Raw genomic sequence first — 56007 nt, 5'->3', positions numbered from 1 at the left:
CTCGAAGGGTACTCTCAAAGTAAAACCGTTCATGTCATCAAAAACGTCACAGAACTGAACAATTTTGTTTTAGAGCGGGTAAAGTAAACTTCATATCAGAACACTAGAGCATGTGAGATGGGACATCTAAAGCTCTAACAATGAAAAAGAACATAACAAGGATTGTTTATGCTTTTAGAACTAGCGCTTTTATTCGTTGCCGGCGTAGTTGGTGGGATCATTAACTCCATTGCGGGAGGCGGAAGCTTTATTACTTTTCCGGCCCTATTGGCGGTTGGTGTGCCTCCAATTATGGCCAATGCAACAAATACTTATGCTTCATGTGCGGGGTACATTAGCGGAGCCGTTGGCTTCAGAGAAGAGATCATGAAGAACAAACAAGAACTGTTGTTCACCGTCTCATTCAGTTTAGTAGGTGGCGCTGTCGGAGCATATCTGCTGCTCAACACACCAGAATCGCTATTTTTGGAAGCCATTCCTTGGCTGCTCTTGTTTGCCACCGTGCTTTTCCTGACTGGTTCTCGTTTAACAATGCTTATCAAAACTGTCGCGAAAGAGCACAAACACGCAGGAATACTCGGAGCAATCGCTTTGGGTCTATTACTTGTTGGTGTCTCTGCTTACGGTGGTTTTTTCAACGCAGGTTTAGGGGTTATTGTTCTGAGTTATCTGGTAGTAGCGGGTCACCAAGACATTAATTTAATGAACGGTTTGAAATTGCTGGTATCTACGTGTGTTTCACTCATTGCTATCGTGATATTTGTTGCGAATGGTTCCATTGACTGGCGCACAGGTAGCGTTGTTTTGGTCGGTACGTTGGTGGGTGGTTATCTTGCCGCTCGTGTATCTCGTCAACTTAATCCCAATCATGTTAAAGGGTTTGTTGCTCTTTCTTCTATTCTGATCACTATCTACTTTTTCATTGATGTTTATGCTTAAGTAAAGCTTGCACAAGTAGATAACACCCCAACAAAAAACGCCATCGCGAAAGATTAATGCTGATCGCTTAACGATGTTTTTGTGTCATTCCAGCGAGCCTTGGCGTGACTAGGTATCTAATAGCAGTACGCTGAGCGGCTAATGAAACAATTTTGACCATAAAGGGCTCGGATAGAAGATCCTGTATCACGCTCCTCCGTCGCTGTACAGGATGACGAGAGATAGAAATATGCCACTCGCTGTTAAACGAGTGGCATTAATCGAGAAAGATGGCGTTTTACATCAATAAGAAGAGAAAGTAACGGTTACTTAATCAGCCCTACTTCTTTGTAGTATTTGAGCGCACCTGGGTGAAGAGGCGCAGATAAACCGTCTTTTACCATTTCCTCTTTCTTCAAGTTCGCAAACGCTGGGTGGAGACGGCGGAAATCATCGAAGTTTTCAAATACCGCTTTAACCACGTTATAAACCACATCTTCTGGTACAGCAGTAGAGGAAACAAACGTCGCGCCCACACCAAAGGTTTGAACATCACTATCTGTGCCACGATACATACCACCCGGTACATTTGCGACACGATAGAAGCTATTGTCTGCAACCAATTTTTCTACATTAGGTCCAGCTACCGTTACGATATTACTATCACACGACGTAGTGGCTTCTTTAATCGCTCCACTTGGGTGACCAACGGTATAAATCATCGCATCAATTTTGTTATCACAAAGTGCTTTTGATTGCTCTGCTGCTTTTAACTCAGACACAAGCTTAAAGTCATCGTTACTCCAGCCATACTGGCTCATTAACACTTCCATGGTGCCTCGTTGACCTGAGCCAGGGTTACCAATGTTGACGCGCTTACCTTTCAAATCATCAAAAGTTTTGATGTTCGCGTCTTTACGTGCAACGACAGTGAACGGTTCTGGATGAACGGAGAATACGGCGCGTAGTTCTTTAAAAGGCCCGCTTTCCTTAAACTTACTGGTTCCTTTGTAAGCATGATACTGCCAGTCTGATTGAGCGATACCGAGATCCAATTCACCAGCACGAATAGTGTTGATGTTATAAATCGATCCCCCAGTACTTTCTACCGAACAACGGATACCGTGATCTTCTCGCGATTTGTTAACCAAGCGACAAATAGCGCCACCAGTCGGATAATAAACCCCTGTTACGCCACCAGTACCAATCGTGACAAACGTTTCTTCCGCAGACGCAGAAAAGCCTGTTGTGAGTGCCGCTAAAGAAGCAGCAAGTGCGATTTGCTTAAACTTAAACATTGAACATCCTTTTTACCTGTGTTGATGACCGTTTAAGTATAGCAATCGTTAACAATTTGATAACGTTTGAGTTCTCATCTTTGAAGGTTGAATTATAGATATGTACTTTTTTATCAACGTAACCTACTGATAAATAATATCTATACTTGAATCACACAAAAAAAGCGTTGTATAAACAACGCTTTGTAGTTAGTGAGATGGACGGTTACACCGTTGGGACTGACGCTCGCCACGCTTGGTTCTGACTATCTGAGATAGAACGGAACAAGTCACGTAGCTCTTTCAATAAGCCTTCTTGGAAACCAATGTTTTCATCAGCTTTCTGTTTGGCTGCTTGTGCGCGAGTCGCTTGTACTTCATCATCCTTGCTGCGCGCTTGCGCTTTGGTTTGCTCTACATTCGATGCTGAGTTTGCCATCTGGCCCAAAGCTTGAAGAATGGCGTTCTTCGCTTGGTTTGAACTCATCAGCTTATCGAACTTACGACCACCACTTGTCAGTTGTGCTGTCGTGTCCGCGATATTGTCTTTTGCAAGTGAGTGCGCACGCTTAACCTGATCTTGCTGCGTTTTAGACAAGCTATTGTTATTTAATAACTCTTCTGCTTGATCGAAGCCAGCTTTTTGCGTTTTCAGTACATTATTGCTCGCCATTTCATTCTTGATTTCTTTCCCTGCTTTGAAAGAACCAAGGGCACCAATAATTGCGGTAGCACCCGCTAATACACCCGAAACGACTGCCATCGCGATCATTGCGCTTGCCGAGTTGTTTAGCTCTGCCGCTTGGCTTTCTAAACTCGCGACGTTTGCTTCAACAGCAATTTCACGTTGTAGCACTTGCTGCTCACGGCTCAGCTTTGATACTTGATACAACAATGTTAATAGCGTCAACGATTGTGATACCGCATCTGATGGTGACTTGATCACCTCCTCACCGTTAAGTGCTTTCATCGTTGTGCTCACTAATGAGCTCACCGTCGGCGCAAGAGCGCTCATTAGGTTTGCAACAACTTGAGCTTGGTTACTCACTGTAGGAGCTTTAGGCGCCTCTAACTGGTAGCGTGCTGCACCAGAAACACCTGACTCACTTTGGCTTTTAACGGCGCCCGCTTCAAGCTTTGTTTCCGGCGCTTTTTCTGCTTTGTTGGTTTTAATGGTATCGCCTAAACCGTATAGTTCACCACGACCAGTTCCGCCTACTTTATCTAGCATAATAAACTCCTTATACCGTTGCAGGACGGCTTAACACCGTTTGCATAGTTTCACTTTTCGCTTGAATCATTTGCATGATGAGGCTCATCAGCTCTTGGAAGTCTTCCATCAACTTACCAATCTCTTCTTTGAGCTTATCAATGACAGCCTGGCTTAACGTCATTTTGGCTCGAAGGTCTGTGATATCAGCCTGAATCTCTGTCACGTGAGCATTGTTAGCAGCGTGGACACTGTCCGTTGCGCCTTTACCCACATTGACGGCGAGATCAACGGTTTCTGCGCCATAACGAATCGCTTTCGCTGTTGTTGTCGCAGCTTTTGTGCCCATATCCGCCACTTTCGCCATGTTTGCAGCGGCTTTCGTAGCGATTTCTGTGACCTTTTGAGCTACCTTACCAGCACCTTTCGCTGCAAGTTTCGCGATACCGCCAGCTGCTGCACCACCAAACGTCACAACAGCTCCGATAACCGCGACGGCGATTTCTAATGCCATTACGACTTTGTTTAACACATCGACATTTACGCCCGCTTCTTTTAGCGCATCTTGAACGGCTGGCTCTTGCAACGCCATGCTCACTGCTCCCATGACGCCACCAGCGATCATAAGTGCACCGGCTGCTGCACCAACACCCGTTGCCACCATTACGGCACCAACAACAATAGAAACCACCGCACTGATCCAACCAAAGATCTTCGCTGCTAAGCCTGATTTTTGGGCTTCTTTTGCAGCGGCTTCCGATTCTTTGATTTTGTCTTGGTTTTCAACCATCTCTTTTTCGTGCTTAGCTTTTGCGACCTTCACTTCCTGAATTTTCAGCTCGTTTTGAGCACTTTTCAGTTTATCCGTGATAGCAGCAAGCTCTACTTCAAAATCATCAGCAGAACCTGCGATGATTTTGACTGCAATCGAACCTGTTTGATCTGCAACTGCATGGAGAGATTTTGCAATGGTATCGACGATCTTTTGCAGCTGTGCCATGGCTTTTAGCGTCAAATCATTCACTTTGTCGCTAACAGCTGCGTTAGGTGCATCTAACTGAACTTTTACTTTTCCGGTGTTCAGTACATCTGCATCTTTACTCTTCACGTTTTCTACCGTCACAGACGGCGTCGCTGTAGACGCCGTTTTCTGCACGTTATCTAACGTGGCTTGGCCAGATTCAGGGCTATAAACCTGTGTCTGGATGCGGTCAAGTGCAATAGAACTCATAGTCTAATTACTCCTTTTTATTTCTCACCGCTTCTAACATGATGCCTGCACGCTCATGCAAATCTGCATATTGTGATTTTCCGGCAGACATCTCCTTCGCGCTGTAAAACCCACTCTCTGCTTCTGTCAGTTGTTCCAGTTTCAGGTGACATTCAGCAGAGTGAAAAGGTGGACGTGGATCATTTACGTCCACTAGCGCTGCGTAGCTGTAGGCATCTATTGCCTGCAGATACTCACCCAACTCCTGACGAGCCGCGCCAAGGCCAATGAAAAATCGCGCCTGATAATGATCAAGCATGCTGAGTAATTGAAATACTTTCGCTGCTTGCTCAATCTTTCCCGATTGGAAAAAGTTGTAACCTACGGCATAAATATGTTCGATGGTGTCCTGAGACACATCGTGCAACATTTTTAGCGTGCCTCCCTCTTCCAGAAAAGACAGCAGCTCTTCTGCTTGCATTTGGGATGGATCGGTCGCGTTTTGTTTAGTCATGGTTGTTATCCTTAAATGGCTCGTAGGATTTCTTGTAAAATACTGTGGTACTTCTGAACAAATTTGTTCATTGCTTCAACGGTCGAGTTGTATTGGGAACTGGTGTCGTTCAGCTCAGTGGTTTTGATTTGCACTTCATCGTTAAGCAACTTGGATTTAGCACTGACAGAACTAGAAAAATTAGACAGTTTTTTCGACTTCTCTTCGTCTTGGTACGACGCACCATCACCGATAGTAATACCTTGTTTTTGAAGAAAGTCTCGATGGTTTGTTATCTTATTATCCGTCAAATACTTGTACTCAGGTGAAGCTTCAAAATCCGTTTGATTACTGTAGTTAAAGTCACTCGCTTTGAAGTTACTTTCTGGATATCCCGGTTTATAAACCCCATCAACACTTTGCGTAGAGTGAATTTTTGATTGCACAACACCAAAAACTTTAAGCTGTATTGTGAGATCCTCTAATGCCTCTTTCTGGTCATTACGTTTCTCTAAACGGTTAACACGACGCTCATTTAGTGCAAGCAGCACGCGCTCATCAAAGCGATCACCAATACTAGATTCAACGACAGCCAACAAATCACGAGCCGTTAGAGAGTGCTCTGCTCTCACCTCGCGATCCGCTTTCTCTTTGTCGGTGATATTGAGTAGACGCTCTTTCAATGCCCCTAAGTTCTTGCGCAATGCCTCGTATCGCTCAGTAAATGAAGCCCCGGTAGATTCATCTTTTACTATTTTTTCAAACTGTAATCGGATGTCTCGTTCGGTGTTTTCTTTGATCAAAGTAACTTGAGCTGACGTTATTTGTGTCTTTTGGACATCGGCTATCGCGCTGTCCTGGTAAAAGTCGTCGATTTCTATATTTGTTAAACTCACCGCGAAGTTGGCGAACAGACTAGAAAGGGTCAAAGGCTCGGTTCCACCAATGACGGTGTTAAGTGCTGCTTTTAGGTTGTTTGTTCCAGCCGCCTCCCCATAAGCTGCGCTATATTGGCCTTTCACTTGAGCGGCCATTTCATCTAACGCTTCTTTAAGCTGCTGTTTAGAAATACCAGGAGTCCATGTAATTCTGTTAGCTAGCGCACTTGCGTCATCGGTGCTTAAAGTAATACCGATACCTTGAAAACTACTTTTTAATTGAGTTGAGACTTGAAGAGCGAAACTCTCTTTAGTCAACAGAAAGTCCGAGCTCTTCAGTTGCGCGAGATTAACGGAACCTAAGCTACTAAAGGCATTGCGAAGAAAAGAAGTAGAGGCATCTCTTACTTCACGGGAGCTCATTTGATTAGCAAGCTCTGCAACAAAGCGAGAAATTTCTTTGGTGGCATTAGCCAGTTCTGTCTCGGAGAGGTTAGCGATCTGCTCCGCTTGGTTACTCTGAGTCCCCAAATTAAATTGACTAACAAACTCCGTAGATAACGAGCTATCTACGCTTTCCGTCAGTAACTTACTAAACCAAGCTTGAAACTGATTTGATAGTGTTTGGTTTGTTTGAGCATTGAATTCGGCTGCGGTTAATTCGCCATCTGAGTTAGCACTTTGTAGCGACTTTATCCAAACAAATGCGGTGTCGGTCAATGATATATCAGCAAATGCGTTATTTTTCGCTTTTAGGTTTTCAAGTGTATCAACATAAAGCGCGATGCTTTGTGATTCCGTTTGTCCCGAGATAGTTGGCAATGAAGAAATTAGAGAAGCAAGTTGCTGAGTCTCTGCTTCACCCAGTACAGGTGTAAATGCCTCTATCAAGTTTTGTTGGAAAGTGGGTAATGGTGCACTACTCGCAGCTGTGTCTGTTGCTCCTGTCGCAGAGCCAGTCGTTTTCATATTCGTCATTTCCAAACCTCTAAATCATCATGCCGCGCATCACTGTAGGACGCTTTCTGCGTTTACCTGACGTACCTTGTAGCTGATTTTGTTGTTGCCGGCGGCGCTGGACTTCGTCTATTAGCTCTTGCTCTGCACGTTTCATGGTATCTACTGGCGCTTTTATGCCGCCAAGTAAAACATCACCCGCAACAGGACCAACACCTAGGCCTTCCAATAGCTCGTTAAAAATATCGGTTCTGTCTTCAGCTTTTCTAATGGCGAGCTCAGCGTTCTCAATCGCATCGGTAAACGGTTGCTTCATCTTGATTCCTATCTTAAAGCGGGTCATCTCATCGGTGCTGTCAGTAACAGTCGTGAGTTTTTACTTTTTCAACTTTTTCAAAGGTCTATAATCTGCCAGGCGTAAACAGTACCAGTCGTCTAGCTCATCATGGCTAGCACCGCATGCTCTTAAATAAAACTGGGCTAATCGCTGGCTGCTCATGTTGCTACCACGTAACACATCGACGTTTCCGCGAATGACCCAATCGGAGGGATAAAGTTGAATGGCATGTTCAGCCAAGAGAAATAAGCCGGCAAAGGGGTTACTCAACCCCAATTTTGGACGAACGCGTTTCAGAAGAACGATGATGATTTCTCCGTCCTCGACACGAAAAACGAGCTCTAAACCCTCAACTTCAATTCGATAACCAAGTTGAATTTCACTTTGTTGCCAAAAGTATGGCGTCACTTCGATCCCCGCTTGCGCCAGCGAGAGTATTAGTTTTGTTTTCATTACATCCCCACCCTTCCAAGTGGCTGAATATTGATTTGCTGGGTTAGTTCTTGAAATGACAAAACAGGCAGATCGTAGTATTCCGATTCAATAAGCTTTCGCACATATCGGCGTACATCCATAGACACAACTAGCACAGGTTTATTCGGCATGCGGCTTAAGTCACCAATGGTCTGTTTCACATCACTGACAAATTGTTGCGTTACTGACGGGTCTAACGCCAAGTAACTCCCTGCAGAGGTTTGACGAATACCGCTGCGTATTGTGTCTTCGAGACTTTGATCCAATAAGTAAGCGGGCAACATGTTTTGTCCACTCGCGTATTTGTAGCAAATGTAACGTTTTAAGCTGGAACGAATGTACTCCGTCAGCTGTACAACATCTTTCTCTTTTTGGCCCCACTCAACCATGGCTTCCAAGATCACGCGAAGGTTTCGGATGGAAATGTCTTCAGAAACCAAGCGTTGCAAGATTTCCGTCATTTTTTGTAACGGGACAATGCGCTGGGCCTCTTTAACAAGCTCCGAATAACTGCCTTCCATCTGCTCCAACAGATAACGCGTCTCCTGAATACCAATAAAGTCTTGTGCGTATTCCTTGAGAACATGAGACAAGTGGTACGTTAAAATTCTGTCGGGTGTGAGAAAGCCGACATGGCTAGTCGTGAGTTTTTGCTCGTAACTTTGTGCCACCCAAATGCTAGAAATACCGGGTAGAAAATCTTCATCTTGCTCATAAGGCACGCCTAATAAATCGATCTGTTCATTCCCTTCTGTCACCAAGAGTTGATCTTTTACAATTCGTCCTCGTGCAACCGGAACTTCTTGTAACTGAATTAAATATTCGCCATTTTGCATCCCCTCGTTAAAACGCAGGTGGATACCCGGGAAAGGCACGCCGAGGTCGAGATATAGTGCGCGCCTAACCCTTGCTAGCTCTTCATTCAATGCGACCGCTTCCAAGCTTTCCTGAAGGCTCGCGTCAAGATCGATCAAGAGTGGGACCGTCATGGCAAACTCTTCTTGCTCACCTAACTTGCCTTTACTGTTTCTAGATGGGGTTGGTTTGCTTGGCTTCGCTGCTGGTGAACCCGCCCCTTGCGAAACAAAGCTTGATAAGTCGGTACTATCTGATTCCGCCTGTTTTTTCTGTTGATAGAAAAGGAAGAAACCACCACCACCAACCACTGTGGCCAAAACCAGAAAAGTAATTTTTGGAAAACCAGGAATCAGTGCGAACAGCACCAAAAGCACACCGCCAATAAGGAGTGCACGCGGCTGAGCAATGACCTGACCGCCAATGTCCGAGCCGAGATCAGAAGAATCTTCATGAGATACACGCGTCACGATAATACCGGCCGTAATCGCGATAAACAGCGCCGGAATTTGCGATACCAAACCATCACCAACGGTCAAAATCGCAAACAACTCAAGTGCTTCAGAAGCACTCATGCCTTTTTGCGTTACCCCGATCGTGACGCCACCTAAGATGTTGACCACAATGATGACCAAACCAGCAATGGAGTCGCCTTTAACGAACTTCATCGCGCCATCCATCGAGCCATACATTTGGCTTTCTTTTTCAATCAGTGATCGTCGGTGCCGTGCTTCGTGTACGTCAATCACCCCAGCGCGCATGTCACCGTCAATACTCATCTGCTTACCAGGCATCGCATCAAGTGAGAATCGCGCACTAACTTCTGCAACCCTCTCAGAGCCTTTGGTGATCACCATAAACTGAACAATGGTAATGATCAGGAACACAACGATACCGACCACTAAGTTACCGCCCACAACGAAGTTACCGAATGTATAAACGATTTGACCAGCATCGCCTTGCAGCAAGATCAACCGGGTTGTCGTAATGGATAAAGACAAACGAAACAATGTCGTGATCAGTAGCACCGCGGGAAACGCAGAGAACTCAAGCGGCGTGGTGATGTAAATCGCTAACATAAGCAGCACCACCGCAATGCTCATGTTGGTGCCAATCAGCACATCCACCAGCGCGGTAGGCAGTGGCAATATCATCATAAAGACGATCGCGAGCAACATCACGGCAAGCATAATGTCTTTACGTTGCCCTACCTTGTTTAAAATATCGATCAACTTATTCATGTGATTCACTATTTAAAGATTGCAGATAGCGTCGGTGCGCTTGGCGTGCCCCATCGACGTCATTTTGTTTCCAACGAGCTTGGCTTAAGCAAAACCAGAGTCCTGCCGAATCAGGTTTAAGGTCGGATTTTAATAAGTGCTCACATACCTCAACAGCACGGGCATATCGATCACTTTGTAAACACGCCACTGCGAGCGTTTGCATCGCCTCTTTGTGTTGCGGGTCTATCTCTAAAACCGCATCGAGAATAGAGATAGCATGCTCTGGCTTTTGGTATTGAACTTGTAGTGCAGCGTGAACAAGCAACAGTTCAATGTCTTTGGATCTCAACATGTTGGTTAGACCTGGATAAGGAGATTGAGCGCCATAGTGAGGTAACGCTGATCAAGTTGCGTACTTTGTAACGTTTCGGATGCTTTGATAAAAGAAGCGGAGCCTGAATCCTGTGCAAGAACTTGCAACTGAGCCAACGTTTCATCGAACTGTTGGCGGTACTTTTCTGGACGCAACAATTCTGAGTGCAACAATTTTGGCTTGGTTAACGCGATTAGGTATTGGTCTGAAGGCCTGAGGTCATAGAGCTTCTCTAAATGCGTAGCGACCGCCTGTCCATCAGGAAGTAATTGAAACCGTTCAGGGAAATCGGCCTTAACCTCACTATGAGTAACATGCGTGAAGGCTTCTATTCCTACGTTTAAAGTGCTTACTCGAGTCATGAGGTTGCCACATCGTTATGTAGACGAACCAAAAGCGTAAACGCTTGTTCTAAAGTCGGAAGCGTGACCTCTTCTCCGTTTAACCGCGCGGAAAAAACCAAAGTTTGCTCATCTAACAAACCAGTTTTAATTTCGAAAGGCCAGCCTTGATCGGCATGACACAAACTGAGTGCGCTTTGAATGATGTCACTGGTTTGATGCCAAGATAACGCTTGAGACAACATCAAGAATAGCTGCTCCCCGTGTCGCTCAATATGTAGTGTACCGCTTTGCTCAAAATCCAGCTGCACCCGTCCAGCTGATGAGAAATCGACGGCATCGAGCCCCATTCCTCGGCAAAATTCATTGACGGATGCATCAATCCAACTCATATTCCCACGCTTCCTCTTCTTCTATATCAATGGCTTCGTCTAGCGCCTTTTGTACCGCTTGTATTAAATTCTGTCGTTGTTCTTCATCGGCGAATACGTCAATTGGGATTGCGCGGACTAACTTGTGGAACTCTCGAAAAAAATCGATTTTTTGTTGTACCGCCGTCAATTCCATTGCGTTGGCGACTTTCCATATCTCATCACTGCTTACCCATCGCTGCTCTACCAACGCAATCACATCAGCCATCAAATTAGAAACTTGATAAGCCATAACTCGTCCTTTCCGGTTTAAACATTTGGAACAACTGACTAACGCGATCTTGCAACGTATTCAGAGTTTTGAGTTTTTGCATATCGGACATCAACCACTGCAACTTAACCGAGTCGATACTGCTGCCTTGAACACTAAGATCTGCACTCATGCCTTGCAGCATAAAGTCAACAGCGGTCGATACCTCCTGCTCACCAAAGCGCGCCACTACGTCTTGATAAGCGGCGCCGAGCCCTTGATAACTATGAACGGTATCGCGATAGAAACCGCGCAGCTGATGTAATGAGCTAAACTCTTGCTCTTGGCTGTACTCATCAGCAAAGTTTGAGACGCGAATTTCCGTATCAATTTGAGCCCAAGAATCTGGGTTTTGCTCGATTCTCAGAATCGCTTGGTCAATCAGCGCTAGTAGATGTTTACTTTCTGGGCTCGAACTCAAAAACTTTTTAACGGCTTTTAACGCAAGGTATTGATGGCTTTTCTCCTCTGAAAATCCATTCAAATAAGCTTGCAATTGAGCGATGGTCGAGATATTTCCTCCCGCCATTTTTGCAGCCAGATCTTTGATCTTTTGGTTCTTTTCAAGATCAGGGACTTTTCGCAGATAGTCAGAAACGAGTTCGTGCGCTTCATTAACTCGAACGCCACTATCTTTCACTTTACGCTTGGTCAAATCTTTTTCTGCTTTTTCGGAACCGAGTGAAGTGAGCTCTTCCATCGCATCAAAAAGTGATTGTGTGGCATTGTGAACACGGACCGTTTCACCGCGGTAATTGCCTTTTCGTGAAGCGTCGGTACGAGACGATTCCAACCCGTTTTGGATAGACGCATCAAACTTTGGGTTTGTTGCGATATGATTGTTGATAATACTCATTCACTTGCACTCCTTCCGTACAATACAGGCGAATTATAGGAAGTGCGCTTTCTCGAAGCTGTCAAAATCAGACGTGTTTTTTTAGTGCGTTTTCAGTTTTCTAAAAACTCCCGACTGATATTCACTATAAATACCCCCTCATCCTTTCTATCCTCCCAACATCAATCATTGCGCATATTTTTACCTTGAACGATTTCTCATACATCACTGATATCCAACAATCTGCGATCAGGCAAACTCGTCTGATCCAAATTCGCGGGCGCGTTACGCAAGTAACCGGCACCATCATCAAGGCCGTTGTCCCCGGCGTTCGTGTTGGTGAGCTGTGTGAGTTGCGTAATCCTGATCAAACTCTGTCTTTATTAGCGGAAGTCGTTGGCTTTCAACAGCATCACGCTCTGCTCACACCGTTAGGAAACATGTTTGGGATTTCCTCAAATACAGAAGTTAGCCCAATGGGAAAAATGCATGAAGTCGGTGTTGGCGATCACCTGTTAGGTACAACGCTTGATGGGCTTGGGCGTCCTTTCGATGGTACGCAAAGCCAGGAACCAAGTGCTTGGTATCCGGTTTATCGCGATGCGCCACCACCAATGCAACGTAAACTGATTGAAAAGCCAATCTCTCTTGGGGTTCGATCCATTGATGGACTACTGACCTGTGGTGAAGGTCAGCGCATGGGCATTTTTGCAGCGGCGGGCGGTGGTAAAAGTACCCTACTGGCAAAACTGATTCGATCCGCAGACGTCGACGTGACCGTTCTCGCCTTGATTGGTGAACGCGGACGCGAAGTACGAGAGTTTATTGAGCATGACTTGGGCGAAGAAGGAATGGCCAAATCGGTTTTAGTGGTCGCGACATCCGATCGCCCGGCCATGGAACGTGCCAAAGCCGCTTTTGTTGCCACTTCTATTGCTGAATATTTTCGTGACCAAGGTAAACGCGTGTTACTGCTGATGGATTCTGTAACGCGTTTCGCCCGCGCACAGAGAGAAATTGGACTAGCCGCAGGCGAGCCACCAACACGACGTGGCTATCCGCCTTCCGTTTTTGCCGCTTTGCCAAAGCTGATGGAACGAGCCGGCCAATCTGACAAAGGGTCAATTACAGCGCTGTACACCGTGTTGGTTGAAGGCGACGACATGACAGAACCTGTCGCCGATGAAACTCGCTCCATTTTAGATGGGCACATCATTCTCTCGCGCAAACTTGCGGCAATGAACCATTATCCCGCCATTGATGTACTCCGATCAGCAAGCCGCGTGATGAATCAAATCGTTGAACCTGATCATCAGGCGTCTGCTGCTCACCTTCGCGAAATGTTAGCCAAGTACGAAGAAGTTGAGCTACTGATAAAAATTGGCGAGTACCAGCATGGGGCAGATAGCCGAGCAGATATGGCGATTGCACAAAGTGATGATATACGCGCCTTTTTACGTCAAGGAACGCATGAGCCAAGTGATCTTGATGGTGCTATCGCTCAACTAAAAGGGATGGCGAACCAATGATCGAACGGTTATTAGAAATCAAACAAATTCGAGCTGAACGTGCGGATAAAGCCGTTAAGCGCCAAGAATACCGAGTATCAAATTCAGCAGCACAGGTTCAAAAGGCCGAACGTTCCGTAGCGGACTATCACGTTTGGCGTCAGGAAGAAGAAGAACGACGTTTTGCCAAAGCAAAGCAACACACACTCGTTCTCAAAGAGTTGGAAACATTGAGACAAGAAATCGCGTTGTTGAGAGAGCGAGAAGCCGAGCTTAAACAGCGCGTTGCCGAAGCAAAAAAAGCGCTTGAGTACGAACGCTCGGTACTTAAAGAAAAACAAAAAGAGGCACGGCAAGCCCATAAAACCAAAGAAAAATTCGTTCAGTTGCAACAACAAGAACTCGCGGAACAGTCGCGAGAAAGACAATACCAAGAAGAACTCGAACAAGAAGAGTTTCGCACTGTCGATATTATTTAAAGGTTCATTATGCGCATTACTCCAACAGAAGAAACACCGAATACGCTGTACAAATCAACGCCAGAAAAAAAGCCCTTGGAGCGAGAAGCTGAGCTTCAATCACAGTTCGAGCGTGCAATGACGGAGAAACCTAGCAAGGAAGAAGAATCTACCGTTGCGAGCAAAAAAGACACTCAGAGCAGAGACGAGAGCCTTCCGTTAAGACATGAAGCATCTCAAACCCTAGACAAACAATCGAAACTTTCTAACCAAGAAGCCAGCACTTATAGAAATACCGCTACATTAAAAGGCAAAAGTGACGTCGTCACAAAGAAAGGTGTAGAGAAACCACAAGACGACGCAACAAATAGCGAAGAACGCCTGATTGAAAACAGTAAATTGCATGAGAAAGATAAAAAACTTGAGAGCGCTCAGCCTCCAAGCTCATCCTCGCTTGAGCGCGTTGGCCCCCATTCTCAAGCACAACCTGATCTTGACGGCTCTCTCCCGAAAAAGGCTGTAGGGAAAGCGCTCACTCAAGATGCAATTAACAATGCCAACTTCACGACGAAACAAACCGAAACAACACACAATAAGCGTGCAACGCAGCGGCTACAAGACACTGGCAAGCTGTCAGACAAAACCGATGGTCGTTCTGAAACTAAATCGCTTGAGAAAATCGAGACGAAAATCGCACTAGTGGCCGTTAAAGCGGATGACGAAAAAGCAGATCCTCAACACCTTGCGAGCGCGGCAACACAAGGCGATGTCATTTTAAAGAGTGTCGCTTCACAGGCTCAGCCGGCCCCTGCTCGAGAAGTAAACACGTTACTCCAACAATTGGTGGACAAAATCTATGTTTCGCTGCCAACCGCATCGGACAACAAAGAGGTTCGGCTGTTTCTGAGTGAAGGACAATTAAAAGGTGGCGAAATCCACATCAAGTTGGACGCACAAGGTTATAGCGTGACGATTCGACAAGAGCATGCCCTTTCCATTATTAGCCAGCAAGCTAGACAAGATCTTGCCGAACGCCTAAACCGATTTGGCGGTGAGCAGCCACTTCGTCTAGCGATCAGCGAACAGACTCAGCAGTTCGATCAACAACAGAATGAACAACAACACTCACGCCAGAAACGTAGCGTGTATGAAGAATGGCAAGCGGAGAATGACCTATGACGCCGTTAACGATACCCAAAGTCGATTCAGACAGTATTGCGCTCAGTAATCAACTTTGTGCAAAGCAATGCCATTTCCAAGGGGCTGATGGCCAGAGCGTATCGATTACTGTTTCTCAAATCCCTTCATTTGAAGGATTCCGTTTAACCACGTTGATTGGAGGGCAAACGATCCAAGTGGATTTTTGTCGTGCGCAACTCCAGAAATGGCTTGAGTCTACTCTGAATGCCACTGCATTCGAGTCACTGCCCAACTCGCTCCAGTTAGCACTTTTGAGTTCTCAGATTGAACCGCATAGTGAGGCATTCAAAGCACTATTTGGTCAGTTGCCCATTCTTAGACAGTTACAACCGTTAGAGTCGAGCCAAGTTCAAGAGCATAGCTTGATGTTAACCCTCAATAAACCTAACGGCTCTCTTTGTTTGTGGGTTAGCGAAGGAGCAAACGTGCTGTTGGATGCACTACCAAACAGCGCTTCTCTTCAGGCACGACATCTCGCTTTACCTGTGTGGTTAAGCCTTGGAAAGACCCATTTAATGTTAAGCGAATTTAATTCGCTCGAACTGGGAGATGTGATCTTTTTTGACGATTGTTATATCGCCCAACAACAAGCCATTTTTCAAGTATCTAACCAGAATCTCTGGCGCTGCCAACTGGATGACCAAATTCTTCACATTATTGAAAAAGAAACCAATATGAATGACGTAAACACTTCAGAAATGTTAACCGACCACCAGCAACTGCCCGTGGAACTCACGTTTGATATCGGCCATCAAACCATCACTCTAGAACAGCTTAACCAGCTTCAGCCTGGGTACGTATTCGAGCTAAACCAACCTGTATCTAAGCCGGTAACATTGCGTGCCAACGGCAAAATCGTCGGTGAGTGTGAACTGGTTAATGTTAATGAGCATTTAGGTGTGCGCGTACTGGAACTGTTTGGTGGCACGCAGGAGCCAGCATGATCCAGTTACCTGACGAGCTCAATCTCATTGTCAGCTTAGCACTGCTGGCACTGATCCCATTTATCGCGATGATGGCGACGTCGTTTGTCAAACTCGCCGTTGTATTCTCACTGCTGCGTAACGCTCTCGGTGTACAGCAAATTCCACCGAACATGGCGCTGTACGGATTGGCGATCATTTTGTCTATTTTCATCATGGCTCCCGTCGGGTTTGAAACCTATGACTACGTGAAGCAGCATGATATTTCTCTTGAAGACTCTGCAAGTGTGGAAGGCCTCATTGAAAGCGGTTTACAGCCTTATCGAGAGTTTTTGAAAAAACATATTCGGGAAACCGAAGCCATATTCTTTACCGATGCTGCGCGCACATTATGGCCTCAAAAGTACGTGGACCGTTTAGAGTCAGATAGCTTGTTGCTGTTGCTGCCAGCGTTTACGGTCAGTGAGCTTACCCGTGCTTTTGAGATTGGCTTTCTATTGTACTTGCCGTTCATCGCTATTGACCTAATTGTGTCGAATATCTTGCTCGCGATGGGGATGATGATGGTATCGCCAATGACGATTTCCCTCCCCTTCAAATTGTTACTCTTTGTCTTGCTTGACGGCTGGACGAAACTCACTCACGGCTTAGTACTGAGTTACGGTTAATCACGGAGAAAGTATGCATTCTGCTGAAATCATTCATTTCACGACTCAAGCATTAACCCTAGTTTTGTACTTGTCGTTACCGCCGATTTTAGTCGCAGCGTTGGTTGGTACATTGGTGTCGCTTATTCAGGCGTTAACTCAGGTCCAAGAACAAACGTTAGGCTTTGTGGTCAAGCTTATCGCGGTCATTATTACGCTGTTCGTCACAACGCAGTGGCTAGGGGCAGAGCTCCACGCCTTCGCCTCGCTTGCCATGGATAAAATTCCTCAAATACGATGAGTTATCACGACTTACACCAGGCTTTATTTTTGTATAGCCTGACGTTACCTCGGTTAATGGCATGCTTCATCTTTTTGCCTATTTTGAGCAAGCAAATGCTAGGCGGCACCATGGTGAGAAATGGTGTGCTTTGCTCACTCGCACTGTTTATATTTCCGATGATTAATCAGCAAAGCTTGCCCGCAGAAACCGACGGTATTTGGCTGATAGTGATTTTGGGTAAGGAGGTATTAATTGGGCTATTGATCGGGTTTGTTGCTGCTATCCCCTTTTGGGCAATAGAAGCGGCTGGCTTTCTGGTCGACAACCAACGTGGTGCTGCCATGGCAAGTATGTTTAACCCAACGCTAGGCTCGCAATCGACGCCAACCGCAGTGTTGCTGACCCAAACGTTGATTACCCTGTTCTTCTCTGGCGGGGGCTTTGTCACTTTTATCTATGCGTTATTCAAAAGCTACACATCTTGGCCGATCGTGGACTTTTTCCCAACCGTTAGTGATGCATGGGTGAGCTTCTTCTACGCACAATTTGAACAGCTTATGTGGCTTGGTGTGCTGATGTCAGCCCCATTAGTTTTGGCAATGTTTCTTGCTGAGTTTGGTCTGGCTCTTATCAGTCGTTTTGCACCGCAATTGAATGTTTTTTTCCTTGCCATGCCAATAAAAAGTGCCATCGCGAGTGTTTTACTGATCGTGTATCTCGGGTTAATGATGGATCACTTTGAAGTACAGTTTTACGGCATTACCCGATTCGCAGAACAACTCAATACCATTTGGCAATAACGCTTAGGATTCTTTATGAGCGCAGAAAAAACAGAGCAACCCACCGCAAAAAAGTTACGCGATGCCAGGCAGAAAGGTCAGGTAGCCAAAAGCCAAGAAATAGTATCGTCTGCATTAATTTTAGCGCTCATAATTGTACTGTTTGCGTTCGCAGATTATTACATGTCGCACATCTCAGCGCTTATTCTCCTACCAAGTAAGCTTGCTTATCAGGGTTTCCAAGATGCGCTAGTCGATGTCGCTATCGCCATCGCAAAAGAAATTGCCTATCTACTCGCCCCGATTATTCTGGTTGCTGCACTCGTCGCCATCTTTTCCAATATGGGGCAGTTCGGCTTTTTATTTAGTGGTGAATCCGTTAAACCCGACATCAAAAAGATCAATCCCGTCGAAGGTGCCAAACGCATTTTTTCGCTTAAGAGTGTGATTGAGTTTATCAAGTCGATCCTTAAAGTCTCTCTTCTTTCCTGCATTATCTGGGTGACCTTACGCGGTAACATCAACGCTTTGATGCAAATTCCAACTTGCGGGCTAGAATGTGTCCCGACCATTACTGGCGTCATGATTAAACAATTAATGATTATCTCTTCGGTAGGTTTCATCGTCATCGCTGCCGCAGATTTTGCGTACCAAAAATTTGACCACACGAAGAAACTCAAAATGAGCAAGGACGAAGTGAAACGCGAATACAAAGAGATGGAAGGCAGCCCTGAAATCAAAAGTAAACGTCGTCAGTTGCACCAAGAGCTACAGGCCTCCAATCAACGTGAAAACGTTAAACGCTCCAATGTATTAGTTACAAACCCAACGCATATCGCGGTTGGTCTGTACTACAAAAAAGGCGAAACGCCCCTGCCCGTCATTACCTTGATGGAAACCGATGCGGTAGCCAAACGTATGATCGCAATCGCCAAAGAGGAAGGTGTTCCTGTGATGCAAAAAGTCCCTCTTGCTCGCGCACTATACGCGGACGGCAACGTCGACCAGTACATCCCAAGCGATCTTATTGAGGCAACCGCCGAAGTGCTTCGTTGGCTGGCATCATTGGAGTCCGATAAGACGCTGAATTAAAACGATTTAGAGAGTAAAGGCTATCGTACGAAGAACGGTTATCACTTTTCTATACGTAATGATATTTTTAAATATGTCATCCTTCGCTATAGGTTTCAGCATATCGAATTTGCCTACTTTTGCTTGTTTCAATGAAGCACTTGGTTCATGAAAAGTCGTGTTTACTAACGTCAATAGTGGTACTGTACTGGACAGTTTTACTTTCACCTCTAAACCACCTAAAGCTCGGTAATAAACCACGCCAGCCACAACAAAGGTGGATTTTTGCTTGGGTTGATTTATTTATGCGCATATCTACCGAAAAGAAACGAACTCGAATCATCAAAGTTGCCACTGACCTTTTTATAAAACAAGGTTACAAAGACACATCACTCGATCAAATCGTCGCGATTTGTGGAGGCTCAAAGCAGACGTTATATCGCTATTTTTCGAACAAAGAAGGGTTATTTGTTGAAGTTTTAGCATACAATACCAAAACCAGCTTAGAGTCCGTCTTCCAACTTGCCGACAAGCAATCGGAGCCTTTACAAGAAACATTGAATGACTTCGCCAAGAAGTACCTAAAAGGTGTTTGCTCCAATCCTATGCTATCACTTTATCGGATCGTTTCGGCTGACTTCAACAAACATGATTCCGTACCAAATCAATTCTGGCAGACAGGGCCGCATCGCATTCATCAATACCTCATCGACTTTTTAAAGAGTGAAACTGTCAGCTCACAACTCGATGTTGAAAATGCCGACCTCGCTTGTGAGCAACTACTTGCATTAATTAAACTTGATTACCAAAACATGGCACTAATTGGCTTCGATTTTCCGACAGATGAAGAGTTAGATGCACATACGAAAAAAGCGGTCACCGCCTTCCTAAATCTATACCAAAGATAAACTCACTGAATATAAAAGGGAGCATCATCGCTCCCTTCTTGTTTCTATGGCTTAGTGAATCTCTCGCTTCGCCGCCAGTTTTTTACCGATTATTAAGATTGGCGCGAGAGCAAAGACCGAGATAATAAACATCAATAATGAATTACTCAGTGCGAGAGTGGTCGCCTGCTCTTTGACAACAGAACTAATTTGGCTCATTCCTAATGCCGAATTTGGCAAGTGCCCATGAGTCAGAATCGTACTGCTCAACGCATTTTTATAAGCACCAAAAGCATGATTCACATCATCTAGCGTTCGGCCAATCTCTCCAGCGGCTTGTGCACTATGGCTTTGCATTACCCGTGAGAACACGGCACCAGCGATCACACCGCCAATGGTACGAAAGAGGTAGAAATTGGCAATACCTTCTAAGCGCTGCCCGACATTGAAGTACATCAATACTGCAATGGTCACAGACACATTCAATAAGCCGACACCAAACCCACGCAACATCATCGGAACGGACAAAGATTCCGTACCAGCAAAGCTAGGTAACTGACTAAACATATGTACCGAAAGTATAATCATCACCACACCAAACGGGACGACTGCATCCGCTAATGGCCGGCGGAAGTAATACACCAGCACACTGACTAGCATACCACCTAGCATGGAATAAAATGCCGGCAATTGGGCATATCCAGCATTAAGGTTGTTGTACTGCAACGCCATTTTCAAAAAGCTAGTAAACAACACATTGCTCGCCATAACAGCAAAACCTGCCAAAAAAGCGTTGTACATAAAAACATTAGTTTTCAACTTACTATGCAGCTGTATTGATGCTGTATTTAAAGGACTGGTTTTCACAAAGTAATACACCACTAATAAAGTCAGAGCCGCGGCTATCGAAGAGGCTTTAACAAACCATTCCGAGTCAAACCAGTTGTAATAACTGCCTCTCATCAATAGAAATACAACGAGGCTTATTGTCAGGGCAAAAACTAAATAAAGCCAACAGCCAGATTTGGGTTCGGCCTCGATTTGAATCGACTTAGGATTGTAGATGCATGCAATTACCAAGGCAGAGAAGTACAGCCAAGCCGACACAACACACAACAGTGACCAATCAAAGATTTCGACAATATTAGCCACTACCCAAGGGTAAGCGCCGATCGGTAGCAAGGTTGAGAATACTAGCGTTAAAGCAATAATGGCTGGTAGCCAACGCTGTTCAAAGAAGTGGAGCAAGTAAAGGTTTAATACCACCATTAACATGCTCATAAAAAAGCCACTCGAGAGCCAAGTCAGAGTGAACACCAGTTCTTGCTGTCCGCCCCAGTAAAGTACAAGGTTGCTCGCTAGACCTACCAATAAAATGGCATGTAAGAGAATTAACGTACCCAATCTACGCACCAATATTGGTGTGAATATAAAACCTAATACCTGGGTAATCATAAAGCCGACTTTAACCAGAGCAACTTCATCGACAGATAAGCCTGACGTTGCCGCCATCTCATACGATAACTCGGTAAACATCACGGAGTTAATACCAAAAGCAGCAATCGCAAAAAGCGTCAAAATCAGCAGCGGTGAACGTTTTTCCATTGCAGTTAACCTTGTGCCGCAGTCTCGATCGATACTTCTGCAGACAACCCCGGATAGACTCGTTGACTCAATTCTTGAGGGATCTCTAGCTCAATACGTACTGGTACACGTTGTACTACTTTTACGAAATTGCCTGTCGCATTTTGAGGTGGCAATAAACTAAACTGTGCACCAGTCGCCGGAGTGATCGAAGAAACACGGCCATGCAATGGATGGTTTGGAAACATATCCAATACCACTTCAACCTCTTGCCCAGGCACAACGTTCTCAAGTTGTGTTTCTTTAAAGTTTGCCTCTATCCAAACATAATCTGGCACCATCACGATGAGCCCCATTCCTGGTTGTACAAACTTGCCGACTTGCACTTGCCTATCTGCCACATAGCCATCGAATGGCGCACGCACCGTGGTTCTTTCCAGTGAAATATTAGCCAGTTGTAAGTTTGCTTCTGCTTTTTTACGCTGTGCTGTCAGTTTCAACTTCTCGGTCATCAATGTGTCGAGCTGTTTTTGCTCAGCAGCTAAGCCCAATTTAGCGGTTTCAAGATTACTGCTTGCTTCAATAGATCGCGTTTTTTGTGCTTCAAACTGATTTTTGCTCACAGATTGCTTTTGTACCAAACGAGAAAGACGTTGAAACTCCGCCGCTTGGTGTTCGGCATTTGCACTCGCGCGGCGAATACCTTGCTTCGCCTGCTCAATTTTCATTAACTGCATATCCGTTTTGATTTGATTTGCAGTAAGCTCAGATTTCGCAACATCTAGTGCTGCTCGAGCAATTTCTTGGTTGGCAATAAAGTCTTCATCATCAATGACAAACAAAGGAGTTCCTTCTCTTACCCACTGGTTATCTTTGACAAAGATTTCGCTTACTTGCCCCCCAACCTCAGGTGAAATGGCCGTAACGTCTGAATGAACATATGCGTTATCCGTCATTACAGTATTCGGCTGGTATAAGGCACAGCCAGCAGCAAATAACGAACCAACAACAAGCGACAAGGCGATAACTTTCTTCTTCATGTTTGAAACCCATTTTATGATTTTCACAAACTGTACTGTACCGTACAGTTTTAGTAAAGATACATTTGATCATTGCCAATCAAAAAAGATCAATCTCATTGATTTATCATGAACTTCTTGAGAAAAGTGTTTTGAATGAAGAGAATTAAAACCTAACCATCTGTAATGTAAATAAAAAAACACATTTAAACTGAATAAATAAAGAGAGGACTGCAACTCCCCTACCTTTATTGAAGCCTGCTCCCCAACTCGGCGCATCAATCGCAAACAACTTGACTGGCCAAAGTTTTCGAAGCTACCTCACCAATTTTCATTAGCATCTCAATCTGACACATCAACCCAACGATAAGCACAAGCTAGTAGCATTTTCTTCAAACGAATTTGACATCGCTCAATATAGTTGTGTATACAACCATATTGTTCGTTCATGTTATTTGGTGAAATTTTCCATGTCCCAATACAACCATCATCAGTCTCTCGGTCACCTTACGGGGCTTGCTAGTCGCCTGTTTAACCGATTACTCACTACCCGTTTCAAAGATGCTGGTATTGATATGACAGCAGAACAATGGGGTGTCGTGTTGCTGTTGCGAAACAACGGTGCTCTTTCTCAAAGTCAGATTTGTGAACTGTTGTACTTAGAAAAATCGAGCGTCAGTCGCTCAATTGATGGGCTTGAAAAGCGCGGTTGGACAGAGAGGAAACCTTCGCCAACGGATAGTCGAAGTAAGTTAGTCGTGCTAACAGAAAAATCTTTAGACACCGTTGATACATGTGCAAATATCGCTTCGCTAGTACTGCAAGAAGCCCAACAGAACCTTGCTGATGCCGACCTAGACAACAGCAAACAGCAACTTTCTAGCGTGGTAGCGAACTTACGCAAGCTTAACGGACAAATTTAACTTATCAGCGTACGTTGCGACAGAAGCTGGTTTAACAGTCAGGCTCAACCTTGGAGAAATACGATGACAAAACGCAATGCTTTAATTACAGGTGGCGCTCGCGGAATTGGTGCAGCAACAGCAAAAGCACTCGCTGCAGATGGTTACCGAGTTTTTATCAACTACGTAAATAGTGCTGCGGTCGCGGAAGCGTTAGCTCAGGAAATTCAAAACGCCGGTGGTGAGGCGTACACTTTAAAAGCTGACGTTCGTGATGACGCACAAATACAAGGAATGTTCGACAGCATCGCAAATGAACATGGTGGCGTTGATGTTCTTGTCTCAAACGCAAACATGAGCTTTACCGCTAAACCTTTCACTGAGCAGTCGTGGGAAGAGTTTTCACAAAAGCTAAATGACGAAATGCACGCTGCATATCAAACGGCAAAATTGGCGGTAGAAAACATGAAAGCCAGCCAGTTTGGTCGCTTAATTTTTATCTCTAGCACCTTATCAGAAGCTCCTGCACCAAGCTTTATTGCTCATGGTAGTGCAAAAGGTGCACTTGATAGCTTTAGTAAATACCTCGCTCAAGAACTTGGTCCTTTCGGGATTACGTCTAATGTCGTTGCTCCGGGCCTTGTAGAAACAGACGCAACAAAAGGTGCTCCTGAAGAGTTTAAAGAAACCATTCGAATGTTCACACCAACGCAGAAAATTGCCACACCTGAAGACGTAGCAAACACCGTGAGCTACTTGGCAAGTGAAAAAAGCGGACATATCACGGGCACATACAATCCAGTATGTGGAGGCGCCTACCTACCATAGTGCCATTTGTGCCTCGCACACATACAAAGGCATGTACGCATGCCTTTGTATCTTTAGGTATTGCTTTGCAACGCGCAAGCTTCCTTCATGGACGGTTTTGTCTGAAGAAAAATAGAAAGTCCTATCTATTTCTTATAATCGGTGTATAGTGAGCTCAGCTCCTAACCGTGAGCTATTGATGAAATATTTAGTTCGAGTCTCTTCTTAGTTTTCTTTCGAGTCATTTCGTTACTCAACTCCTGTAGCAACTTATTCTTTATCTTCCATTAAATAGCCTCAGTTTTGATTTAAATACGAACGAGAGTTAGCTCTCTTAGCATGGTTATCACAACGCGCTGTCTTTACATCGATAGGTTTATAAGGAATTTAACCTTATAAAAACAATCAGTAAGCGTCAAAATAAGACATAACGCGCATAGCCACTTCGTGTATATATCATCACTATTTAGGAATAGTCATTAGTGGTGAAATATATTAATCAACGCGATGACAATGGAATATTTAGACTTAATTTAAACCATTTTGACTTCGTTATTCCTATAAAAGTAGAGGTTAATTAGATTGACCTTTTATAAACACGCTCTAGAGGAATAAAAATGAGAAAAAAACGAGATAGCTTTCAAAAAAAGAATAAAAAAAGCAATTATGAAGATAAATTTGAGTTGATGGTAAAAGAATACCACAGCGCAAAAGAAGTATTAGACGCAATGCCAGAAGGTTCGGCTGACTACGACAAGCAGAAAAAGCACTGTGAATCTCTATTTGCTAATGCCGAGCGCTTTTTTAAGCGAAATCAGTAGGCCAGTTTAACGCCTAGATAAACATCCGGCAAAACACCATATACGGTAAGGGAGCATCTGCTCCCTTACTTTCAATTAAACCCAACCTTCCGCTAAGTACATCAGTCGCAATTGACTTGGTGAGCCCAGTTTATCTAATGCATCCAACTGAGCGTCACTCAGGTTTGGGCATTTATCAAGGTATACTCGTCCATTTTCGGCATCAAGTGGCAGTTTGTAAGTCAGCTTTTCATTGATTTGACTCGCCTCACCTTTATCGATCGCTCGAACTGCAGGCATGAGCCAATCCCAATCTTCGCCCAACAGCTTTTTAAACGCACTATGAGCAGTTGCCTCAGTTTTACTTGGCGCATCTTCTGGACTTAGCTTCAAGATAGAATCAACGTCAGGGACTAAGTGTTCACCTGGCTCTGAGCCCAACATCTTTTTCAACGTTAAGCGAGCAGCTTCCATCTCTTGTGCTTCTTTAGGCGCTTGAGGTGATGTCATCGCCGTGTTCTCTTTAGGGCCAAGGTACGCCATTAATGCGCGTACAGAAGCTGGATCTTGCATGCTGAAGGTAAAGTCTCCTTTGGCATTAGAAACTTCAAGCCTTGGTAAAACACCAGACATCTCACCTTGCATGAGTTGCTCTTTGACTTCCGTATTTAACCCGTATGCTCCAGCTTGGTTCGCAACAAAGCCACCACCACTGATGATGCCAGTCGTGGCAGCCGAACCAATGGCTTCTTTTGCTATCGGCGTAACACCCGCTGTCGCTACCGAGCTCACACCAAAAGTACCCAAACTACCTGTCGCCATGCCCAATGTCGCCCCAACTGCGCCTTCAGCTGATAACATTGCATGACCTTGGGCTAATGTTTGTTGCATCGGCATAGAGAGACGTTGGTCTCGCCCTGGAAGCTGCGAAATTTGCTCCAGCTGATGGTGGTAAGCTTCAGCATCGCCATTGACTGCCGCTTTGTGCAGCTCGCGTCCTGTTGAAATTAATAGCCCTACTCCAGGCAAGGCTAGGTTGATGACTGCATTAACGCCAGAACCTTTCAATTTTTCTTTGCCAATCTGTAACAGTTCGGCACCAAAACCATCCATTTTCCCCGGGTACTGAGCCTCTAAACTCACCTGCATACGCGGATCTTTGCTGATCGCGTCAAACGTATTTTTAAGCTGCTGGTACGTATCGCTGCTCACCTTGACTTCATCCAACAAGCTGACAACTTCTAAGATTTTGCGCTCAGTAAGCGGCTCACCGCGATAACCAGAAGGGCTAACTAATGAGTAAGCTAGCAAGGCTACCTCAGGCTTTTCTTGTTTAAGTAGCGCCTGTTTCAAATCAAGGTGAGTTTTGATGTTTTCTTGGAAAAACTTAGTGTATTTGCTTCTCAACACGCCTTCGTGGATAGAAGCAAACTTGTGACCTTTGTGGAACGTTGAAGGTTCTTTTACCTCACCTCTTTTACTGATCACTCGGTCATCTTTTTGCGCAGCGACTGCACGAAACTGTTCTAGATCAGGTACTGGGCTTTGGCTGATTTTTTGCGTTGTATTGACCATTTTTCTCTCCTACACACGAAGTGATTGAACATGTGCTTGTTCATGATTAGGGGTGGTTGGAATCGCTTGATCCAACATTGCAAAACGCGCTTGCCACAATTCAGTCTGTTCAATAACCTCATGAAACCAAGCAGTAAGATTCGTCGTGTTTAGGTGCTCAACGGGTTTACGTCCCGCTAAGACAAGCTGTCGACCATTTGGGGCTAAAGCAAGTGCAAGACTGCCACTACCGATGCCCTGATAATTAGCATGAGCAAGCAGCTCTAAACCTTTTAGTCGTTGTTCGCCGGATTTTTCTAATCCTCCGAAAGTCACGGACAACATTAAGTCATCCGTATCTGTCGCGATGAAATACAGCATGTAGCGGTCGTCGACCAGTAGCTGACAGCGTTCATTGTCTTCAAAACTCAGTTCGGGTAACTCATTGAGTTGGCAAAACTCCAAGAGCAGTTGTTGAATCGTGTTCATAACTTTTTCCTTTTGTTTCAATAACTCTATTGAACAACGATTGCAGATTGAACGATGTCGGTAATGGCTTTATTTTTGTCACTTTTTCGCCTTCATTGTGAGGTTTTTCGCAGAAATCTCGCTGTAAAAATGAGTTGCCAGAGTAATAAAAAAGAGCAGCTCACGGCTGCTCTTTCAATAAAGGTTGGATGACTAGCATTATGTGTTTGCTTACTTCTTTTGCAGAGCGACTAACCCAGTTTATGACTATCAAAAATGACTTCTGTTGGCGGGAACATATTCGAAACAGGTGGTCGTTGCGCATCTCCAAACATTGGTGCACCGAATGCGGATGTTGCCCAAGGATCAACAATTTTCACATCCTTACTCCATGTTGATGGATCTTTGATATCACTCCCCTCTTGTCGACCAACCAGTACATAAAGGTGTGTACCTGAATGACCCTTTTTAAACGCAACCACTTCTACTTTAGGCTCACCTTCAGGTGTGCCTGACATGCCTTGAATCATCTCAGCCGCGGCAGCAAAGGCAAATGTAGTACAGCAGCCGGCTTTCGCGTTTTGTACTGCCTTAGCAATGTTCTGTAGGGTGCTTAATTGCGGTGCGGTTCCTCTTTGTGCTGCAGCTTGAACTCCGTTTGCGGACATAGTCGCTCGTTGATCTTGCATGATTCGCGCTTGATTCGCGTGAAGCGCTTCTAGTCTAGGCTTTCCTTTGGTTTCATAAAACTGCGAACCTTTTACACCAAATGTATTTAAGTCTGTACAGGCAAAATCACCAAGCTTTTGAAGGTTAGCTTTATGTTCGTTGATCAGCGCGACACTCGATGAAGCTTTATTGGTTTTGGAAGAAGAGGCCGTTTGCGCGGCTGGCCAATGTGAGCTAGGACCAGACGACAATCTCTCTAGGTTTTTCAGACTACCAAGCGTTAACTTGTTTTCACCGTTCAACACATTTTTCAGCATCAGCTTCGCAACGTCTTTAGGAATGCCCTGCTTCGTGAGCAGATTCACCACAATGTCTTTCGCTTTATTCTGGTGGCTAATACGCGCACTGACGCTTTTATTTTTGGGAGCCCCTTCTTTAACAAAAATATCTTTGCCATTATGCGCTCGAACCTCTTTATCGTCAGATTGATTTTGTGTCGCCAAATGGGATGTTAACTGACTCAACGAGTGCATTTGCGATGTATTAATATTGACCATGTGTAATGCCTTAAACCTGAATAAATGCGTGTACGTCTGTTTGGCTAAAATCTACAACCGTATTGTTCTGAAATAGCTGAGCCCAAGTATCCACTAGCTCATTCAGTTGAATCATCAAGTTAGCAATATTGGTGAGTTCACTCTCGGCCGCGATGGCAACCTGAAGAACCACATCTTTAGTGGTTGGATTAACGCAAAACTGCACACCGCCGGTTTCTCGATATAAGAAGTTGTATTCAAGTAAAACTTGAAGTTTGTCTAACGTAATATCCTCTTGTTCTATGTGCAGGTTTTTAGAAATCAACAACTCGCCTTTTTCCTCCACGAGCAGAACATCGACACTGTTATTTTCAGCAAAATGCAGTGACCACATTTGATCGTCATACGCTGTCACGCGTTCAAGTTTCAGCACTTCTCCTAGTTCAGAGAGAAGCATATTAATCTTTCCTGTATCCATGTTGTGTCCTGTCTAATTTAACATACCTAAGTAGCCTCGAAATATCTGATGCAGCGAGACGACTTGGGTATAACGGCTTATTTAAATAAGCTCATAAGGATAAGAGCGATTTTATGGCGTGATAGACACAAGAGCTTTATTTAAACGTCTCAATTTTATTGCTATTAGCCGTTTTTAGCGAGGTAGAAAAATGAAGAATAAGTTGGATAAAGAAATAAGAAAAGAGCGGCAATCGCCGCTCTAAAATTGGAATAGAAGAGAAAAATTACTTGATGCCGTGAAGGCTGTTCTCTGCGTTCATAGCCAAAGGATTGAATGAGTCGTTACGAAGTTCTGCTATCGCGTATAGCATGCGCCCCATGCGACCATTTCCATCGGTAAAGCCATGGTACCCGATAACTCCGGCGAACAAATGTTTACCTAAGTCTTTATCTTCTACAGGGTTCTCTTTCAAAAAGCCTTCAATGTGCTGCTTTAACATGCCCTCACCGCCAATACTTGAAGGCAAAGTACCACCCGAAATATTTGGCCCTCGGTAGTCACGTTCAACATCAGGTACCAATCGAGCGTGTAGCTCTTTTAAGTTGTCCATATTCAATAAGTCTTTACCATTAGACGCGTACTCTTTAAGTAAAGACGTAATGTTTTCGGCATCGTTTCCTTTAGAGTTAGAAGCATTAATGATCCACGCCGCAGCTCGTTCGACATTATCGGTGACGCCACTTTTGTTAAACGCGTCCTCTGCCAGTCCTTCAGCGTATACACCTTGGCTTAGATCGGTGCTTGCTAGACCTTCGATATGGCGTTGCGCCGATTTAAGATGCATCACCTCCATATCAAACACCGCTTGCATTTGAGTGATGCTACCTGCTGGATTTTTTTGCGCTGCAGACACACCACCGCCATAGTCTTTTACTACACGTCCAGCAAGCGACTTCGCTGCACTTTCGCCAATCAGTGATGTGAGGTTTTTACCAGAATCGGTTTCTAGCATTGATTCTGTCATTGCTCGCTCCGCTAACTGGTTTAGCTCAGCAGAGTGCGATTGGACCGTTTTGCTATCCAATTTCGCGAATGCATTTAATACATCTGATGCGGTTTTTATGCTTCCATCTTTGAAGAACATTTGTCCATGCTCAACAGAAGAAGCAGCTTGTAAACGCTGAGCTTGTCCTTGCTCATTATCAAATACGGCTTTTGTAAGGGCTTTCGCTACCGATTGTGGGCTACCTTCGCGAAACAGTTTTCCTGTCGCTTCAAAAAATCGCGCTACCGCACCATTCGTAGGATTGGCGCGAGTAAATTCTTGGGTCGCTGCATTGATTTGGTATTCTTTGCCACCAATACTCAGCTTGCCTTCGTTAAGTATCTCGTTGCGAGCTTGCGGCATGGCAGCCTGCAATGCGCTAACACTTCCAAAACTGATCATGTTTTAAACCCTTAATGTGGAAAAATGAGTAGTACTCGTTACCGGGACTTCGGTTGTTTTATTGGTTACTTTTTGCGTGTTCGCACTTTTTAGCCATTCGATGAAATTCGCTAATGATTCATCAAGAAAAGAAGCAGTTAACAGATGCTGGTGCAGGTGTATGAAACCGATGTATCCCGTTTCTGCCTCCCAGAATACCGCTGGAGAGCCTTGCGTTAAGGCATCTTTCATATGTTGATGCAAAACATCATCACTCGGCTTATCGCCTGAAATTAGCCCAATAAGTGTCAGGCGATCTTCTTGTGCGCGAATTGTGATTGCTGTATTTTGCTCAATGAGTAGATGACAACAATCATCCTCATCAAAAACCAGCGACTCCAGTTGGCAGCGGCTGGCAAAATCTGTCAGTAAAGAAGTTATAAATCCATTAGCCATTCGACTAAATAATCCTATTTTTGTTGTTTTAGGGGCGCTGCTTGGTTGCAACACTTATCAACTAAGCAGCTTTCTTAGGTGTATTCTTAAGGATTTATGACAGTGAATATTTTAGAAATGGTCGGATTTTTTTTGTTTAAAGGCATTAAAATGAAAAAACTCAGCAAGTGCTGAGTTTTTAAGATTTATTCATGAATCGTAATTTTACGCTCACTGAGCTGCTTCACCATCGCTTGCTTTAATGCATGCAACTGTCCATCAATACTGGCGTCGATGATCCCGACTTCAGTTTCCAAAATGCAGCCTCCATTTTTCAAGCGAGCGTCTGCTACCACGTCAACGTAACCGACTTCAGGGTAATCACTCAGTACACCAGCCACCTTTTCCCTCACATCAACAACCTGCTCTGGATGGACATGTAAAATGACCTGCTTTTGGTTGCTCACCAATTGCAACGCTTCTCGCACGACGCTCACCGTGGTATCGACATCATCAAAGGTATCGATGATCTTACGTACCGCTTCTAACACCACGCCTGTCATTTTTTCTTCGACTTGCTGATAGTAATCATTACAACGCGCTAGGGTTTCAACCATCGTTTGCGCATTTTCAATCTTGGCTTGTGCAAGGCCATCCTGATAACCACGTTGTTTTTCAGTTTCGTAGGCTTGTTGGGCATTAGCAATTATGCTTTCAGCTTTGGAGTTCGCGGCTTCAACTAAGTGTTGCGAATCAAGATAACTGGCATAATCTTTCGCTTTCAGCACCTTTAAGCCAGGTGCCAGCTGCAAGTTGTCTGTTTTTATTTCAACAAATGAAACCATTGGGGAATAACCTGTTTTGCGATTTTTTTTGTGAGTCGATACGCCAGATCTCGCTGATCTTTTGCCAACCAGCTAGCCATTTCCGTACTCTCGCTGAGCTGCTGTTCTAGTTTGAATTGCAAACGCAGGACAATGTCTTCTGGCGAGTTAACTAAAACAAACCTTATCCAGGAGTACCCAAGCGCTTGCATTTTTGCTTCAACAGACCGCTCATCCAATGATTCTGGCAACGGATGTTGCCAACCTTGCGGCCAACTGGATAACAACATCGGCCCGTTTTGAATCAAGAACCGAGCGCCTTCCAATCCAAAGACGTTGTTCAGAACCTGTTTCGGATGTTTTAAAACAACGCCTCGCATTGCCACACAATGTAAAGCTCCGCCCACCATCAATACGAGTTGATTCAACGCATCCGCTGGGAGCAACGCCAAGCTATGGCAAGGTTTGTTAAAAGCCGTCTCTGGAACTGGAGATAACGCCCACTCATTTATGCACCATTGGTTAAACATGGGGTTATCTCTCCAACCTTCAATATTTAATAACCAAGGCTGTTTCTGTTCTATCCAACTTTTATGGATGTATTGGCAAGGCGCGTAGTTAAATTGATGTTGTACCTGCGCGAGTGGTGTTTCTGGTTTAACCACGCTTTGTGTTCCTGCGGCACCAAGTAAAAGTAGCGATATTTGAACCGATAAGCGCAGCTACCAAGAACACCAGGATGGCGACAAAATTATTCGCCGTCTCTTTGGTGACCTGAACCGACAAAATGCTTTTAAATTGATTGTTTTGAGTAGCAACTCGTACCTCTGATGAGGGTACCATCACTACGCTGATTCGATCGTAATTCAACCCCTCAATACTGTTGTTCACCAATAATTTGATCTGCGGAACATACGAATCAAGCGCAATATCCGCCGCGTGTTTAATAAACACAGAGGCAGATGCAGGCGTTGGACGCTCTCCTGGACGTAGATCTTGATCTTCCAAAACAACATGAACACGTGCCACCAGCACGCCATCAATCTGAGATAAGGTTGAAGAAAGTTCTTGAGATTTCGCGTACACCAAACGTGCTCGTTCTGCTAATGGCGACGAGATCAAATCGTCTTTGGGAAACACCTCTTTCAATGTAGAAAACTGCTCTCTTGGATACCCTTTTCGCTTCAGCGCGTCTACAGCGAAGGCGATTTGAGAACTGTCTACCATTAACTTGACGGTGTTGTCTTTGTCAGGTTCTTTTGTTGCAACGACACCTTCGGATAATAAGATCGACAACATCTCATTCCCCTCTTTCTGAGTTACGTTGGTGTACAGCTCGGTCTGACACCCCACCAGAAACAACGTGAGCATGATGAAAACCGCTCTCATTTTATTCATCATCACTATTGTGCCTTCAATAAGGTTTCTACATTTTGTGTGGTTTTACCCACGGTTTTCGCGATCAGCTCTTCTTGAAAAGTAATGCGCGTCAGTGCCCACTGCATTTGCAGTAATTGCGCCGGATCATCACCCACCATCTTCATGTTGTCTTGCAGGTTACTTTTCGCGTTATCGATAGTATTTTTTAACTCGCTGATGTTTTCGAGCAAACCGCCCTCCAAGCCATTATTCGCCTCGGGAACCGACATAGCTTGTTCGAAACGTTCACTTAAACCGTCCTCGACTTGTGCATCCTGCAACTTATCAATGTTGGTTTGCATCACCTCGGTGTACTGCGTGTTTATCATATGTACTCCTAAGACAAATCTAACTTGTGACTATGAGTCACGATGTTTTTCACCATCGCATTTTTTTGAATCATGAAGCTAAGCTCATCACGAACCATGTCCAGTGTTGATGCCATACCAGGTAACGACTTCAACTCAGCCCAGCAGTGCCACAAGGCTTGTTCTTTCTGGGCACCAAGTGGAAAATGCTGCGCCAACATTTCTTTAAGTGCTGCTTTATCGACAGGTGGCTCGGCAATAAGCTGGCCCGAAAAATCCCCTAGCAACTCCTGCTTCAACACCTTTAATAAATCGGCTTGCGGGTGTTCGGTGCCCTTTGCACTCTTCGCCTCATAAAAGGCGTACCACATTGCCTCTCGTTTAACTTGAGGATCGGAGAACGCTTCATTCAACGATGATAAGACGCTTTGTTTACTGACAACATCTGCTTCTTTTAGTGATTCATACCACGCTTTGATGTCCGCCAGTTTCGCTTCTGTTTTCTCTAACGTCTCTTTTGGAGAGGCGTGTGAGGCTTCCGCTTGCTTGGCATTACGCTCCATGAGCACATTCATCTTATCTTCATCGCTCCGCTCATAATGGCGCGACTCCGATTGGCGCAGAGGTTGAGGCTGAAGAGTTAGATTACTTGAATCAACGATCATCCAAGGTTCCTAATGTCCTGAGAAAAGCTTGCAGCAAATGCTTGGCTTTCTTCGCTTCCCTGTGATGCGAGTTCTACCCAACTTTCCGCTTTGCTCAATAAACCAGCTTTGGCGGAAGCAAGGGCCGCTAAACTGATCAGATCTGGATAGGCGTTGCAAAGTGGTTCGAGCAATTGATGAGCCTCTTCGTACAAGCCTTTATTCATAAGGCTCATTGCACGAATCATCACCACGGTCTCTTCAGAACCAGAGCTTGCTTCAAGGCCGTCCGCTATCGTATTAGCTTCTTGATGACGATGCATACCGGTTGCCATCAGCGCAATTTCAGCCAGCAATTGGCGCATTTCTCGTTCCATGCTTTATACCTTCTGGAGAATCGACTGCATCACATCTTTAATCGCACGAGTGGTGGTCGCATTGATGTTGTAAACAACAGACCATTTGTTGATCGCGTGCTGAAGTTCAGCCAGCTTAGATGGATCATCGGCGTTTGTTTCTAGGTTCTTGATGGCAGTCGTCACTTCTGTGTTGGCATCTTTCGCTTGTTTTTCTAACTTAGTTTTAACATCATCAAGGTTTACACTGTTACTAGCATCGTAAAATGACATAAGACTTCCTCGTATTTTTAGTTCGCTTCGTATGATTCAACGACCGCATGTGCGGCGGTGTAAGCTTCATACTGTTTGAGTAGCAATTGGTACTGCTGTGGTGAGCACCCTAAATCCAACTGACGTTTCACCACCGCTTGTGCTTCTAAGAGCTTGCTCTTAATCTTGTGCACTTCCGCACCGTTTGTGTCGTTATTTAAAATTTGTTCAAGATTTGTCATTGTTCGTCTCGCCTTCATATCCAAGTTCTATTGTTATCACCCGCCCGCCTTTAACCAACTCAATACCAGCAGGTGTAACACTGGATATTCGATAGCCCTGAGGCGTTCTTGCACCGACCATATAGCGAACGTTATCGGTCAGAATCACATATGGAACCTGGCCAAAGTTAACGCTACGAAACGGGAAATCGATGTTGGTGCCTTTACTCACCTTAGGTATGGATTTCAAAACTAAGTACGGTTTCTCACCATATTGTTCCCGGAAGTCTCGAGTCACACCGTAAAATCGAGTCGTTTCGATATCATCAAGTTCCCCGCGTACTTCGATGCGATCACCGCTGGTAACCAACTGGACTTTTTTCAGTAGCTCTGCATCCGTCAATAAGGCTTTTAGCGTATCCATGTAGGCACCCGCTCTTTGCAGTTCAACCTTCCACGCTACTAGGCCCGGTACGTCTCGCTCTAAAATTTGCTCAACTTGGTTCCAGCGGCTTGCATCATCGATATAACCCGTCAGTAACAGTGTGCCCGTCTCATCCCCATTTTCGACTTTCACCTGGTGATAGCCGAGGTTTCGCAAAATAAATCGAACCCCGCGACGGATTTCTTCCATCGTTCTTAAGTCACTTTTGTAATTGATACCTAGTACATCAATTCGACCAAGCAGATCGAGTTTCTGAGTTCGATCTTCAACATAACCTTCCAAAACCGCTTGGCGTGCGGCGGCATTCCATTCCACACGAACGTCGCTAAGTTTGATCTCGCCTAAGATGTTGCGCACCAAAACAATGGGTTCTGCTTCTGTGACAGTCTCATTATTGTTTCCGTTAGCTTGGCTGTACCACATACCAGCAAAAATGACACTCGGGACAAAACTACAAAGCAAGGCGATGAGCGTTGTTTTTTTCCAGCTAGAGCGTTGTACAGCAACAACAGGTGCATCCTGTTCGCTAGATTCGTCGCTGACGTTACTCACGATTAACGCATCTTCTGCGTACCCCAGTGCGAACTTCACAACGCCTACAGAGACAACGGCATGGCGTGACAACTCGATCCCATCATCTTCAACAGAGATGTTTTCACCGTTAATATTTGCCTCTTTGCAGCCTCGTAAAATAACCGAGTCTTGCTGGCAAACCAACGTGAAATGGTTAGCTTCGACCCCAGCATCAGACAGCACGAGATCTGCGATAAAGTCGTCACTGCCAAGCACAAGAGCGCCCTCAGGTAAGGTGACTTCAACTCCGGAATGCACGCCTGATAAAATACGAATTTTCCATTGCTGCATCGCGGTTAAGGCTCCTCTGATGGACGCACACACTCACTTTGTGAGTCATCGCATTCCAATACTTTTACACGCCAACCCTTTTGCCCTGTCGGCAATTGGCACTGCGTCAATTGAGACGACTGTTGCTGCGACAATAAGTCTTGCTGATAGCGCTCTGCTTGAGTCTTTGATGTGCAGCTATACACTTCGACGACCGATTTAAATTCAGCACTGTTGTTGGAAATGTTGTTGAGCTTGCCAATGCTTGGTCGCAGATCGTACTCATTACCAATCAACACACTATCGCCAATACCATCCACAACGATTCGCGGTTCTAGAATAAACATGCGCACCGTGCGGCGTTTAGTGTTGGTATTACTTCTAAACAACGCACCTAAATATGGAATGTCTCCCAACAGTGGTACTTTACGTAACTGATGACTCACTTCATCTCGGTACACACCACCGATGAGCAAGCTCTGTCCTTGCTTCACCGTCGCCAAGGTACTGATTTCAGTTTTACGAACGGAAGGAAGGTCGTCGACACCACCATCGGTAATCTTTGCCCCGTCTTCGAGATGAAGGCTCAGATTGATTTCTGGTCGGGCAGCAAACCTGTCACCAACGATACGCGGGACAATTCTCAGTAACGTGCCATACGTGACCTCTTCCAGTGCTGCGGTCTCTTTACCAACCAGCTTGACGTAAAACGTGCTGCTGTTGTTCAGTACCGCTTCGACATTTTCTTGGGTTAACAGTGTTGGTCTTGAAACCACTTGAGCACTGCCTTGAGATTCCAATAATCGGATTTGAGCCAACAGGTAATTCAGATTGGTTGAATCAAGCAAAGACTTAAAATTTTGTCCGCTGCCGAGAGTCACATCACCCGAACTCACATCCCCTGTTGTTTTTATATCAACAATTCGATTATTTCCGACAGACACTCCCGCTCGCCAATCCACGCCTAACTGACTTAAATCGTTGGCACTGATGTCGACAATCGATAACGCAACTTCAATTCTTGATTGCGGTTGGTCCAATTGAGCGACCAGTTTGCGATAGAGCGGTAATCGCGCTTGAGTATCACGAACAATAATCGCATTAAGGCCCGGCTCTGCTTCAACCGTTGCTCCGCCATGAACTGAGGCGGTTTTATTGCTTTTTACAGGCTTATCTGAACTGGTAACTTCTTTGTTCGACGCACTCGTCACTTGAGTTTGAACACCAGACACGACTCGCTTTAAAACCGATGCGATACCAGGAACCGTAATGGTCTGATCTCGATATGCAATTTCTCTATCCGTTGCAGAAGCGTACTTCAAAGGAATTATTTCAACGAATAACTCGTCGGTTGAATTCGACTTCTGCAGCAGGCGCGTTTCTAATGCTTCGGCTGTTTGTACAACTAAGTCGACATAACGTGGAGGACCTGCAAGATAAACCAACCCTTTACTTTCAGCGGCTCTCCACCCATAGCGCGAATCCCACACTCCAGTGGAAATTAACGTGCTTCGTAGCTCTCTGGCGGTCAATAATTCTAATTGGAGTAAACGTGAGCGCGTTTCTGTCGCCTTATAGACATGTAAGACGGCACCATCGAAATACCACATCAAGTTATAGACTTGCGATAAGTAGTCGAGGAACTCAGCCGGATCATCAGGAGTAAAACGTCCACTCACTCGATCATTAACTTTGTCACTCACAGAAACCGAAACGCGATAGTTTGCGCCAAAGTTATTCAACAACTCTTTTAATGAGTCGTTATCTGCATAGTATCGGAATGGTTGTTCGGGCCAGTGTAAGTCTGTTGCTTGTGCGAATCCCAACGGAGCAAAGCTCACAGCACACAACAGTATCTTTGTGGCAGCACGTCTGATGTTCGGAAAGACTTTTCGCATCATGGCAACCACACATTATGATTAATCGTGTGGTTCACGCGCTCGTGCTCCAATAATGCCATATAACGCTCACATAGATTAACGTGCTTGGAAAGCAAAGAAGAGAACAGCTCAATCGAACAGTCCTCGATCCTCACTTTGCTTTGCAAAATCAGCTGCTGATCATCATTCGCTGTTAGTACGCAGCCATCTTCACGGATTGTTTTTAATGAGAGCTGCATGCAACGTTGCAACGCTTGTTCTTGTTGATAATCTAGATGCTCTTTAAACTGGAAAGGTAAAGCCGCTTCCCATAAAAACCATGATGCGTGTTGTTTGATGGTCAGTGACAACTGATCAACCTCGATGTTGTAAGAGCCATTTTCTGAGGCAATAAACCCCCCTACCTTTAGCGTTTCCGCTAAAGATTTCATCATCTTATCTAACATTTAACGCCCTATTTAAATCTGGCTGAGGTGATTGCAAGCCTGGCCGCACTGGCCGCTTTGAGTGTCAAAATAGTAGTGATCGATGTCGCCAACAATTTGCATGCTCTTGAACCACTGCCATACTTTCGCAACCGCATTTTGGTCGTTGTAAACCACATCACATGCATCCCAGACTTCGTTCAGCTCAGGAGCTTCAAGTCGAACTTCCGAACACCACTTTTTCCACTCAGAGATAAACTGAGCAGTCGTAGAAGTGTACTCTGCGAACCCTTTAAGCTCGTCTAAGGACGGTTGCCACTTCTCAATTAACGAACGATGACATTCAATCACTTGCAACTGTTGTTCGCTTAACGTCCCAAGTTGCTTTTTAAGTTGATGCTGCTGGCTCTTAATGAGATCGAGTTGCTGTTGAACAAAGACGGCACTGGTGTCTTCCCCTGATAGCTTCGACCAATATTCCTTCTGAATATCGAGTTGATTGATAAGTTGTTCAACTTTAATCGAAGCATGAAGAGCACTTTGATCGACTTGTCGGTTAATCCACTCGTTGAGTGATAAATGGAAACAAAGCATCAACGTTTTTGGGACAGCCAAATTAAAGCGAAAGCCCAGACGAGAGTTGATGTAGTCCAGCCTTTGTTCGAACGTTGTGATTGTGCTGCTATCACTGAGCTGCGATCCAATTTCCAAAAATAAACGCATGGCAAACCGGTCTATCGAAGCACCAAGTTTTTGATACGTTTTTACTAACTGGCTAGCGCACAGGCTATCGACGACATTTCTATCCAACAAGCGTTGAAGTAAAGATAACTGCTCATAATTTATGACGCCTTCACTCAACAATTGTCGGTGATTGACGTGCACAACATTGAGATCCTGCGTAGGTTTCGAGGCGCTTTCATAACGAGCTCCTCTTTGTAAAACAGTCACTTTCCGCTGTGTCACTATGCTGTCTGGAAAAAGCGAACGGCGTCGCCAATGCTGCTTTTTCATTTATGTTCGTCTCCGCACCCCTTTCGAACAATCCAGAAAGAAAGAGATGTAATAATTTTTAATCGTTCGTTGTTACACGATACATAATAGAATTTACACTGGTGAGTGACTTTCAAAATTAGTCAGAAAATTTTAGTCCCAAGTCATTTCATTTCGCGATAGCCACTTGATCGTCTCCCGAACGTACGCGGCTTGGGGTCGTTCCAAAACGACGACGGTAACTCTGCGTAAAGTAAGACTGACTGGAAAACCCTGCCTCCATCGCCACATCTACGATGCTCATCTTACTCGTCAACAGCAGTTTATGAGCATGCAGTAGTCGACGCTCACTGATCCAGGCTCTTGGAGAAATGCCATAGTGCTCATTAAAAAGCTCTTTAAAAGTGGTTAAGCTGGCACCAAACTCCTGCGCGTAGTCTGTCAACTTCCATTCTTTTAAGTAATGCTGTTCCATAAATCGACGTAACCGTTCCGACGTACGGTTTGTTTGTTGTGACAGCAACGCATACAGTGATTCTCCTCCTTTGCTGTGTAGCAAGAGAATGAGTAGTTCTTCGTATTTTAGGCACATAATGGCATCAGGGTACGCTTGTTGCTCAAGCGTCTGCATGCTAGAAAGCACTTGTTCAACGAGTATGTTCAAACCAAAAGTAAACAAACCAGAACAAACTTTGTCTACCTTAGGCAGCATCATCAAGAGATCACTGTGTTTTTGCAGCAACTGACTAACGAGTTCATTGTCGTAAGCAATAATCGACGCTTTGTATGCCCCATCTAGCGGAGAGTACTCTAACAAGTAATCCCCTTGAGATAGAAATACCCCATTTTCTGCAGCAACATCGATTGTGCAATCACCTGTTTGAACTCGAAGCTGACCATTGTGAACGACAACAATGTGAGACTGGTCTGAGTGAAATACTTCGTCAGATTTTTCATAGCAGGAAAAACTACGAATTTTTCGTGAACTCGAGTCGACCCTTTCTGAGTTTAGTTGGCCTGACACATCCATTTTCTACCCTTCATTATTTTGAGTTTCTCAGTGCAAATGTTGAGAAACTTTCAAAGCACTACTTTGATTGTTGTTATTTCTAAGTACTGCTGTATGAATTAAAGAAGCAAAGAAAAGAGCATAGAAGTTCTATCACTTACCATACCCCCCGAATAATTAGCGAATAACCCAAGCATTACCTTTACCTAAAGGTAAAAGTTTGACTTAGTAAATTTCTGCTGTCCGTCTTTATTATTTTTATCAGATAGCGTTTATCATTAGCCAAAACTTAAATATCATTTCGTTATTTAAGTTTGGTTGTTTTGTTATACATTAGAATACAATTAAATAGATTTCGGCATCGTTTCGAGAACAAAATTAAATTTCCAAAATCATAAAAATGTATGTTTTATAGCCTAAAACGCCAAGCCAACGTGTTCAAGGAGCGAGATATAATCATAAAAAATACTGTTTTTGCAACAAGTATGAGTCTAAAAAACAACTGACCCGATGACTTCAAAGTCATGTAATTAATGTTTATAAAAGACAACAAATCTTTCACAAAAGGAAAGATATGGTCTTTATTTTTATAAATTAGAAAATTCTAATAAAAATGTAGTACTTAAAATTTTATCTGTTTATTTTTGGAACAAGAATCAAGTTTTCTTGTTTATTTCCCTCTAAAAATAAATAGTTCTTTTCTTTTTCCGCAACGAGCTCACCGTTTGAATAAAGCTTTCCAATAATCTTCATTTTTCCTTCACCAGCTTGAATTGGTGCAATTAAAAACGAATACTGCACAGGCAACTGAACGCCTTGGTAGCTCTGAGATGCCGATCTAAGACATTGATTATCAATAACTTTACATATTTCCACTTCAAGAGAAGTAATCGAAGGTGGAAAGTAGCCGTCGACAGAAACCCAACCATAGACTGATGCCTGACTCTGTGTATCAAAGCCATCCACCCTATTGACGGACACAGTCTGACTGCACCCACTCAGTATGAATAACCCAATAAAACCAGCCCATATAGAATTGTTCATTATGACCCCATAAACGTATTTTATATAATCTAGCTCATTTGAAATTCACACAATTCTTTATGTAAAAATATAAAAGATCAACTTATATTTATACTACAAGCGGACAATAAATCGCATTTTTCAACAACACGTAGTTAACATGGACTGTAATTTCAAAAGCAGTTTCTGTTCTCTTTCATTCCTTCCTTAATTGAAGTTCATTAGAGAAAAGTGATATTCATATATATCATTGCCATTAAGATATGCATCTGAACACATTTAATTTTTCCGTTCTATTTCTCTCAACACATTTAAAAGCCAAAATATAATAACAACCGACTAATATTGATAAACATGAAGAGATACATCTAATATTTTCCTTGATAAAATTTCAAAAGGGACTATTCCTATGTCAGCACGCCAAACTATCGATGAGATTTTGCTAAAGTTTGCTCATCAAATAGGCTTGCCTGCACTGCATCTAACGGAAAATGAAGTAAGCTTAGCCTTTGATGATAATCTAAGGGTGCATATCATCTTTCATCCTGAATCGACAACTCTGCAGCTCGAAGCTGAGATTGTTGGCCTTCAAATTGTAAATTCCGATCTTTATCGTTCTTTCTTGGCCTTTAATTATCACTGGCCTGAGCACCAGTTATTTTTTAGTTTAGATAACCACCGACATGTCCTATGTTTAAACCGACTCATTAACATTAGGCGACTGGATTACGAATATTTTGAAACAGCTTTAGCAGAATTGCTGACGCACAGCGAGTCGTGGGAAGCGTTATTGTCTTCGCATGTAACCATTGATGAGGCACCACCGATGCCACAAACTTTAGACTTGAGAGTTTAGGTGTCTTTATGTCCAATGACATCCAATCCACATACACCAATTCATCGGTTCATGACGTTCAACAAGCGCAGCAAAGTGATGCAGTGCCGCAAGGAACGTTTCATGGCCGTAAAGTCACCCTACTCTCCTCATCAGAAAGCAGCATGACGCGAACAAGCTCTAAAAGAGAGCTTGGTGAATGTTTAAATCAATTTGCCAGTCTCGAATCTTGCAATCGCGTTTTGGACTTTGATCCGCAACTCAATATTGACAAGCAAAACGCCGCCGTAGAAAAGCTTATGGAACGAAAAGTGGCGATAATTCAACGTTCCTGATATCACAATATAAGCAGGTTAAACACCTAAGTTACCCTTCAGCCGACAAGCTCACGCTAATAAAAAACCCCGAAGATTCGGGGTTTTGATTCATACTGCTTTTTCTTTATTAATTACTTAGTTTCACTAGAAGAAGCCTAACGGGTCGATGCTGTAGCTAATCAGCAAGTTCTTCGTGTTCTGGTAGTGATCCAGCATCATCTTGTGCGTTTCGCGCCCGATACCCGATTTTTTGTAACCACCGAACGCTGCGTGTGCAGGGTAAGCGTGGTAACAGTTAATCCAGATTCGACCAGCTTCAATATTACGGCCCATACGATATGCGACGTTCGCATCACGTGTCCAAACACCTGCACCTAAGCCATATTCGGTGTCGTTTGCGATTTCCAACGCTTCAGCCTCATCTTTGAATTTGGTGATAGCAATCACTGGGCCAAAGATTTCTTCTTGGAAGATTCGCATCTTGTTGTGGCCTTCCAACATGGTTGGCTGAATGTAGTACCCCTGGTTGATAGACTCTGGCTGTTCTGACACTCCACCACCAAAGACCACTTTTGCGCCTTCTTCACGGCCGATTTCCAGGTAACTTAAAATCTTATCAAACTGTTCTTGAGAAGCCTGAGCACCGACTTGAGTATCGGTATCGAGCGGATTACCTTGTTTAATCAGCTGTGCACGTTCCGTCAGTTTCTCTACAAACTTGTCATAAATCGCTTCATGAACCAGTACGCGAGATGGACAAGTACAAACTTCACCTTGGTTGAAGAAACCAAGTAACGTACCTTCGATACACTTATCAAGATACTCATCTTCGTAATCGAAGATATCTGAGAAGTAGATGTTTGGAGATTTACCACCTAACTCAACTGTCGATGGGATCAAGTTGTCTGCTGCACATTTCAGAATGTGGTTGCCAACTTGCGTAGACCCGGTAAAAGCGAGTTTCGCAATGCGGTTGCTGGTTGCTAATGCTTGACCCGCTTCAGAACCATATCCGTTTACAACGTTGATGACACCAGGAGGAAGAAGGTCACCGATTTTTTCCATCAGAACCAGAATGGATGTTGGGGTTTGCTCTGCTGGCTTCAATACCACACAGCAACCCGCCGCTAGTGCCGGTGCTAGTTTCCAAGCCGCCATCAACATTGGGAAGTTCCACGGAATAATTTGACCAACCACACCAATCGGTTCTGGGAAGTGGTAGCTTGCGGTGTGCTCATCCAGTTCTGCCGCACTGCCTTCTTGTGCGCGAATACAGCCAGCGAAGTAACGGAAGTGATCCACTACTAAAGGTAAATCTGCCGCCAAGGTTTCGCGAACTGGTTTGCCGTTTTCCCAAGTTTCTGCAACAGCAAGCTCTTCTAGATGCTGCTCAATACGGTCAGCAATTTTCAGCAAGATGTTCGAACGTTCTGTCACGCTGGTTTTGGCCCATTTTGCTCTGATGTTGTGCGCGGCATCCAGTGCTAAATTAATATCTTCCTCGCCAGAGCGAGCAACTTTACAATACGCTTGTCCGTTGATTGGTGAGATATTGTCAAAGTACTCACCACCCGTTGGTTTTACCCATTCCCCACCGATAAAGTTATCGTAATGCGATTTAAAGTTAACAATGGCATTTTCACTACCTGGCTGTGCATAGATCATAACTCTTCCTTTTGTTTCTCGTTCAATGTGTTATTGCAGTGTCGTATCGCACTGTTCACAAAGAGCATTACGCAAGTCACACGCCAACTACGCCACGCTTGTTGTTAATTAAATGTAAAACTATGATTACCAAGCGATAACAAACCAAGTGAGCGATGTTTGAGCGGATGTATGGTGTGAACACCAATGTTCAAGTGTTCCAAAATGGCACACCCTCACTGTGACAAAATGGTACAGTCATGGAACTTCAACATATTAGCGATAACAATTGGCTTTCAACTTCATGGGTCAGAAGTGAACAAGCGGGTTTAAAACAGCGTCGACGCCCTGAAGATATTCGAGTAACGCCAGCGACGCTCCAAGATAGGCGTCACCAACTCAATTTTTTGCTAGAGGCAGTCACTCAATTTGCGCTCCCTTTGTTTAATCAGCTATTTGCTCATAGCGACAGTCGCTTAATTTTGACGGATTCAGATGGTGTCATCATCGGCAGTTGGGGACAGCCTAGATTTCGTGAAAAGTTAACGGAAATCTCGCTAAGCTCTGGAGCATGCTGGCAAGAAAAGGTCAAAGGCACCAACGCGATTGGTACAGCTTTGGTTGAAGCAAAGCCCGTTTCTGTTATTGGTGATCAGCACTTTATCCAACACCATCGTTTTATTAGCTGTTCGGCTAATCCTATTTTCGATCATCTTGGTAACCTCATTGGCGTATTAGATATTACAAGCGAGCAAAAGAGACATGACTTCTCAACGCAAGTACTAGTACAAAACATGGTCCAGCAAGTGGAGAATCAACTACTTAACTTGATTCCACAAGGGCATATTCGTGTGGATTTAGCGTGCGAAAAAGGTTTACTGAATAGTGGTTGGCAAGGAATTATCATTGCAAATGAAGACGGACAAGTTTTGGCTCACAATCAAGTAGCCTCTCAACTTTTTGCGCAAAAAAGTATCATTGGGCAATCCTTAGACGACATTCTATCCACTCGGGGAAATGAGCACCCTTTCGTTTTCAAAACAAAACCGCTTACCGATAAAGATAGCAAGGTCAAGTCTCGTGCTGTAGCGGCGTCCAATGATCTTCATTATGGCGACTCCGCTGTTGAGCACTGTTGGCAGCAAGCTAATCGCGTCATCGATAAAGACATCAGTTTGTTGATTCTCGGAGAGACTGGTGTTGGCAAAAACGAGTTTGTAAAAGCACTCCATAAAAACAGCCAGAGAAAAACGGGACCGTTAGTTTCCGTCAACTGCGGAGCGCTACCAAAAGATCTGGTTGAATCTGAATTATTTGGCTACGTAGCCGGTGCCTTTACTGGCGCAAACAGCAAAGGCTATCAGGGAAAAATTCGCCAAGCACACAAAGGGATTTTGTTTCTAGATGAAATCGCAGATTTACCCTTGGAAGCTCAAAGCCGATTGCTCCATGTATTGCAAGATAAAACCGTGCTTCCCGTGGGTTCCAACCAAAGCATTCAAGTCGATACGCAAATCATTGCAGCCACGCATAAAGATCTGGAACATTTGGTCAGCGAAGGATTGTTCCGCCAAGATTTGTATTATCGCCTTAATGGCTTGATCATTGAGCTACCTCGCTTTGAGGAGCGTGAAGATAAACGACAACTGATTGAGAACATTCATCGGCGTCACGCCGAATCTGAACAACAGCTTTGCCCTCACCTACTTTCTCTGATGCTGTCTTACTCATGGCCAGGAAATTTGCGTGAACTCGATAGTTTAATCAAAGTATCCGCCTTAATGGCGCAAGGTGAAGAAATATTGGAACTCACACACGTCCCAGCCCACCTAAGTAAGAAACTCAGCCAAGCTCAAGAAGGGGCAGCATCCGCTGAACCAACTTCAGAACTGCGTGCAACCGTCGAAGATAAGTTGCTCAAAACATATCAAGCCAATCAGGGGAACATTAGCAAAACGTCTCGTATGCTTGGTGTGAGCCGAAATACCATTTACAGAAAGTTGAAAAGCCTTGGCATATTAAGTTAATTCTACGACCTCAGATACAAAAAGAGCACCGTTGCGGTGCTCTTTCTCTTTGAAACCTAGCTTACAGGCCGCCTTGTTGTTGCGCCTGTTTTACTAATGCCTGACGTTGAGTTTCCTTCTCAGAGATCACTTGATTGTCCTTGTGCATTTCCTGTTCCAATTCTGCTGGAATGAAAACAAAGTACTTGTTAAGAGTCATCTTAGAACCTCAATTTGCTGTGTTAATTACCTTCTTGGTCGACGTAAACAAAACCAGAAAAACATGTTTTACTGGATCCTTGTTGCTAGTTTCAAAAAATAAAGGATGTTCATATAATAAACATCCTCCATGTGGGCGATAATTATAGGCGTAGTTTAAAGGCTTACCTAGCACTCTTTTTCACCTTTTGTGCAATCTGAGTTTCGATCGAAAAACGGATTTAGTTGCCCGTAATTACTAAGGTATTGTTAAAAAGAGAAAAAAGCTTTTACTGTAACTGACGACAGGGATGAGCTTACGAGTGTAGGTTCACTTGCAATTGTGTATCGTAGAGTTCGAATACGATAATAATAACGCTACATGCCCTTAATCTGCGTAGTTAAAAACTTTGAAGTGATAGACAACCGAAGTCATATCTGTGCAACTCAGTTTAACGATTTGTCTACCGGTTCAATATTTCACCTTTTTTGAGAAATCTTTAGCCACTTTTTTGTGTGAAACGCCCCAAAAGAGCAGACAATTAAAAGTGTGGCATATGACCACAATTGTCTATCCCCACTTAGCTTCGGGAGGCGTTTATGAAAAGTAACAAACTTGGCCATGTGATGTCTTTCAGCAGGATGTTTTCCTTCATTGCATTCTTGACGGCCACATTCGCATGGATTCTCAGCATGTACGCCCTATTTACTGTTTCTTTAGTGGCTCTTGTGGTCAGTGCAATTCTCTACCTAAAAGACAGGTTTTATCAAAACAAGAAAACGACCACTGAAAAGAGCGCCTAGGCGCTCTTTTCTATTGGATGTCATTTCCGTGTGACTTGATATAGTTATCAATCCGTTCGAGTTCGTGAAAATAACCATACATACCAATACGATTAATTTCTGGTTCTATACAGTATTTTTCTTCTTTTACCATAGCTTCTACAAACATTCCGCTTGATGCAATTGTGAAAGGTGGACACGCTGAGTAACCATTATTTTCTGCAATATATTTCAATCGCCCAAATTCAAAAACTTGACCTGGAATAGCAACGATAAGGGACAAGACAACTGTTATAGTTATCACTTTAATCGGCACTTTGACTAACTGAGTCATTCGATCAAATAAAATATAGACCAATAATGTAGGGCACAAGAGTAAGCTTGCGATACTTAAAACATATGACGCATCAATGTAGACCACTTGAAAACCACTACTGAGTTGAAGCGGTAGAGATTCGAAAACGAAATGATGATAAAGGCGATAGATAGAGTAAGTAATCAGTAATATGAACATAAGCAACACGAAAGCTGTGTGAAATGGATGCTTCTGTTGTGTCATTTCTATTACCTTATAGTTGAGGAGACGACAGAGAGCTGCTTAGCTTCACTCTTCTAAGAGAAATATTAAACTGCTAGCAAATGCATGCTCTCCCATTTCTGAGAAGTGCGTGACGAATCAACGTTTAATGTAACTTTTAAATCTACCAATATCTTACAGACACAAAAAAGGATGCCACTTGGGCATCCCTTTATATCTTTATATTTAGTCGGTTTACTTAAAACGATTACACGTCGTAAGTTGTAGACGCTGTGTCGCCGCCTGTACCAGTCCAGTTAGTGTGGAAGAATTCACCACGTGGACGGTCAATACGCTCATAAGTGTGAGCACCGAAGTAGTCACGTTGAGCTTGAAGCAGGTTCGCTGGTAGACGAGCTGTTGTGTAACCGTCTAGGAAAGATAGCGCAGAAATCGTACATGGCATTGGGATACCAGACTCTAGAGATTTCGCTGCTACTTTACGCCATGCTGCTAGGCTGCCTTGTAGGATGTTTTTGAAGTACTCATCAGAACCAAGGAAAGCGATGTCTGGGTTCGCTTCGTACGCATCACGGATGTTGCCTAGGAACGCAGAGCGGATGATACAACCACCACGCCACATTAGTGCTACGTTACCGTAGTTTAGGTCCCAACCGTTCTCGTTAGACGCCTCGCGCATTAGCATGAAGCCTTGAGCGTAAGAGATGATCTTAGAAGCTAGTAGCGCTTGACGTAGTGCATCAACCCACTCTTGCTTGTCGCCTTCAACTGGAGTGATTGTCTTACCGAATAGAGACTCGGCTTCAACACGTTGGTCTTTCAGTGCAGATAGACAACGAGAGAATACAGACTCAGAGATAAGCGTTAGTGGAATACCTAGGTCTAGTGCGTTGATACCAGTCCATTTACCAGTACCTTTTTGGCCTGCTGTGTCTAGGATCTTTTCAACGAGAGGCTCACCGTCTTCATCTTTGTAGCCAAGAATGTCAGCCGTGATTTCAACAAGATAGCTGTCTAGCTCAGTCTTGTTCCAATCAGCGAATACTGCTTGCATCTCGTCTGCAGACATACCAAGACCGTCTTTCATGAACTGGTAAGCTTCTGTGATAAGCTGCATGTCACCGTATTCGATACCGTTGTGTACCATCTTAACGAAGTGACCAGCACCGTCGTTACCAACCCAGTCACAACATGGCTCACCAGCGTCAGTTTTCGCAGCGATACCTTGGAAGATAGGCTTAACCGCTTCCCATGCTTCAGCAGCACCGCCAGGCATGATAGATGGACCGAAGCGCGCACCTTCTTCACCACCAGATACACCAGTACCGATGAAGTGGATACCTTTTTCACGTAGTGCAGCAACACGACGGTTTGTATCTGGGTAGTTAGTGTTACCACCGTCAATAATGATGTCGCCTTTGTCTAGCAGAGGTACTAGCGCTTCGATGAACTTGTCTACAACGTCACCAGCGCGAACCATCAACATTACTTTACGCGGCGTTTCTAGCTTCTCTACTAGTTCTTCTAGAGAGTATGCACCGATGATGTTCGTGCCTTTTGCTGGACCTTCCAGGAACTCGTCTACTTTAGCAGCAGTACGGTTGTGAGCAACCACTTTAAAGCCGTGATCGTTCATGTTTAGGATAAGGTTTTGACCCATTACTGCTAGGCCAATTACACCGATATCACCTTTCATTGTTTCTCTCCAATTTTATTTCATCGACGAGCAGCGTCTTAAGCAATTTTTGCTGCCGCGTCTAAATCTAAATACCATTCCGTTAGGCCCGATTTCGCTTGAATCTTAGCCGCTGGGTATGGCAGTGCGTGTGCTGGTGAACTGTTAATTTCTTCAACGATGTCCGCTTTTCCTGCACCAAGCACTAAGTAACTGATGCGTTTTGCTGCTTCTAATACGCGTGCTGTTTTCGACACACGAAGTTGGCCCGACTCAGGATGAGACGCCACAAGAGATAGATTCGCATCATCATAATTCGTTTGGCTAGGGAACAGAGAAGCTGTGTGACCATCTGCACCAACACCTAATAAGATCCAGTCAAACACAGGGGTTCCGTTTTCAGTCGGAATCACCTCTGACATCTCTTTCGCAAAGCGTTCCGCTTCCACTTTAGGGTCATCTTCACCGCGTATACGGTGGATGTTTTCTGTTGGAATGTTTACTTGGCTAAACAGTAGCGCGTTCGCTTCTCCGTAGTTGCTTTCCGCATCGTCAGGTGCGACACAACGTTCGTCACCCCACCAGAAGTGGAGGTTTTGCCACTGAATAGAGGTTGCGTAAGCCTCTGAAGCCAACAGTTTGAACAGCATTTTAGGAGTGCTGCCGCCAGAAAGAGAGATGTGAACAGGTCGGCCCATTTCGCTAAACGCTTTCATATCGTTAGCTAGGCTTTCAACTACCTGTTCTGCTGTTTGGTAGATCTTATGGTTGATCATAGTTCACAGTAATCCGTATCTGTTAAGTTTTTACATGGGAAACGCCAAGCGCGGCCATCACGCTGTAACAAGTCATCTGACTCTTTAGGCCCCCAAGTGCCGCATGCGTACCCGAAAAGGGATTGTGGATCTTGCTTAAAATCTAAGATTGGCTGTACGTATTGCCAACACGCTTCCACCGCATCACTACGTGCAAATAGCGTAGCATCACCATTCAAAGCATCAAGTAGAAGGCGCTCGTATGCCGTTAGCATTTGCGTTTCTTGCAGGTCAGCGTAATGGAAGTTCATTTTCACTTCTTTCGCTTCAAAACCTGCGCCTGGCTCTTTCAAGCCAAAGCTCATTTGAATGCCTTCGTCTGGCTGAATGCGAATGATCAGCTTGTTTTCTGGTGCGTTTTGACCAAACACTGGGTGCGGTGTTTGTTTAAAGTGGATAACCACTTCAGTCACGCGTGTTGGAAGACGCTTACCAGTACGCACGTAGAATGGCACGCCATTCCAACGCCAGTTGTTAATGTAGGCTTTCAAACCGATGTAAGTTTCGGTACGTGAATCATCTGCAACCCCCGGCTCTTCACGGTAGCCACGTAGACTTTGTCCACGAACTTCAGAAGCGGTGTATTGACCTAATACTAGATCGTTACGCAGAGCGTTTTCGTCCAAAGGTTTTAAACACTGGAGTACTTTAACAACTTCATCACGCATCGAATCTGCATTGATCTGTGCTGGTGGCTCCATACCCACCATCGCCAATACTTGTAGCAGGTGGTTTTGGAACATATCGCGCACGGCACCCGAGTTGTCGTAGTAACCACCACGCTCCTCTACGCCGAGGAATTCTGCGCCCGTGATTTCAACATAATCAATGAAGTTACGGTTCCAAAGCGGCTCAAACATCGCGTTTGAGAAACGAAGTACAAGAAGGTTTTGTACCGTCTCTTTACCTAAGTAATGGTCAATTCGGTAGATTTGATGCTCTTGGAAGTGCTCGTGAATTTCTTTATCCAGAATACGCGCTGATTCAAGGTCATAACCGAATGGTTTCTCAATAATCAGGCGTTTCCAACCATCTTCTTCTTTGTTTAGGCCGTGTGCTGCAAGACTTGCAGGAATCACACTGTATAAACTTGGTGGGGTTGCTAAGTAGAAAAGCGTATTGCGCTGATCGAAACGATATTCGTCAGCAAGTTGGTCTAAACGAGAAGATAGCTTACTGTAATCTTGTGTGTCAGAAGTATTGATAGCTTGGTAGTGCAGATGGTTAATAAATGCATCAAGCGTTTCTGGCTCAGTCTTTTCCATTTCCTGAAGCGATTTTTTCAGCTTCGCGCGGTAAGACTCATCACTGTATTCAGTGCGACTTACACCCAGAATGGCAAAATTTTCTGGAAGCTGCTTGTTCGCATAGAGGTGGTATAAAGCAGGAATGAGCTTACGATATGTAAGGTCACCTGAAGCACCAAAAATAACGATGCTGCTGTTTTCTGGTATTACCATCATCTTTCCCTTAAAAACGAGGTACTTATTGTGTGCCCGGATACGGCTAAAGGATGAGCCAACCCTATCAATGGCACCTCAAAATAGAAAATTGGTCTTACCTATTACGTTGATAGGTAAAGTCTATAGGCCCAAAGAACCTCAAGAAGTAGCACTCCCAAATCTGTTGGAAACACGACGTATTAAGGTCATTTAGGTCACTTATGTCTCAAAAGTACACACTGTACTCGCTGGAGGAGAGTCCGACACGGTGCAGTATTGTCTACGACTATTTGATTTACATCAACACTTGCCAGTGCAAACGTTTAAATAAGTTGCACAAAACATCATAAATATTTGTATTTTATGGATAAAAAAAGTTGCACTAACGTAAGACAAAAATTAAGCAAAAACTCTAATATGGACAATCCTTATCCACCCTTGCAATCCATTACAATTTTATTGTGATCTATGTGGCCTGAATTTTATCCTCCCACTCTATTGATAATGATACTCAATTAAAGATAATGAGGATACTATTAATGCGAAAGTAGAATGTCATGAAACCAAGCACAAAGAATCTGCACCCGATAAACCGAATACACTCTGTGCTTGACTACATTCACAACAATCTAGATATCGCACTTAGTGTGGATGAAATCTCGAAAGCAAGCTGCTGGTCACGTTGGCAACTGCAACGCGTTTTCCAGCAACACACTGGCGTATCCGTCGCTCACTATATTAGAGAGCTTAAACTAAGCCTTGCGGCTGAACGCTTAATCCATACATCAGATCGCTCGTTAGATATTGCGATAGAAATGGGGTTTGCTTCTGAACATGCATTTAGTCGAGCGTTCAAAAATATGTTTTCAAAGAGTCCTCGAGACTATCGTAAAGCTCAGCAACTAACGGGCTTGAGGCAACCTTTAACGTTGCGCGATACACCAGAAGACGAAAATAGACATAAGTGCTTTATCGAAGTCCGAATAGAAACAAAACCTGCTTTTGTGCTTGCTGGTTATCATGAACCTATTTATGGATTGTTTTCCGCAACGCCCAACTTCCAATCCAAGGTGCCCTCGCTGTGGTCACAGCTCTATTCATCAGAAAACCATACTCATCTGGAAAGAAACTATCTTGGTGTGATTGACGTAACAAAAGCGTATTCAAGCAACCAGCAACTCGAGTATTGGGCTGGTTATGAGTACAACTCAGCGTCAAGAACTTCAATATCCAAAGGCTCTACGCAAGAACCAGATCTTCTGGTTGTTCCTGAGCAAACCTACGCAGTGATTACGCACATAGGTAAAGCATCAAATCTAGCGGCGACGCTTGAGTGGTTCATTTTGCACTGGCTCCCCTATTCCAATTATCACGGTATTGATGGCTACGAGTTAGAAGTTTATCCAGAAGACTATGATGTTGAGAGCGAGAATGCCCAAATGCATTACTGGATACCTGTCAAACCGAACGAAGCCATGTCCATTAGATAGAAACCTAAGCACTTAGGTTCTGGCTTTGCACCAAATTGTTAACTTTTCCTATTTTTTTCGCTATAGAATGCAAACAACAATCATTATCAATAAATAAAAGTAGTGGAATTAATAAATATGGAAAGTCCGAATCGATTTCATCGTTCTGCGGTTGCAGTCGTGGTATCCGCGCTTATTGCTGGTCACGCCAGTGCCACTGAGAGCACTTCTCAGCACGAAACTATCACAGTACTTGGCGAAACATACCGAAACACCGCAACTAAAACCGTTTTAGAACCGGAAGAAACGCCGCAAGCGATCACGGTAATCACTAAAGATGACATGGACCTGCGCGGCGTAAACTCGGTGAGCGAAGCATTGCGTTACGCGCCTGGCGTAAATACAGAGCTGCGTGGCGGTGCCGTTTCCCGACTTGACCTATTCAATATTCGTGGTTTTATTAACTACACCAACTTTTATGATGGTCTTCCTTTGCTGTACAACGGCTGGAACCTTCAACCTCAGGTCGATTCCGTTGCCCTTGAACAAATCGAGGTTTTTAAAGGGCCAACGTCTGTTCTTTACGGCAATATTCCACCAGGAGGCATGGTCAATATTATCGCCAAGGCGCCTCAGTCAACACCTTCGCACTCTGTCTCGATTAGTACTGGGACTAACAGCCTAAAAGAACTGACGCTCGACACCACAGGACAAATTGGTGATTCTAATGTGGATTACCGTATCGTCGGCCTAGCAAAACAGCGAGATGGTCAAGCCGATACGTCTGAAGACGAACGTTATGTCCTCGCTCCATCTTTCAATTGGCAAGCGACAGAAAGCACCTTAGTCAACGTGAATGTTTACTATCAAAATGATCCATCAGCAGGTATCTACACTACCGTGCCCGCGTCTGGCTCAGTGATTGACAACCCACTTGGTTCGATGTCGCCAAGCACTTATTTGGGGGATGAGGACTGGAACACTTACGAACGCGAAGTTCTGATGATGGGTTACAAAGTCCAACACGACTTTAACAACAGTTGGCAATTTCTACAGAATGCCCGCTACATGACCGCCGATGCCTATCAGGAAAACACATATAACGGTGCACTTGAAGCAGATAACCGTACCGTTGGTCGAAATGCTTATTTAACCGATGAAAAGTCCAAATCCTTTGTGATTGACAACCAACTATCTGGCTACGTTAAAACAGGAAATTTTGAACATAACTTATTGTTCGGGCTTGATTATCAGTATCTAGATTCGGATGTAAAATACAAAGATACGCTTGGGTATTCGCTAACTCAGGACATCTTTAATCCTGACCACAACAGCATTGATCGTAATGCACTGAATTTCCAATACAAACAAAACTTAGATATCAAAACGAAGCAAATTGGCGTTTATTTGCAAGATCAAGTTCGTTACGACCAACTTGTAATGATTGCAGGTCTTCGTTGGGATAAATACGATTCAAATACAGACGGCGTGAGCGATTACCTAGGAACAATATCCAACAGCAAGGAAGAGTTAGACGACACCAACGTATCTTTCCGAGTCGGCGGTTTGTACGAGCTCGACTTCGGCTTATCCCCATACCTTACTTACTCCGAGAGTTTTGAGCCGATCGCGGGTGCAGATGCCACAGGCAAAGCGTTTGAACCATCAACCGGGCATCAGTGGGAACTCGGTTTTAAATACGCGCCATTGCCTAGCGATATTTCGGGTAATTTAGCGTTCTTCCATATTACGAAGAAAAACGCGATCTTGACCGATCCGAATAATCCATATGCACCGAACTATCAAGCGGGCGAAGTGGTATCACAAGGTATTGAACTTGAGGCAAAATGGCAAGCCACAGCACAAGCTGATTTCACTCTAGGCTACACGTATACCGACATGGAGATTACCGAAGACAGTTATTACAACCAAGAAGGTAAAACGCCGGTTTGGGTGCCTGAGCAAACGGCCTCTCTATGGGCCAACTACTTCTTCGAAGGAAATCTTTCAGGCCTTCGTACCAGTGCTGGCGTTCGCTATGTCGGAGAAGCACAAATTGATGCTCAAAACAGCGAAAAAGTGCCTGACTACACCTTGTTTGATTTAGCAGCAAGTTACGATTTCTCAACAGTATCTGAATCAATGAAAGGGGCTAGCGTCACCCTTTCAGCAAGCAATCTATTCGATAAAGAATACTATTCTTGTTACGACAAAAATAACTGTTGGTTTGGCGCTGAGCGCTCTATTGAAGCGAAATTAGAATATAATTTCTAACTCCTCAGCGCGAAAAAGCGATGGTTTGTTTAAAACAAGCCATCGCTTTCATTTCGTATTTAGCATCAAAACCTACGTTACCGTATCACTTTCTTATAGCACCTTTCCGGCCTACCTACCGACCCATAGTTTAAATCAGCCTCTAGTTCACCAGTGCTGATCAGATACTCCAAATAGCGCCTTGCCGTTGTTCGGCTCGCACCAATCTTTTCGCCTGCCTCATCAGCGGTAAGCACACTACCATTTGGGAACAACTCTCTGATCTTATCTAAGGTTACACCATCAATCCCTTTCGGTAATCGGTTCGGCAAGTTGTCTTGATTGGCGTGAGACTGCAGCATTTTATCAACGAGGTTCTGATCCAAACTCTCTACGATGTCTAGTTGTTGGCGTTGGGACACATACTTTTTCAGTGCGGCATCTAAGCGTGGAAACATCACTGGTTTTAGCAGGTAATCGACAACGCCACCTCTCATTGCCTGTTGTAGCGTATCGACATCCCTTGCCGCGGTAATCAAAATGACATCACACGTTTGGTTGTTCGCACGTAATGTATTGAGTATCTCAAGCCCTGTTCCATCAGGAAGGTATACATCCATCAACAAGAGGTCTGGCTTAAGAATATCGAGTTGCATTTCCGCTTCCATTCTCGTGGTCGCAATGCCGACCACTTCCAAACCTGCCAATTGGCTCAAGTATTTGTGGTGCAGCTCAGCAATAGCCAGGTCATCTTCAATGATCATTACGCGAGTCGCCATACTCATAATTGTTCTTCCTTGGGTAAATACACCGTTATTCTTGTTCCACAATTTGTGTTGGGCATCATCTCAACATGGCCGTGATATCGAGTAGCCAACTGGTTGACAAGATGCAATCCTACCCCCCGATTTT

63 protein-coding genes (2 of these 63 running past the window's edge) are annotated in these 56007 nt (G+C 44.3%); 20 read left to right on the top strand and 43 right to left on the bottom strand.

Annotation, left to right across the window (positions count from 1 at the left end; translation table 11 throughout):
* Both NDJ01_RS03105 and NDJ01_RS03100 read left to right on the top strand, forming a co-directional pair.
* Positions 1-87 carry the 3' end of an adenylate kinase gene (locus NDJ01_RS03105; RefSeq protein ID WP_258586235.1) on the top strand. The gene continues 429 nt to the left of window position 1, outside the view, so the window shows 87 of its 516 coding nt (coding positions 430-516); its start codon lies off the left edge, out of view; its stop codon occupies positions 85-87.
* 81 nt (positions 88-168) lie between these two features.
* A complete protein-coding gene (locus NDJ01_RS03100; RefSeq protein WP_005395076.1) occupies positions 169-939 on the top strand; it encodes a sulfite exporter TauE/SafE family protein in 771 nt (256 codons plus the stop codon).
* 305 nt (positions 940-1244) lie between these two features.
* Here the strand turns inward: NDJ01_RS03100 and NDJ01_RS03095 are convergent, their stop codons facing one another.
* The 13 genes from NDJ01_RS03095 to sctW form a co-directional block, all read right to left on the bottom strand.
* Positions 1245-2216: a TAXI family TRAP transporter solute-binding subunit gene (locus tag NDJ01_RS03095; RefSeq protein WP_006741544.1), complete on the bottom strand. Its 972-nt coding sequence runs from the start codon at positions 2214-2216 to the stop codon at positions 1245-1247.
* Positions 2217-2421: 205 nt separating this feature from the next.
* Positions 2422-3426 carry a type III secretion system translocon subunit VopD gene (vopD, locus tag NDJ01_RS03090; protein WP_258586234.1) on the bottom strand — a complete coding sequence of 335 codons (1005 nt, stop codon included), beginning with the start codon at positions 3424-3426 and terminating at the stop codon, positions 2422-2424.
* Positions 3427-3436: 10 nt separating this feature from the next.
* On the bottom strand, positions 3437-4636 hold the full coding sequence (gene vopB / locus NDJ01_RS03085; RefSeq protein WP_005377260.1) for a type III secretion system translocon subunit VopB: 1200 nt from the start codon (positions 4634-4636) through the stop codon (positions 3437-3439).
* Between the two features lie 7 nt (positions 4637-4643).
* The gene (gene vcrH / locus NDJ01_RS03080) at positions 4644-5129 is read right to left on the bottom strand and encodes a SycD/LcrH family type III secretion system chaperone VcrH (RefSeq protein WP_005395089.1); all 486 of its coding nucleotides are present in this window, start codon (positions 5127-5129) and stop codon (positions 4644-4646) included.
* An 11-nt stretch (positions 5130-5140) separates the two neighbouring features.
* Positions 5141-6964, bottom strand: a complete 1824-nt coding sequence (locus NDJ01_RS03075) for a virulence-associated V antigen (protein ID WP_309475421.1) — start codon at positions 6962-6964, stop codon at positions 5141-5143.
* Positions 6965-6974: 10 nt separating this feature from the next.
* Positions 6975-7259 (bottom strand): LcrG family type III secretion system chaperone, encoded by a 285-nt coding sequence (locus NDJ01_RS03070; protein WP_005395092.1) that lies wholly within the window; start codon positions 7257-7259, stop codon positions 6975-6977.
* A 60-nt stretch (positions 7260-7319) separates the two neighbouring features.
* Positions 7320-7733, bottom strand: a complete 414-nt coding sequence (locus tag NDJ01_RS03065) for an LcrR family type III secretion system chaperone (RefSeq protein ID WP_257889353.1) — start codon at positions 7731-7733, stop codon at positions 7320-7322.
* Positions 7733-9859 (bottom strand): SctV family type III secretion system export apparatus subunit VcrD, encoded by a 2127-nt coding sequence (vcrD, locus tag NDJ01_RS03060; protein ID WP_101911963.1) that lies wholly within the window; start codon positions 9857-9859, stop codon positions 7733-7735. The genes NDJ01_RS03065 and vcrD overlap by 1 nt, the downstream gene beginning before the upstream one ends.
* Positions 9843-10184, bottom strand: coding sequence for a type III secretion system chaperone VscY (gene vscY, locus NDJ01_RS03055; protein WP_047009810.1), 342 nt, complete (start codon positions 10182-10184; stop codon positions 9843-9845). Before vscY ends, vcrD begins: the two co-directional genes overlap by 17 nt.
* A gap of 5 nt (positions 10185-10189) precedes the next feature.
* Positions 10190-10567, bottom strand: a complete 378-nt coding sequence (vscX, locus tag NDJ01_RS03050; protein ID WP_005377246.1) for a type III secretion system protein VscX — start codon at positions 10565-10567, stop codon at positions 10190-10192.
* Positions 10564-10938 carry a type III secretion chaperone SycN gene (gene sycN, locus NDJ01_RS03045; RefSeq protein ID WP_012841776.1) on the bottom strand — a complete coding sequence of 125 codons (375 nt, stop codon included), beginning with the start codon at positions 10936-10938 and terminating at the stop codon, positions 10564-10566. The genes vscX and sycN overlap by 4 nt, the downstream gene beginning before the upstream one ends.
* On the bottom strand, positions 10925-11209 hold the full coding sequence (locus NDJ01_RS03040) for a TyeA family type III secretion system gatekeeper subunit (RefSeq protein ID WP_170891470.1): 285 nt from the start codon (positions 11207-11209) through the stop codon (positions 10925-10927). Before NDJ01_RS03040 ends, sycN begins: the two co-directional genes overlap by 14 nt.
* On the bottom strand, positions 11190-12083 hold the full coding sequence (sctW, locus tag NDJ01_RS03035; RefSeq protein ID WP_006741538.1) for a type III secretion system gatekeeper subunit SctW: 894 nt from the start codon (positions 12081-12083) through the stop codon (positions 11190-11192). The genes NDJ01_RS03040 and sctW overlap by 20 nt, the downstream gene beginning before the upstream one ends.
* Before the next feature lie 185 nt (positions 12084-12268).
* On the opposite strand from sctW, the gene vscN reads away from it, so the two are divergent.
* From vscN to NDJ01_RS02990, 9 genes are all read left to right on the top strand, one after another.
* Positions 12269-13591 (top strand): SctN family type III secretion system ATPase VscN, encoded by a 1323-nt coding sequence (gene vscN, locus NDJ01_RS03030; RefSeq protein ID WP_005395117.1) that lies wholly within the window; start codon positions 12269-12271, stop codon positions 13589-13591.
* Entirely contained in the window at positions 13588-14049 is a 462-nt protein-coding gene (locus NDJ01_RS03025) for a type III secretion protein (protein ID WP_048626446.1), read from the top strand. Before vscN ends, NDJ01_RS03025 begins: the two co-directional genes overlap by 4 nt.
* Positions 14050-14058: 9 nt before the next feature.
* Positions 14059-15207 (top strand): type III secretion system needle length determinant, encoded by a 1149-nt coding sequence (locus NDJ01_RS03020; protein WP_258586232.1) that lies wholly within the window; start codon positions 14059-14061, stop codon positions 15205-15207.
* Positions 15204-16172, top strand: a complete 969-nt coding sequence (gene sctQ / locus NDJ01_RS03015; RefSeq protein ID WP_258586231.1) for a type III secretion system cytoplasmic ring protein SctQ — start codon at positions 15204-15206, stop codon at positions 16170-16172. The genes NDJ01_RS03020 and sctQ overlap by 4 nt, the downstream gene beginning before the upstream one ends.
* Complete coding sequence (vscR, locus tag NDJ01_RS03010) at positions 16169-16819, top strand: SctR family type III secretion system export apparatus subunit VscR (RefSeq protein WP_005377232.1); 651 nt, start codon at positions 16169-16171, stop codon at positions 16817-16819. The genes sctQ and vscR overlap by 4 nt, the downstream gene beginning before the upstream one ends.
* Before the next feature lie 13 nt (positions 16820-16832).
* A complete protein-coding gene (gene vscS / locus NDJ01_RS03005) occupies positions 16833-17099 on the top strand; it encodes a SctS family type III secretion system export apparatus subunit VscS (RefSeq protein ID WP_005377227.1) in 267 nt (88 codons plus the stop codon).
* Positions 17096-17881, top strand: coding sequence for a type III secretion system export apparatus subunit SctT (gene sctT / locus NDJ01_RS03000; RefSeq protein WP_031780447.1), 786 nt, complete (start codon positions 17096-17098; stop codon positions 17879-17881). Before vscS ends, sctT begins: the two co-directional genes overlap by 4 nt.
* Before the next feature lie 15 nt (positions 17882-17896).
* Positions 17897-18952 carry a SctU family type III secretion system export apparatus subunit VscU gene (gene vscU / locus NDJ01_RS02995; RefSeq protein ID WP_048626449.1) on the top strand — a complete coding sequence of 352 codons (1056 nt, stop codon included), beginning with the start codon at positions 17897-17899 and terminating at the stop codon, positions 18950-18952.
* Positions 18953-19236: 284 nt separating this feature from the next.
* On the top strand, positions 19237-19839 hold the full coding sequence (locus NDJ01_RS02990; RefSeq protein ID WP_047009923.1) for a TetR/AcrR family transcriptional regulator: 603 nt from the start codon (positions 19237-19239) through the stop codon (positions 19837-19839).
* A gap of 51 nt (positions 19840-19890) precedes the next feature.
* Here the strand turns inward: NDJ01_RS02990 and NDJ01_RS02985 are convergent, their stop codons facing one another.
* Positions 19891-21423: an MFS transporter gene (locus NDJ01_RS02985; protein ID WP_243327315.1), complete on the bottom strand. Its 1533-nt coding sequence runs from the start codon at positions 21421-21423 to the stop codon at positions 19891-19893.
* 5 nt (positions 21424-21428) lie between these two features.
* Positions 21429-22442: an HlyD family secretion protein gene (locus NDJ01_RS02980; RefSeq protein WP_258586230.1), complete on the bottom strand. Its 1014-nt coding sequence runs from the start codon at positions 22440-22442 to the stop codon at positions 21429-21431.
* Positions 22443-22891: 449 nt separating this feature from the next.
* Between NDJ01_RS02980 and NDJ01_RS02975 the strand changes: the two genes are divergently transcribed.
* The 3 genes from NDJ01_RS02975 to NDJ01_RS02965 all read left to right on the top strand — a co-directional run bounded on the left by NDJ01_RS02975 (position 22892) and on the right by NDJ01_RS02965 (position 24951).
* Positions 22892-23344: a MarR family winged helix-turn-helix transcriptional regulator gene (locus NDJ01_RS02975; protein WP_005395130.1), complete on the top strand. Its 453-nt coding sequence runs from the start codon at positions 22892-22894 to the stop codon at positions 23342-23344.
* A 63-nt stretch (positions 23345-23407) separates the two neighbouring features.
* Positions 23408-24151 (top strand): SDR family NAD(P)-dependent oxidoreductase, encoded by a 744-nt coding sequence (locus tag NDJ01_RS02970; RefSeq protein ID WP_048626454.1) that lies wholly within the window; start codon positions 23408-23410, stop codon positions 24149-24151.
* A 596-nt stretch (positions 24152-24747) separates the two neighbouring features.
* Complete coding sequence (locus NDJ01_RS02965) at positions 24748-24951, top strand: hypothetical protein (RefSeq protein WP_005395134.1); 204 nt, start codon at positions 24748-24750, stop codon at positions 24949-24951.
* A 75-nt stretch (positions 24952-25026) separates the two neighbouring features.
* Here NDJ01_RS02965 and NDJ01_RS02960 read toward each other — a convergent pair whose 3' ends face one another.
* The 20 genes from NDJ01_RS02960 to NDJ01_RS02865 form a co-directional block, all read right to left on the bottom strand.
* Entirely contained in the window at positions 25027-26505 is a 1479-nt protein-coding gene (locus NDJ01_RS02960) for a CesT family type III secretion system chaperone (RefSeq protein ID WP_258586229.1), read from the bottom strand.
* Between the two features lie 9 nt (positions 26506-26514).
* Positions 26515-26973 carry a CesT family type III secretion system chaperone gene (locus NDJ01_RS02955; protein WP_237311621.1) on the bottom strand — a complete coding sequence of 153 codons (459 nt, stop codon included), beginning with the start codon at positions 26971-26973 and terminating at the stop codon, positions 26515-26517.
* A gap of 230 nt (positions 26974-27203) precedes the next feature.
* Positions 27204-28178: a type III secretion system effector VopR gene (vopR, locus tag NDJ01_RS02950; RefSeq protein WP_258586228.1), complete on the bottom strand. Its 975-nt coding sequence runs from the start codon at positions 28176-28178 to the stop codon at positions 27204-27206.
* 10 nt (positions 28179-28188) lie between these two features.
* Positions 28189-28635 (bottom strand): type III secretion system chaperone, encoded by a 447-nt coding sequence (locus NDJ01_RS02945; RefSeq protein ID WP_048626459.1) that lies wholly within the window; start codon positions 28633-28635, stop codon positions 28189-28191.
* 265 nt (positions 28636-28900) lie between these two features.
* Positions 28901-30064, bottom strand: a complete 1164-nt coding sequence (locus NDJ01_RS02940; RefSeq protein WP_258586227.1) for a VopS family T3SS effector adenosine monophosphate-protein transferase — start codon at positions 30062-30064, stop codon at positions 28901-28903.
* 3 nt (positions 30065-30067) lie between these two features.
* Positions 30068-30499, bottom strand: a complete 432-nt coding sequence (locus NDJ01_RS02935) for a CesT family type III secretion system chaperone (protein WP_047009825.1) — start codon at positions 30497-30499, stop codon at positions 30068-30070.
* A gap of 185 nt (positions 30500-30684) precedes the next feature.
* On the bottom strand, positions 30685-31323 hold the full coding sequence (locus NDJ01_RS02930) for an HrpE/YscL family type III secretion apparatus protein (RefSeq protein WP_006741524.1): 639 nt from the start codon (positions 31321-31323) through the stop codon (positions 30685-30687).
* Positions 31302-31967: a SctK family type III secretion system sorting platform protein VscK gene (vscK, locus tag NDJ01_RS02925; protein ID WP_257889344.1), complete on the bottom strand. Its 666-nt coding sequence runs from the start codon at positions 31965-31967 to the stop codon at positions 31302-31304. The genes NDJ01_RS02930 and vscK overlap by 22 nt, the downstream gene beginning before the upstream one ends.
* The gene (gene sctJ / locus NDJ01_RS02920) at positions 31960-32706 is read right to left on the bottom strand and encodes a type III secretion system inner membrane ring lipoprotein SctJ (RefSeq protein ID WP_086015689.1); all 747 of its coding nucleotides are present in this window, start codon (positions 32704-32706) and stop codon (positions 31960-31962) included. The genes vscK and sctJ overlap by 8 nt, the downstream gene beginning before the upstream one ends.
* Positions 32706-33050, bottom strand: a complete 345-nt coding sequence (gene vscI, locus NDJ01_RS02915) for a SctI family type III secretion system inner rod subunit VscI (protein WP_005377202.1) — start codon at positions 33048-33050, stop codon at positions 32706-32708. The genes sctJ and vscI overlap by 1 nt, the downstream gene beginning before the upstream one ends.
* A gap of 8 nt (positions 33051-33058) precedes the next feature.
* On the bottom strand, positions 33059-33694 hold the full coding sequence (locus NDJ01_RS02910) for a YopR family T3SS polymerization control protein (RefSeq protein WP_114322285.1): 636 nt from the start codon (positions 33692-33694) through the stop codon (positions 33059-33061).
* Complete coding sequence (locus NDJ01_RS02905; protein ID WP_047009830.1) at positions 33691-34050, bottom strand: YscG family type III secretion system chaperone; 360 nt, start codon at positions 34048-34050, stop codon at positions 33691-33693. Before NDJ01_RS02905 ends, NDJ01_RS02910 begins: the two co-directional genes overlap by 4 nt.
* Before the next feature lie 3 nt (positions 34051-34053).
* The gene (gene sctF / locus NDJ01_RS02900; RefSeq protein ID WP_047009831.1) at positions 34054-34302 is read right to left on the bottom strand and encodes a type III secretion system needle filament subunit SctF; all 249 of its coding nucleotides are present in this window, start codon (positions 34300-34302) and stop codon (positions 34054-34056) included.
* Between the two features lie 17 nt (positions 34303-34319).
* The gene (locus NDJ01_RS02895) at positions 34320-34523 is read right to left on the bottom strand and encodes an EscE/YscE/SsaE family type III secretion system needle protein co-chaperone (RefSeq protein ID WP_005377198.1); all 204 of its coding nucleotides are present in this window, start codon (positions 34521-34523) and stop codon (positions 34320-34322) included.
* On the bottom strand, positions 34510-35811 hold the full coding sequence (gene sctD / locus NDJ01_RS02890) for a type III secretion system inner membrane ring subunit SctD (protein ID WP_047009832.1): 1302 nt from the start codon (positions 35809-35811) through the stop codon (positions 34510-34512). Before sctD ends, NDJ01_RS02895 begins: the two co-directional genes overlap by 14 nt.
* A gap of 5 nt (positions 35812-35816) precedes the next feature.
* Positions 35817-37691 (bottom strand): type III secretion system outer membrane ring subunit SctC, encoded by a 1875-nt coding sequence (sctC, locus tag NDJ01_RS02885; RefSeq protein WP_047009833.1) that lies wholly within the window; start codon positions 37689-37691, stop codon positions 35817-35819.
* Positions 37688-38116, bottom strand: a complete 429-nt coding sequence (locus NDJ01_RS02880) for a YscB family type III secretion system chaperone (protein ID WP_047009834.1) — start codon at positions 38114-38116, stop codon at positions 37688-37690. The genes sctC and NDJ01_RS02880 overlap by 4 nt, the downstream gene beginning before the upstream one ends.
* A 12-nt stretch (positions 38117-38128) precedes the next feature.
* Positions 38129-39109: a T3SS regulon anti-activator ExsD domain-containing protein gene (locus tag NDJ01_RS02875; RefSeq protein WP_258586226.1), complete on the bottom strand. Its 981-nt coding sequence runs from the start codon at positions 39107-39109 to the stop codon at positions 38129-38131.
* A gap of 148 nt (positions 39110-39257) precedes the next feature.
* Positions 39258-40118, bottom strand: a complete 861-nt coding sequence (locus NDJ01_RS02870) for an AraC family transcriptional regulator (protein ID WP_005377191.1) — start codon at positions 40116-40118, stop codon at positions 39258-39260.
* A gap of 609 nt (positions 40119-40727) precedes the next feature.
* Positions 40728-41141, bottom strand: a complete 414-nt coding sequence (locus NDJ01_RS02865; RefSeq protein WP_258586225.1) for a YscW family type III secretion system pilotin — start codon at positions 41139-41141, stop codon at positions 40728-40730.
* Positions 41142-41529: 388 nt separating this feature from the next.
* On the opposite strand from NDJ01_RS02865, the gene exsC reads away from it, so the two are divergent.
* The gene (gene exsC / locus NDJ01_RS02860; protein ID WP_005377174.1) at positions 41530-41976 is read left to right on the top strand and encodes a type III secretion system regulatory chaperone ExsC; all 447 of its coding nucleotides are present in this window, start codon (positions 41530-41532) and stop codon (positions 41974-41976) included.
* Between the two features lie 8 nt (positions 41977-41984).
* Complete coding sequence (gene exsE2, locus NDJ01_RS02855; protein WP_005377171.1) at positions 41985-42290, top strand: T3SS regulon translocated regulator ExsE2; 306 nt, start codon at positions 41985-41987, stop codon at positions 42288-42290.
* 126 nt (positions 42291-42416) lie between these two features.
* Here exsE2 and NDJ01_RS02850 read toward each other — a convergent pair whose 3' ends face one another.
* A complete protein-coding gene (locus NDJ01_RS02850) occupies positions 42417-43937 on the bottom strand; it encodes an aldehyde dehydrogenase family protein (protein WP_005377169.1) in 1521 nt (506 codons plus the stop codon).
* A 239-nt stretch (positions 43938-44176) separates the two neighbouring features.
* On the opposite strand from NDJ01_RS02850, the gene NDJ01_RS02845 reads away from it, so the two are divergent.
* Positions 44177-45943 (top strand): sigma-54-dependent Fis family transcriptional regulator, encoded by a 1767-nt coding sequence (locus NDJ01_RS02845; protein ID WP_017821352.1) that lies wholly within the window; start codon positions 44177-44179, stop codon positions 45941-45943.
* Between the two features lie 61 nt (positions 45944-46004).
* On the opposite strand, the gene NDJ01_RS02840 is transcribed toward NDJ01_RS02845, so the two are convergent.
* Positions 46005-46142, bottom strand: coding sequence for a hypothetical protein (locus NDJ01_RS02840; protein ID WP_005377165.1), 138 nt, complete (start codon positions 46140-46142; stop codon positions 46005-46007).
* Positions 46143-46720: 578 nt separating this feature from the next.
* On the opposite strand from NDJ01_RS02840, the gene NDJ01_RS02835 reads away from it, so the two are divergent.
* Positions 46721-46924, top strand: a complete 204-nt coding sequence (locus NDJ01_RS02835; RefSeq protein ID WP_005377162.1) for a hypothetical protein — start codon at positions 46721-46723, stop codon at positions 46922-46924.
* A gap of 10 nt (positions 46925-46934) precedes the next feature.
* Here the strand turns inward: NDJ01_RS02835 and NDJ01_RS02830 are convergent, their stop codons facing one another.
* The 4 genes from NDJ01_RS02830 to zwf form a co-directional block, all read right to left on the bottom strand.
* Entirely contained in the window at positions 46935-47462 is a 528-nt protein-coding gene (locus NDJ01_RS02830; RefSeq protein ID WP_047102710.1) for a hypothetical protein, read from the bottom strand.
* 226 nt (positions 47463-47688) lie between these two features.
* Positions 47689-49137, bottom strand: coding sequence for a decarboxylating NADP(+)-dependent phosphogluconate dehydrogenase (gene gnd / locus NDJ01_RS02825; protein ID WP_005377160.1), 1449 nt, complete (start codon positions 49135-49137; stop codon positions 47689-47691).
* A 38-nt stretch (positions 49138-49175) separates the two neighbouring features.
* Positions 49176-49892, bottom strand: a complete 717-nt coding sequence (gene pgl, locus NDJ01_RS02820; protein ID WP_065646405.1) for a 6-phosphogluconolactonase — start codon at positions 49890-49892, stop codon at positions 49176-49178.
* Positions 49889-51391 carry a glucose-6-phosphate dehydrogenase gene (gene zwf / locus NDJ01_RS02815; protein WP_005397367.1) on the bottom strand — a complete coding sequence of 501 codons (1503 nt, stop codon included), beginning with the start codon at positions 51389-51391 and terminating at the stop codon, positions 49889-49891. Before zwf ends, pgl begins: the two co-directional genes overlap by 4 nt.
* A 539-nt stretch (positions 51392-51930) precedes the next feature.
* On the opposite strand from zwf, the gene NDJ01_RS02810 reads away from it, so the two are divergent.
* Positions 51931-52863, top strand: a complete 933-nt coding sequence (locus tag NDJ01_RS02810; protein WP_046874910.1) for an AraC family transcriptional regulator — start codon at positions 51931-51933, stop codon at positions 52861-52863.
* Between the two features lie 117 nt (positions 52864-52980).
* Positions 52981-55116: a TonB-dependent siderophore receptor gene (locus NDJ01_RS02805; protein WP_139059338.1), complete on the top strand. Its 2136-nt coding sequence runs from the start codon at positions 52981-52983 to the stop codon at positions 55114-55116.
* Positions 55117-55193: 77 nt separating this feature from the next.
* On the opposite strand, the gene NDJ01_RS02800 is transcribed toward NDJ01_RS02805, so the two are convergent.
* Entirely contained in the window at positions 55194-55880 is a 687-nt protein-coding gene (locus NDJ01_RS02800; protein ID WP_139059337.1) for a response regulator, read from the bottom strand.
* A protein-coding gene (locus NDJ01_RS02795) for a sensor histidine kinase (RefSeq protein WP_139059336.1) crosses the window boundary here: on the bottom strand, positions 55877-56007 show its end. Its footprint extends 1489 nt past the window's final position; only the last 131 of its 1620 coding nucleotides appear in the window; its start codon lies off the right edge, out of view; the stop codon is at positions 55877-55879. Before NDJ01_RS02795 ends, NDJ01_RS02800 begins: the two co-directional genes overlap by 4 nt.

The organism is Vibrio sp. HS-50-1, from assembly GCF_024747315.1.
Lineage (GTDB): Bacteria > Pseudomonadota > Gammaproteobacteria > Enterobacterales > Vibrionaceae > Vibrio > Vibrio diabolicus.
This window is presented reverse-complemented; position numbering and strand designations above follow the sequence as displayed.

Bases quoted from the DNA above. Each gene is read 5' to 3' on its own strand.
- NDJ01_RS03040 (WP_170891470.1), bottom strand. From the start codon at position 11,209: ATGGCTTATCAAGTTTCTAATTTGATGGCTGATGTGATTGCGTTGGTA.
- NDJ01_RS02965 (WP_005395134.1), top strand. From the start codon at position 24,748: ATGAGAAAAAAACGAGATAGCTTTCAAAAAAAGAATAAAAAAAGCAAT.
- NDJ01_RS02875 (WP_258586226.1), bottom strand. From the start codon at position 39,109: ATGAAAAAGCAGCATTGGCGACGCCGTTCGCTTTTTCCAGACAGCATA.
- vscS (WP_005377227.1), top strand. From the start codon at position 16,833: ATGCATTCTGCTGAAATCATTCATTTCACGACTCAAGCATTAACCCTA.
- vscX (WP_005377246.1), bottom strand. From the start codon at position 10,567: ATGACTCGAGTAAGCACTTTAAACGTAGGAATAGAAGCCTTCACGCAT.
- NDJ01_RS02940 (WP_258586227.1), bottom strand. From the start codon at position 30,064: ATGATCAGTTTTGGAAGTGTTAGCGCATTGCAGGCTGCCATGCCGCAA.
- vscR (WP_005377232.1), top strand. From the start codon at position 16,169: ATGATCCAGTTACCTGACGAGCTCAATCTCATTGTCAGCTTAGCACTG.
- NDJ01_RS02975 (WP_005395130.1), top strand. From the start codon at position 22,892: ATGTCCCAATACAACCATCATCAGTCTCTCGGTCACCTTACGGGGCTT.
- sycN (WP_012841776.1), bottom strand. From the start codon at position 10,938: ATGAGTTGGATTGATGCATCCGTCAATGAATTTTGCCGAGGAATGGGG.
- NDJ01_RS02945 (WP_048626459.1), bottom strand. From the start codon at position 28,635: ATGGATACAGGAAAGATTAATATGCTTCTCTCTGAACTAGGAGAAGTG.
- zwf (WP_005397367.1), bottom strand. From the start codon at position 51,391: ATGGTAATACCAGAAAACAGCAGCATCGTTATTTTTGGTGCTTCAGGT.
- NDJ01_RS03100 (WP_005395076.1), top strand. From the start codon at position 169: ATGCTTTTAGAACTAGCGCTTTTATTCGTTGCCGGCGTAGTTGGTGGG.
- exsC (WP_005377174.1), top strand. From the start codon at position 41,530: ATGTCAGCACGCCAAACTATCGATGAGATTTTGCTAAAGTTTGCTCAT.
- NDJ01_RS02880 (WP_047009834.1), bottom strand. From the start codon at position 38,116: ATGTTAGATAAGATGATGAAATCTTTAGCGGAAACGCTAAAGGTAGGG.
- NDJ01_RS02810 (WP_046874910.1), top strand. From the start codon at position 51,931: ATGAAACCAAGCACAAAGAATCTGCACCCGATAAACCGAATACACTCT.
- NDJ01_RS02955 (WP_237311621.1), bottom strand. From the start codon at position 26,973: ATGAACACGATTCAACAACTGCTCTTGGAGTTTTGCCAACTCAATGAG.
- NDJ01_RS02935 (WP_047009825.1), bottom strand. From the start codon at position 30,499: ATGGCTAATGGATTTATAACTTCTTTACTGACAGATTTTGCCAGCCGC.
- vscU (WP_048626449.1), top strand. From the start codon at position 17,897: ATGAGCGCAGAAAAAACAGAGCAACCCACCGCAAAAAAGTTACGCGAT.
- NDJ01_RS03075 (WP_309475421.1), bottom strand. From the start codon at position 6,964: ATGACGAATATGAAAACGACTGGCTCTGCGACAGGAGCAACAGACACA.
- NDJ01_RS03070 (WP_005395092.1), bottom strand. From the start codon at position 7,259: ATGAAGCAACCGTTTACCGATGCGATTGAGAACGCTGAGCTCGCCATT.
- NDJ01_RS02865 (WP_258586225.1), bottom strand. From the start codon at position 41,141: ATGAACAATTCTATATGGGCTGGTTTTATTGGGTTATTCATACTGAGT.
- sctW (WP_006741538.1), bottom strand. From the start codon at position 12,083: ATGAGTATTATCAACAATCATATCGCAACAAACCCAAAGTTTGATGCG.
- exsE2 (WP_005377171.1), top strand. From the start codon at position 41,985: ATGTCCAATGACATCCAATCCACATACACCAATTCATCGGTTCATGAC.
- NDJ01_RS02805 (WP_139059338.1), top strand. From the start codon at position 52,981: ATGGAAAGTCCGAATCGATTTCATCGTTCTGCGGTTGCAGTCGTGGTA.
- NDJ01_RS02910 (WP_114322285.1), bottom strand. From the start codon at position 33,694: ATGATCGTTGATTCAAGTAATCTAACTCTTCAGCCTCAACCTCTGCGC.
- NDJ01_RS02985 (WP_243327315.1), bottom strand. From the start codon at position 21,423: ATGGAAAAACGTTCACCGCTGCTGATTTTGACGCTTTTTGCGATTGCT.
- vcrH (WP_005395089.1), bottom strand. From the start codon at position 5,129: ATGACTAAACAAAACGCGACCGATCCATCCCAAATGCAAGCAGAAGAG.
- NDJ01_RS03020 (WP_258586232.1), top strand. From the start codon at position 14,059: ATGCGCATTACTCCAACAGAAGAAACACCGAATACGCTGTACAAATCA.
- NDJ01_RS02980 (WP_258586230.1), bottom strand. From the start codon at position 22,442: ATGAAGAAGAAAGTTATCGCCTTGTCGCTTGTTGTTGGTTCGTTATTT.
- NDJ01_RS02930 (WP_006741524.1), bottom strand. From the start codon at position 31,323: ATGGTTTCATTTGTTGAAATAAAAACAGACAACTTGCAGCTGGCACCT.
- NDJ01_RS02970 (WP_048626454.1), top strand. From the start codon at position 23,408: ATGACAAAACGCAATGCTTTAATTACAGGTGGCGCTCGCGGAATTGGT.
- sctC (WP_047009833.1), bottom strand. From the start codon at position 37,691: ATGATGCGAAAAGTCTTTCCGAACATCAGACGTGCTGCCACAAAGATA.
- vopB (WP_005377260.1), bottom strand. From the start codon at position 4,636: ATGAGTTCTATTGCACTTGACCGCATCCAGACACAGGTTTATAGCCCT.
- vscI (WP_005377202.1), bottom strand. From the start codon at position 33,050: ATGATAAACACGCAGTACACCGAGGTGATGCAAACCAACATTGATAAG.
- NDJ01_RS02870 (WP_005377191.1), bottom strand. From the start codon at position 40,118: ATGGATGTGTCAGGCCAACTAAACTCAGAAAGGGTCGACTCGAGTTCA.
- NDJ01_RS02830 (WP_047102710.1), bottom strand. From the start codon at position 47,462: ATGACACAACAGAAGCATCCATTTCACACAGCTTTCGTGTTGCTTATG.
- NDJ01_RS02800 (WP_139059337.1), bottom strand. From the start codon at position 55,880: ATGAGTATGGCGACTCGCGTAATGATCATTGAAGATGACCTGGCTATT.
- gnd (WP_005377160.1), bottom strand. From the start codon at position 49,137: ATGAAAGGTGATATCGGTGTAATTGGCCTAGCAGTAATGGGTCAAAAC.
- pgl (WP_065646405.1), bottom strand. From the start codon at position 49,892: ATGATCAACCATAAGATCTACCAAACAGCAGAACAGGTAGTTGAAAGC.
- NDJ01_RS02845 (WP_017821352.1), top strand. From the start codon at position 44,177: ATGGAACTTCAACATATTAGCGATAACAATTGGCTTTCAACTTCATGG.
- NDJ01_RS02895 (WP_005377198.1), bottom strand. From the start codon at position 34,523: ATGACAAATCTTGAACAAATTTTAAATAACGACACAAACGGTGCGGAA.
- vopR (WP_258586228.1), bottom strand. From the start codon at position 28,178: ATGGTCAATATTAATACATCGCAAATGCACTCGTTGAGTCAGTTAACA.
- sctQ (WP_258586231.1), top strand. From the start codon at position 15,204: ATGACGCCGTTAACGATACCCAAAGTCGATTCAGACAGTATTGCGCTC.
- NDJ01_RS03025 (WP_048626446.1), top strand. From the start codon at position 13,588: ATGATCGAACGGTTATTAGAAATCAAACAAATTCGAGCTGAACGTGCG.
- NDJ01_RS03065 (WP_257889353.1), bottom strand. From the start codon at position 7,733: ATGAAAACAAAACTAATACTCTCGCTGGCGCAAGCGGGGATCGAAGTG.
- vscY (WP_047009810.1), bottom strand. From the start codon at position 10,184: ATGTTGAGATCCAAAGACATTGAACTGTTGCTTGTTCACGCTGCACTA.
- sctD (WP_047009832.1), bottom strand. From the start codon at position 35,811: ATGCAGCAATGGAAAATTCGTATTTTATCAGGCGTGCATTCCGGAGTT.
- NDJ01_RS02905 (WP_047009830.1), bottom strand. From the start codon at position 34,050: ATGGAACGAGAAATGCGCCAATTGCTGGCTGAAATTGCGCTGATGGCA.
- NDJ01_RS02840 (WP_005377165.1), bottom strand. From the start codon at position 46,142: ATGACTCTTAACAAGTACTTTGTTTTCATTCCAGCAGAATTGGAACAG.
- NDJ01_RS02990 (WP_047009923.1), top strand. From the start codon at position 19,237: ATGCGCATATCTACCGAAAAGAAACGAACTCGAATCATCAAAGTTGCC.
- sctF (WP_047009831.1), bottom strand. From the start codon at position 34,302: ATGTCATTTTACGATGCTAGTAACAGTGTAAACCTTGATGATGTTAAA.
- vopD (WP_258586234.1), bottom strand. From the start codon at position 3,426: ATGCTAGATAAAGTAGGCGGAACTGGTCGTGGTGAACTATACGGTTTA.
- NDJ01_RS02835 (WP_005377162.1), top strand. From the start codon at position 46,721: ATGAAAAGTAACAAACTTGGCCATGTGATGTCTTTCAGCAGGATGTTT.
- sctT (WP_031780447.1), top strand. From the start codon at position 17,096: ATGAGTTATCACGACTTACACCAGGCTTTATTTTTGTATAGCCTGACG.
- NDJ01_RS02960 (WP_258586229.1), bottom strand. From the start codon at position 26,505: ATGGTCAATACAACGCAAAAAATCAGCCAAAGCCCAGTACCTGATCTA.
- NDJ01_RS03095 (WP_006741544.1), bottom strand. From the start codon at position 2,216: ATGTTTAAGTTTAAGCAAATCGCACTTGCTGCTTCTTTAGCGGCACTC.
- NDJ01_RS02850 (WP_005377169.1), bottom strand. From the start codon at position 43,937: ATGATCTATGCACAGCCAGGTAGTGAAAATGCCATTGTTAACTTTAAA.